The organism is Escherichia sp. MOD1-EC7011 (assembly GCF_002965005.1).
Classification (GTDB): domain Bacteria; phylum Pseudomonadota; class Gammaproteobacteria; order Enterobacterales; family Enterobacteriaceae; genus Escherichia; species Escherichia ruysiae.
On record NZ_PTRD01000021.1, the window covers coordinates 1 to 55,344 of the forward strand.

A 55,344-nucleotide genomic window follows, 5' to 3' on the forward strand; every position below is an offset into this window, starting at 1 on the left:
TAACAAATTTATTTAAAAGATTTCAAAATATTTCCAATCTATTTAATATAATTCACGATTATGAGTTAAAACCATAAATATTCATGACATTTATGGTTTTATATCAAATAGTTATTGGTTTTTGATAAGAATGGATTGCGTCAATGATTGTTTCGCTAAAAATCGTGTGTGATCTTGCGCACATTATAAAATGACATAAAAAAAGCCGGCATCATGCCGGCTCAAAAATATAAACAAGACGATCAAAGGCTAATAACGGAGTTATCATGACACAGAAAACAAAAAAGGTATAATTGTATTCCTCGCTGATATATTGAATTAGTGAATTAATAAAACTACGATCAAAGTTAAATAAAATTTTTAATAGCTGTTTTTCCAGTAATTATTGCCATTGAACAAAAATCATCTATTTGTTCAAAAAATGAATGAGACTTGACTGGCTCAACCGATGTGGAAAAATGTGACTTTCATCACACAATAGGATCAGGTCTTAATTTTCCGGGTTATCTCAAAATGGAGCATGGTTCGACAACAATGGAAGAAAGACTCTCTCGCAGCCCTGGCGGCAAACTGGCTTTGTGGGCTTTCTATACATGGTGTGGCTATTTTGTCTGGGTGATGGCGCGTTACATCTGGGTAATGAGTCGGATCCCCGATGCCCCCGTGTCAGGATTTGAAAGTGATTTAGGTTCAACTGCGGGAAAGTGGTTAGGTGCGTTAGTGGGATTTTTATTTATGGCTATGGTCGGGGCATTGTTAGGTGGTATTGCCTGGTACACCCGACCACGGCCTGCGCGAAGCAGACGCTATGAGTAAAAACTGCTAAGGTTGCGCCCCTTTGGCAGCGGAGCGCGTATGAACTTACAACACTGGCAGGCACAATTTGAACGTTGGTTGAAAAACCATCATACACACCAGGACGCGGCTCATGACCTGTGTCATTTTCGTCGCGTCTGGGCGACAGCGCAGAAACTGGCGGCAGATGAAGACGTCGATATGCTGGTCATTTTAACCGCCTGTTATTTTCATGATGTCGTGAGTCTGGCGAAAAATCATCCGCAACGGCAGCGTTCCTCTTTACTGGCGGCAGAAGAAACGCGTCGCATTTTAAGTGCGGAATTTGCTGATTTTCCGTCAGAGAAAATAGACGCCATTTGCCATGCCATCGCGGCACACAGTTTCAGTGCGCAAATTACGCCTTTAACGGTGGAAGCCAAAATCGTGCAGGATGCAGACAGGCTGGAAGCATTAGGTGCGATAGGTCTGGCGCGCGTGTTTGCAGTTTCAGGTTCATTGGGGATGGCGCTATTTGACGGTGAAGATCCGTTCGCGCAACGTCGCTCACTCGATGATAAACGCTACGCGCTGGATCATTTCCAGACGAAGTTGCTGAAACTACCGCAAACTATGCAAACGGCAAAAGGTAAACTGCTGGCACAACATAACGCCCGTTTTCTGGTGGAGTTTATGGCTAAGCTCAGTGCCGAACTGGCGGGCGAGAATGAAGGTGTGGATCATACGGTGATTGATGCGTTTTCGCCGGTTGACTGACCGCGTAGCCCTAAACAGAAGTAATTATGTTAACCTGTCGGCCATCTCAGATGGCCGGTTAAATCTATGCAGGAAAATATATCAGTAACCGATTCATACAGCACCGGGAATGCCGCACAGGCAATGCTGGAGAAACTGCTGCAAATTTATGATGTAAAAACGCTGGTAGCGCAACTTAATAGCGTGGGAGAAAACCACTGGAGTCCGGCGATTTTAAAACGTGCGCTGGCTAACGACTCGGTGTGGCACCGCTTAAGCGAAAAAGAGTTCGCCCATTTGCAAACGTTGTTACCCAAACCGCCAGCACATCATCCGCATTATACGTTTCGCTTTATCGATCTCTTTGCCGGTATTGGAGGCATCCGTCGCGGTTTTGAATCGATTGGCGGTCAGTGTGTATTTACCAGCGAGTGGAATAAACATGCGGTGCGCACCTACAAAGCTAACCATTATTGCGACCCGGCGACGCATCACTTTAATGAAGATATCCGCGACATCACTCTGAGCCATAAAGAGGGTGTGAGCGATGAAGTGGCGGCAGAACATATTCGTCAGCACATTCCTGAACATGATGTTTTATTGGCCGGTTTTCCTTGCCAGCCGTTTTCACTGGCTGGCGTATCGAAAAAGAACTCACTTGGTCGTGCGCACGGTTTCGCTTGCGATACCCAGGGCACGCTGTTCTTTGATGTAGTGCGTATCATCAATGCCCGTCGTCCGGCGATTTTTGTGCTCGAAAACGTCAAAAACCTGAAAAGCCACGACCAGGGCAAAACATTCCGTATCATCATGCAGACGCTGGATGAACTGGGCTATGACGTGGCCGATGCCGAAGATAATGGCCCGGACGATCCGAAAATCATCGACGGCAAACATTTTCTGCCGCAGCACCGAGAACGCATCGTGCTGGTGGGCTTTCGTCGCGATCTGAATTTGAAAACAGATTTCACCTTGCGGGATATTAGTGACTGCTATCCGGCACAACGTATTACGCTGGCGCAGTTACTGGACCCGGTTGTCGAAGCAAAATATATCCTGACGCCGGTGCTGTGGAAGTACCTCTATCGCTATGCGAAAAAACATCAGGCGCGCGGTAACGGCTTTGGTTACGGAATGGTTTATCCGGACAACCCGCAGAGTGTTACGCGTACGCTTTCTGCCCGTTATTACAAAGATGGTGCGGAAATTTTAATCGATCGCGGCTGGGATATGGCGACAGGTGAGAAAGACTTTGACGATCCGCAGAATCAGCAACATCGTCCACGTCGGTTAACGCCTCGAGAATGCGCACGCTTGATGGGCTTTGAAGCACCCCATGAAGCAAAATTTCGTATTCCGGTTTCTGACACTCAGGCCTATCGCCAGTTCGGCAACTCGGTGGTAGTACCGGTATTTGCTGCAGTGGCAAAATTGCTTGAGCCAAAAATCAAACAGGCGGTGGCGTTGCGTCAGCAAGAGGTACAACATGGCCGACGTTCACGATAAGGCCACGCGTAGCAAAAACATGCGCGCGATTGCCACGCGCGATACGGCAATCGAGAAACGTCTCGCCAGCTTATTAACCGGGCAGGGGCTGGCGTTTCGTGTTCAGGATGCCAGCCTGCCCGGACGCCCGGATTTTGTCCTCGATGAGTATCGCTGTGTAATATTTACACATGGCTGTTTCTGGCATCATCATCACTGTTATCTGTTTAAAGTGCCTGCTACACGCACTGAGTTCTGGCTGGAGAAGATTGGCAAAAATGTAACGCGTGACAAGCGGGACATTAGCCGCTTACAGGAATCAGGTTGGCGTGTATTGATTGTCTGGGAGTGTGCGTTACGCGGACGGGAGAAATTGACCGATGCGGCGCTTGCCGAGCGTCTGGAAGAGTGGATCTGCGGCGAGGGCGCCAGCGCGCAGATCGACACTCTGGGGATTCATTTACTCGCGTGATCCATCCTGAATGACTGGCGCGACAATCGGTTTTGTCGGGAAGAGATATTTTCCCAACGTGACCAGCACCACTGCGAAGACAATCACGCCCAGCGCCAGCCATTCAATCTTCGACAACGTTTCGCCGCCCAGCCCCGTACCCAGCAAGACCGCGACTACGGGGTTAACGTATGCATAGCTGGTGGCGAGAGCCGGGCTGACATTGCGGATTAAATACATATAAGCATTGATGGCGATGATCGAACCAAACAGCGCCAGATACCCGACCGCAAGGAAGCCCGAAAGAGAAGGGAGCTTCGCCAGTTTTTCACCTGCAATCATCGACGCGATCATTAACACCACTCCAGCCGCCAGCATCTCAATGGCGCCCGCCATCATTCCTACTGGTAGGGTAATGCGCGAGCCATAAACCGAACCAAACGCCCAACTCACAGAACCGATCAAAATCAGAATCGCGCCCCACGGATTGCCGCTTAAATTACCGCCGCTATTGAGCATGATGATTCCGGCAAGCCCAATGGCGATACCCACCCATTCCAGCTTGCGCGTTTTAATGCCAAACAGGCGACTGAAACAGAGAGTAAAGAGAGGTACTGTTGCCACCACCACGGCGGCAATGCCGGAAGGAACATTTTGATGTTCAGCCACCGTTACCATACCATTACCGACAGCAAGCAGTAATAAACCAATCAACGCGGCATTAAGCAGGGGACGCAGTGGCGGCAATTTGTGCCCACGCAGCAGTAAAAAGGCCATTAATAAAATACCGGCAGCCAGAAACCGCACGCCTGCCATCATTAACGGTGGCCAGCTTTCAACCCCAATCCGAATGACAAAATAGGTTGAGCCCCAAATGATATACAACGCAAACAGCGCGCCAAAAAGCGGTAACAACTGGCGGAAACGCATAATCCCTCACGATGGAAATAAAAAGGCGGTTCATAGTAAACGTGAAAATCATTTCGCTGGCGAGAGATATAATTGTGTTTGATTGTTAAAAAAATGTTGACCTGTGAAGCAAGTATCAGCCGGGCCGATTTTGCTTCATACTTAGCGCGTCAACGATAAAAATGAGAGGGAATGCTTTTGGCCGGGAGTAGTTTACTGACATTGCTCGATGATATCGCCACTTTGCTGGACGATATCTCCGTGATGGGCAAGCTGGCGGCGAAGAAAACCGCCGGTGTATTAGGGGATGACTTGTCGCTCAATGCGCAGCAAGTTTCAGGTGTGCGCGCCAATCGGGAGTTGCCCGTGGTCTGGGGCGTGGCGAAAGGATCGCTTATCAACAAAGTGATTCTGGTGCCGCTGGCGCTGATCATCAGTGCTTTTATCCCGTGGGCGATTACGCCACTGTTGATGATTGGTGGCGCATTTCTCTGCTTTGAAGGGGTAGAGAAGGTGCTGCATATGCTGGAGGCGCGTAAGCACAAAGATGATCCGGCGCAAAGTCAGCAGCGTCTGGAGGCACTGGCGGCGCAAGATCCACTGAAGTTTGAAAAGGACAAAATAAAAGGGGCGATTCGAACCGATTTTATTTTGTCTGCGGAAATCGTTGCCATCACGCTGGGGATTGTGGCGGAAGCGCCGTTGCTTAATCAGGTGCTGGTACTTTCAGGGATCGCACTGGTCGTGACCGTGGGTGTTTATGGTCTGGTGGGTATCATCGTTAAGATTGATGATTTGGGCTACTGGCTGGTGGAAAAATCCAGTACGGTTATGCAAGCGACAGGCAAGGGGTTGTTGATTATTGCCCCCTGGCTGATGAAAGCGTTATCGATAGTCGGTACGTTGGCGATGTTCCTGGTCGGCGGCGGTATTGTGATACATGGCATCGCGCCGCTGCATCATGCGATTGAACATTTCGCCGGGCAGCAGAGTGCGCTGGTCGCAATGATATTACCGACTGTTTTAAATCTGATTCTTGGTTTTATCATCGGTGGTATCGTTGTGTTGGGAGTGAAAACGATAGCGAAATTGCGCGGTCAGGCACATTAATATTCTCATTGGCTATTATGCAAAATTCGCCATTCTCGACTAAGGTGAACAAGTTTCACTCGAAAAAAGGAGGCGAGTATGAGCTTTGTGGTTAGTGAGGAAGTGACGGTCAAAGAGGGCGGCCCGAAGATGATTGTTACTGGGTATTCCAGCGGCATGGTTGAGTGTCGGTGGTATGACGGTTACGGTGTCAAACAGGAAGCCTTTCATGAAACTGAGCTTGTTCCGGGGGAGAGGCGTCGTTCGGCGGAAGAAGCCTGAAAGCGTATAATTAACACCAAGCCGGATAAGGCATTCATGCCGCATCCGGCTGTTGTGCCAATGTCTGCATTGAATGCCTGATGCGTCTTATCATGGCAACATTATAAAATTATTGCTGTTTGGCGGTACGTTATCGCCAGGTTATGCCAGAATCATAAGAAAGCAGGTTGGGAGTCGTCAGGGTGCAGCACGAGACAGAAATGGAAAACCAGAGCTGGCTGAAAAAACTCGCGCGCCGCCTGGGGCCTGGTCATGTCGTTAATCTCTGCTTTATTGTGGTGTTGATCTTCTCAACGTTACTTACATGGCGTGAAGTGGTGGTTCTGGAAGATGCCTATATTTCAAGCCAGCGTAACCATCTGGAAAATGTTGCCAACGCGCTTGATAAACAACTGCAATATAACGTTGATAAATTATTGTTTTTACGTAACGGGATGCGTGAAGCCCTCGTTGCGCCACTCGATTTCACTTCTCTGCGCAATGCCGTTACCGAGTTCGAACAACGTCGCGATGAACATGCCTGGCAGATAGAACTCAACAGACGGCGCACCTTGCCAGTAAACGGTGTCTCGGATGCGTTAGTCAGTGAGGGGAGTCTGCTTTCCCGCGAAAATGAATCCCTGGATAATGAAATTACCGCCGCGCTGGAAGTTGGTTACTTACTGCGTCTGGCGCACAACTCCTCATCAATGGTTGAACAAGCGATGTATGTCTCGCGCGCCGGATTTTACGTTTCGACGCAGCCGACGCTATTTATGCGTAATGTGCCTGGGCGTTACTACGAATTTGTCACCCAACCCTGGTTTATCGGTCATTCACAACGAGAAAACCGTCAACGCGCGGTGCGTTGGTTTACCTCTCAGCATGAGCATAACAATGCTACTGAACCACAGGTCACTGTAAGCGTGCCGGTCGATAATAATAATTACTGGTATGGCGTATTGGGGATGAGTATTCCCGTGCGTTCAATGCAGCAATTTTTACAAAATGCTATCGATAAAAATCTCGATGGCGAATATCAACTCTATGACAGCAAACTGAAATTATTGACCTCATCTAACCCGGACCATCCTGGCGAAGATCTCTTTGATCCTCGTGAACTGGCATCACTTGCGCAGGACATTGAACACGATACGCGCGGTGGTATTCGGATGAACAGCCGCTATGTTAGCTGGGAACGGCTGGATCATTTCGATGGCGTATTAGTGCGTATCCATACGCTTAGTGAAGGTGTACGTGGTGATTTTGGCAGCATAAGTATTGCATTAACCCTGCTGTGGGCGCTCTTCACCACCATGCTACTTATCTCCTGGTATGTGATTCGCCAGATGGTAAGCAATATGTTTGTCCTGCAAAGTTCGCTGCAATGGCAAGCGTGGCACGACACCTTAACCCGCATGTATAACCGTGGTGCACTGTTCGAAAAAGCGCGTCCGCTTGCTAAATTGTGCCAGACACACAAACATCCTTTTTCTGTCATTCAGGTCGACCTTGACCATTTTAAAGCGATTAATGACCGCTTTGGTCACCAGGCAGGCGATCGTGTGTTGTCACATGCCGCCGGATTAATTAGTCGTTCATTGCGAGCCCAGGATGTTGCCGGACGAGTTGGCGGCGAGGAGTTTTGTGTGATTCTGCCGGGCGCTAACCTGGAGCAGGCAAAAGAAGTTGCCGAACGCATTCGTCTGAAGCTGAATGAAAAAGAGATGTTGATTGCCAAGAGCAAAACCATCCGCATTAGTGCTTCGTTGGGGGTGAGCAGCAGCGAGGAAACCGGCGATTATGATTTTGAACAATTACAGTCGCTTGCCGATCGTCGGCTTTATCTCGCTAAACAGGCAGGGCGTAATCGGGTTTTTGCGAGCGATAACGCTTAACGAGCGGTGAAAAAGTGATCCAGTCCTTCGCGCCAGCCTTCCGGACCTTCTCGCTGCGTTCGCCAGACCCTGGCAGGCTCCTCATTTTGCAGATGAACACCTTCCCGGTTTAGCCCTTTCACAATGACTGCGTAATCCATCACCTCCAGTAAGGGGGCATCATTTGGACCATCGCCTAAGCCGATCGTCGTCGGACGTTCTCCCCCTAATTGTTGATATATTGCGATGATCCAGTTAGCTGCCTGATCTTTTCCGGCAGAGGCATCCAGTACATGCCAGAAGCGAGCGCCTTGTACAAACTGTAACCCCAGCTCGTTCAGGCGGGCGGTAAATTGCGCCATCCGCTCGTCACTGTCGCGCCAGATGAGCGTGACTGAGGCTTCATGCAACTGCGTCAGCGCCGCCTGGCTGCGGCTTAATCCCGTCCATTCCGCAATGGTTGTATCATCGACATCATCAAAGGTGGTGAATTTGAAATGTTCTTTCTCGCGCAGCGTATTCAACACCAGACTGATTTCACTATGGGCAATGCCCGAGATGATCCGGGGAAAACCGTCGATATCTTGCCATTGATGATCCAGTTGGATCACCGCGCCGTTTTCGGCAATCATCGGCAACCCTTGTAGCCCCACGTTTTTTTGCAGGTACAGCATTTCCGCTGACGTTTTACTGCTACAGAGAATCACAGGCACACCTGCTTCCCGTAAACGGTTTAACCAGGGAGCGGCAGGCTGCCAGTCATAACTATGACTATCTAACAGGGTGCCATCGAGATCGGTGAAAATCAGCAGTGGTTGTTGAATTGAAAGCATGGTAGCGCATACTCCCTTTACCAGGATGTTTCTCAAAATAGCACGATTTGTATTTGATCATTTTTCGGGAGCGATCCCGCTCGTAGCAGAGCTCGTAAGGGGTGACGGAAGTCACAGTTTCATTCATTAATGACATTAATCATTCGCGCAAAGAATATTTCCTTGTCAGCGAAAAAAATTGCAGATAAGGTGATGAACACATCAGATTTCCTGGTGTAACGAATTTTTTAAGTGCTTCTTGCTTAAGCAAGTTTGATCCCGACCCCCACAAGGGTCGGGATTTTTTTATGTTGCATTTAGCGGTTCACTTCCGAGACGCTAAAGTCATGGATGTCCAGCTCAAAGGCATCCGCTAATTCACGCCATGTATGATATTCACGCCCATCAACGCTGACGTGCTCAGAATCGCTCTGGCTGCGATGAACTTCGCTTTCGCTAATTTCATTGATCGCCGCCAACAGGGCATCGACATCGACGCTGACCTCTCGTTTTGCGGTATCGCTGTACTCTTTTGCGGTCTTCATCATCTTTCCTCGCAACCGTTACTCATTTGTTGCTGCCGACCGTTATGTAGCCTGGCATCTCTTAAGTATAGACCGTCGAGAAAATCAGCACTCGCGTGCGCCCGGCGCTGCCAGAAAAACGAAATTGTTCTACACTGGCACAAAGCCACAGGAGGAAAACGATGAAGGTGAATGATCGGGTAACAGTCAAAACGGATGGCGGTCCGCGTCGTCCTGGCGTGGTACTGGCAGTTGAGGAGTTTAGTGAAGGCACAATGTACCTGGTTTCGCTGGAAGACTACCCGCTCGGCATCTGGTTCTTTAATGAGGCAGGGCATCAGGACGGTATCTTTGTGGAGAAAGCAGAGTAATTTTATTCATTCTGACTGGTGGGAAACCACCAGTCAGAATGTTTTAGCGCATGTTGACAAAAATACCATTAGTCACATTATCCGTCAGTCGGACGACATGATAGATAACCTGTTTATTATGCGTTTTGATCTTACGTTTAATATTGCCTTTATGCGATGAAACGGTCTTGGCTTTGATATTCATTTGGTCGGAGATTTGAATGGTTCCCTGACCTGCCATCCACATTCGCAACATACTCGATTCGGTTCGACTCAATGATAATGTCGGCATATTTAAAACAGTGGCCATCGTTGTCTCTTTTTTCAGAATATCGCCAAGGATATCATCGAGAGATTCCGGTTTAATCGATTTGGAACTGATCAATAAATTTTTTCTGACCAACAGATATTCATCAAAATGAACGTTGGCAATCGCCATAAAAACGATAAATAACGTATTGGGATGTTGATTAATGATGTGCTTGATGCGTTGACTGTTAGAAGTATCGTGGATAAAACAGTCCTCATTAATAAACACCACTGAAGGGCGCTGTGAATCACAAGCAATGGCAAGGTCATCAACGGTTTCGATGTCGTTGATTTCTCTTTTTTTAACCCCTCTACTCAACAGATACCCGGTTAAACCTAGTCGGGTGTAACTACATAAATCCATAATAATCGTTGACATGGCATACCCTCACTCAATGCGTAACGATAATTCCCCTTACCTGAATATTTCATCATGACTAAACGGAACAACATGGGTCACCTAATGCGCCACTCTCGCGATTTTTCAGGCGGACTTACTATCCCGTAAAGTGTTGTATAATTTGCCTGGAATTGTCTTAAAGTAAAGTAAATGTTGCGATATGTGAGTGAGCTTAAAACAAATATTTCGCCACAGGAGTATCCTGGAAGATGTTGTCTGATTTTATTTTTCAGATAATCCTTAGGATAACACGATAAACATTACGGAATCATATTGCTGGAAATTCGCTAATAATGTCCGCCAGTAAATTAAAAATTTCACTAAATAAATGTTCGCAAAATGGAGCAATTAACGGCATTAATGCTGCCATTAATGAAATGCCGACCGTCAGCGTTAATGGAAAACCGATAACGAAAATTGATAATTGCGGAGCCATACGATTAAGCAATCCCAGCGCCAGATTCAGCGTCAGCAGCAGGGTAATAAGCGGTAATGCCAGCATAAATCCGTTGAGAAAAATCAAACTTCCCGCTTTGGTGAGTGCCAGAAAAGCATTGCTGTTAAGCGGTTCGCCACCAATCGGCAGGGTGTGAAAGGTATCGACCAGCAGCGAAATCAACCATAAATGACCGTTAAATGTCAGGAACAGCAGTAACGCCAGCATATCCATGATGCGCGCTAAGACGGGCATATTGAGATGGCTACCAGGATCCACAAACGTCGCAAATGACAGCCCCATTTGCAGACCGATAATTTCGCCTGCGGTTCGTACAGCGGCAAAGGCAAATTGCATGGTAAAGCCAAGCGCAATGCCAATCAGGATCTGCTGCATTGCCAGCCACAGGGCATTAAACGAAAAAATGGGAACATCGTTGGCAGGTAATGCCGGAGCTATGGCGAACGTGATCATCATTGCGAGACCCAGTTTCACCCGTTTCGGCACGCTGCGTTCGCTCAAAATGGGCGCGGTAGAAATGAGCGCCAGCACGCGCAGTAATGGCCAGAAATACAGGCTTAACCAGGAAAGCCATTGATCGCTTGTCACCTGCAACATAGTACGGGTTACCCGATGATATACGGCAGGTTAGTGAACAAGGTGCGGACGTAATCCAGCAACAGGTTGAGCATCCACGGTCCGGCAATAATAATGGCGATAAATACGGCGATAATTTTCGGAATAAACGACAGCGTCATTTCGTTAATCTGCGTGGCAGCCTGCAAAATGCTGATGATAAGGCCAGTGACCAGCGCCACCAGCAGCAGCGGGGCAGCCAGCGCCAGCGCGACTTTCATCGCTTCTGTCCCCATCATCATGACCGATTCGGGTGTCATTTTGCCTCTCTAGCTGTAAAAGCTCTGCGCCAACGAACCGACAAGCAATTGCCAGCCATCCACCAGCACAAACAGCATCAGTTTAAAGGGCAGAGCAATGGTGGCGGGTGGAACCATCATCATCCCCAACGCCATCAAAACGCTGGCAATCACCAGATCGATAATCAAAAAAGGAATGAAAATCGTGAAGCCTATCTGGAATGCGGTTTTTAACTCGCTGGTCACGTAGGCCGGGAGTAAAATGCGCATCGGCACAGCCTCCGGTCCCTGCAACGGGCCAGTATTCGCCAGTCTGGCAAACAACCCTAAATCCGCCTCGCGGGTCTGACGCAGCATAAATTCACGCAGCGGCTGCGCCCCTTTTTCCAGCGCCTCCTGCATGGAGATTTTCTCTTCGCTGAATGGCTGGTATGCATCGACATAAATTTTGTCGATCACCGGAGACATAATAAAAAAGGTCAAAAACAGCGCCAGCCCCAGCAATACCTGGTTGGGCGGCGCGGAGGGCGTTCCCAGCGCGTTACGTAATAAACCAAAAACAATGATGATGCGGGTGAAGCTGGTCATCATCAGTAAAATCGCCGGAATAAACGTCAATGAGGTGATGAACACCAGCGTCTGCACCGGGAGCGACCAGCTTTGTCCACCGCCAGGTAGCGGCTGGCTGGTGATACCAGGCAGTTGCGCGAACGCGAGGGGCGTAACCAGCCAGAGAAGAACCGGCGCGACAGACAACAAACGACGCATCAGGATCTCCCGCTACGCTTGAGCAAGTTTTTCATGACCGACTGAAAATCGGCCTGTGGTATCTCTTCTGTGGGTGCTGAAGGGGGAAGTTTATGCAGCAAATTGATTTGCCCTGCGGTAACGCCGAGCACCAGCCGCGCATCGTCCACATCGACCACCACGACCCGTTCACGCGCGCCCAGCGAGGCGCTGGCGCTAATTTTCAGACCGTTAACGCCAGTGCGTTTAGGGGCAAATCCCAGCCGTTTTACCAGCCAGGCAGCAGCGAGGATCAGGACAATAATGGCAATCAGTGCGCCACTCACCTGAAGGAGCGGCGCGGTGGAAACTGGCGCAGAAGATTGCACAGTGGCGTGGTTATTCATCACTAACGGCTCAGGCGGCGCATTCGCTCAGACGGGGTAATGATATCGGTGATCCGCACGCCGTATTTATCGGCAACGACCACCACTTCGCCCTGGGCGATTAAATAGCCGTTGATCAGAATATCCAGCGGTTCGCCCGCCAGACCGTCCAGCGCCACGACTGACCCTTGCGTCAGACGTAACAGCTCTTTGATAGTCATACGTGTGCGACCCAGCTCGACGGTCAGCTTAACCGGAATATCCATAATCAGGTCGATATCCTGCAATGTTCCACTGACGTCGCCGCCGCCAAGCTGCTGGAACACGGCTTCAGTCGCGCTTTTGCCGCTTGTTGATTTTTGTTCGCTCAACGCTTCAGCCCACAGATCGTCCATTGCGCCGTTGTTGTCATCGGCCGGATTATTCAAGTCACTCATTTGGGCTGTTCCTCGTTCAGAGAATTCAAAATCGGGTTAATCAAATGTTCTATCCGTAACGCATATTGACCGTTGATGGTGCCGTACTGGCTGGTCAGTACCGGAACGCCGTCAACATGGGCGATGATGCGATCGGGTTTTTCTATCGGCAGGACATCGCCGGGTTTCAGTTTCAAAATCTGCGACAGGCGCAGCGATATATCGGCAAAGTTGGCGACCAGTTCCAGCTGTGAGTGCTGCACCTGACGCACCAGGTTATCGCGCCAGTTCTGATCTTCATTACGCGAGTTTTCCAGCGGCGGGTTAACCAACAATTCCCGTAGCGGCTCGATCATGCTGAATGGCAGGCAGATATTAAATTCGCCGGTCAGGTTGCCAATTTCGACATGAAAAGGCGTGTTAACCACAATGTCGTTCGGCGAGGTGGTGATATTGGTAAATTTCACCTGCATTTCGGAACGCACGTACTCTACTTCCAGCGGATTAATCGCCTTCCAGGCGTCGCTATAGCCTTCAAGTGCCAGCTTCAACATGCGATTAATGACGCGCTGTTCGGTATGCGTAAACTCGCGACCTTCTACTTTGGTCGGGAAGCGACCATCACCGCCAAACAGGTTATCCACGGCGATAAACACCAGACTTGGCGAGAACACCACCAGCCCGGTGCCGCGCAGCGGTTTCAGATGGATAAGGTTCAGGTTGGTCGGCACCGGCAGGTTGCGGGCAAATTCATGATACGGCTGAATGCGGATCGCCCCGACGGTAATGTCCGGGCTACGGCGCAGCAGGTTAAACAGCCCCATGCGGAAATGACGGGCAAAACGCTCATTAATGATTTCCAGCGCCTGCAAACGTTCGCGCACAACCCGTCGTTGGGTATTGGGATCGTACGGACGAATATCACTTTCGCCGCCAGCACTGGTTGTCGGTTCGTCTTTGATCTCGCTGTCGCCATTCAACAGCGCATCAATTTCAGCTTGAGAAAGAATACTATCGCCCATGTCGTTATCGCAGAATAAAAGCGGTATACAGCACGTCGGTGACATCCTGTTTCGGTTGCCCGGCAACAAGCGGGGTGGAGAGTGTGGCTTTAATTGCAGCAATCAGCTTTTGCTTGCCTTCTTCAGTTGCCAGCACGGCGGCATCCTGGCGCGAAAACAGTAACAGCAAGCGACTGCGGACTTCCGGCAAATACTCGCTCAGGCGCGAACGGGTGGCTTCATCTTTCAGTCGCAGTGTTATGCCGATATAAAGCACGCGATCCGCTTCGCCCAGATTGACCGTAAAAGTGTCCAGTGCATAGAAGACAGGTGAGAGTACGACGTGTTGCTGTGCTTTGTCGTCAGTAGCAGCCTGACGCGAATGCCAGTAGCTGTAACCCGCGCTGGCGCAGGCCGCGAGAGTAATGAATACCAGGATCGGGAGCCAAAGCGATCGCTTGCTTTTCTTGCTTATCGCGTAATCAGTCATGTGTTGCGGTCTTCCTGTGTCGCTACTGCTTATCGGCTAATTATCCTGTGTCTTAAGCGCGGCAAAGCGTGGAAAAGACGTGGATTACGGTGCCACCTCTGACGTTAGGCGAAAATATCAACGCCGCTATTGCCTGTTGCACGCCCTTGTAAAGAGGCGGGAACCGGCAGTGCATCGTCATCTTCGACAGCCAGGTGTTCATGGCTTGTTGTGCGCGGACTTTGCTGTTGCTGGGACGCGGCCTGCTGCTGACCGTTAAAACTCTCGCCGCTGATATTGCTCTGTCCCAACTGAATACCGCTTTCTGCCAGTTGTGTGCGCAGTGCTGGCAGAGCCGCCTCCAGTGCCGCGCGAACGTGCTGATGCGGCGAAACCATCTGGATTTGCGCCTGGTTGTCATCCACCTTAAGGGAAATTTGCACCTCGCCTAAATCCTGCGGATGCAAACGCAGCTCGGCACTTTGTTGTCCCTGACGGGTAAACAGCGAAATATGCTGGCTTAATGATTGTTGCCATTCGTGAGAACCCAGCGGTGCACTCAAAACAGGCGCTGCGACGGTGGGCAGTGGCTGCGTCTGGTGCGAAGTGATTAGCGGACTGGCGGCAGCGGTCACCGGCGATGGCGTGCTGATGACTTCCGCTTTACTCTGGGCTTCAGCAATCAGCGGTGTTAATGGCTGAGTTGGAGCACCAGGGGCGTCGTCAGTCTGTGCTGTGGTGAGTTGCGCAGAAGTCAGTTTTGTGAAGAGCGTTGGCTTCTCTGTCGGTAACACGGTTGACGGCGTATTAGTCACTTTGGGTGTATTGTCAAAACCCGGTAACATCGCGAAAAGGGCGCTCAGGCTTGCGGTGACGTCTTCATTAAGATCATCCGCTTTTTCGTCTTTTGTCGTATTTTTGTCAGCCGCCGCAGCCAGCGTCATCGCCTGAGCGGCGGTTAACGGTGTTGATGTGGCGTGTTCGTCATTAACGACTGGCGGTGTATCATCCACAGGGAGCAGTAAATCCGCTTGTTGCGCATCGGAAATAATATCACTCACCAGCGGTTCGCCTTTTGTGGCAGGTTTATTTGTTGCCACCAGCAATTGGATCGCAGCTTTGTCGGTTGTTGTATCGTCTGCTAATGCCCCGCTCAACAATGCGAGAAAATCTTGAGCGACATCACTGGCTTTGCCGCCGGGCAATGCGGAGGTGTCAACGTCAGCGGTAATCAAGGGCGCTAAGCGAATCATTCTGGTTTCCTCATGGCGGCGCGCTGGGCGAACTCATCCATCTTTTTCTGATCGAGGCGGTTTTCTGCCAGTAGCGCCGCCGTGGATTGCCGTTCCTGTAGTGTCTGCCAGGCCTGCAAACGTTGTTTTTTCTCCCGCCAGTTATTCAGGGCAACATCAACTTTTTGTGTCCACTGCGTGAGTTGCTGGTGATGCTGGGTAATGGCTTTTTCCAGCGTCTGAATAAACTGCTGATAGTTGATCCAGCGGTTGCTGGTCATCCCGGCACTCATATCGCTATTCAGGTTGTTTCGATATTCATTCTGATAATCGATCAGCATTTTGAGTTGTTCTTCTGCCTGCTGACATCCGCGACGCATTTCACCCAACAGACGTGCGGCGTTATCCACCTCTTTTTCTGCCAGATCTTTTAGGGTCGCCAGTGCGCCATGTTCTGCCATCTGCTGTTATCTCCTGCGTAGTCACACTGTCGGAAAAATACGTTCCAGCCCCTGAAGAGAGTCTTCCCAGTCCGCGCGTTCAAAAATACCTTGTTGCAAATAGCCCTCCAACTGCGGCCACAGGGCGATGGCTTTATCGAGCATTGGATCGCTGCCTTTGGCGTAAGCGCCGACACTGACCAGATCGCGATTACGCTGAAAACTCGACAACAACTGTTTGAATGTGCGCACTCGCGCATAATGTTGCTCGCTGATTAACGCCGTCATTGCACGGCTGATCGACGCTTCAATATCGATAGCTGGATAGTGCCCGGCTTCCGCCAGTCGGCGAGACAGCACAATGTGACCGTCGAGGATTGCCCGCGCGGAGTCAGCAATCGGATCCTGCTGGTCATCGCCTTCGGTGAGCACGGTATAAAACGCGGTAATCGAGCCGCCGCCGCTGATGCCGTTTCCGGCACGCTCGACCAGTGCTGGCAATTTGGCGAACACCGACGGTGGATAACCTTTGGTGGCTGGCGGTTCGCCAATCGCCAACGCAATCTCACGCTGAGCCATCGCGTAGCGGGTGAGGGAGTCCATAATCAGCAACACATGCTGACCACGATCGCGAAAATCCTCGGCAATGCGCGTGGCATAGGCGGCACCCTGCATTCGCAGGAGTGGGGAAACATCTGCCGGTGCGGCAATCACCACTGAGCGTGCACGTCCTTCAGCACCGAGGATATTCTCAATAAAATCTTTTACTTCGCGCCCACGCTCGCCAATCAAACCCACGACAATCACATCGGCGCGGGTGTAACGTGCCATCATTCCCAGCAGCACACTTTTACCGACGCCGGAACCGGCAAACAGCCCCATACGCTGCCCGCGCCCGACGGTAAGCAGGGCATTGATAGGACGCACGCCCGTGTCCAGCACATGTTCAATCGGTGTGCGTTGTAACGGGTTAAACGGCGGGGTAATCAGCGCACCGGTTTCAGTCGTATCGGGGGAGGGGAGGCCATCGAGCGGTTTACCGCTGCCGTCCAGAACGCGACCTAATAACGCCGAACCGAGCGGCAACTGTTTGCCGCTTTGCAGGCCATCGCCGGAGATATTTTTGGCATAAACGCGTGCGCCAGGTAGTACGCCTTCCACTTCCTCCAGTGGCATTAAAAACAGTCGTTGACCATTAAAGCCAACCACTTCGCTTTCTACTTCGTGAGTTTCAGTGCCGTTCTGGCGTTCAATCACACAGGTTGCGCCGAGCGGCAATTGCAATCCGGTAGCTTCCAGCACCAGCCCGGTGGCGCGGGTTAATCGCCCGTAGCGACGCACCGCAGGCAACTGCGCCATTTTGGCTTCAAAGTTGTCCAGTGTGGTTAGCCAGCGTGTCAGGCGCGTGGTCATTACACTACTCCCGGCGCTGCCAGACGGCAGAGTTCTTGCCAGCGAGTGGCGACACTGGCGTCGAGATCGCCTTCATCGGCGGAGACTTTGCAGCCGCCGGGATGGAGTGTCGGATCGCCCCGCAAGCGCCAGCCATGCAAACCTAAGGTTGCGCCGAGCATTTCATCGATGCGTTGCAGATCGTCCGGGTGTACGCGCAGCTGCGGTTTGCCGCTGAATAACGGTTCTTGCTGTAACAACTGCTGGATCTGCTTAATCAACGCCGCATTGTCCACCGTTGGCGTCTGACCGATCACCTGACGCGCCGCCTCCAGCGCCATCTGCATCAGGCGCGAAGCAATCACACTATCAAGCGCATCAAGCGTGGTTTGAAATTCGCTGACCAGTTGCTGCATCCGGGCATGAATCGGCGCTTGCTGGGATTTTGCTTGCGCCAGTCCTTGTTCCAGCCCCTGAGCGATTCCTTCCTGATAGCCTTGTTCGTGGCCTTGCTGGCGACCTTCGGTAATTCCCGCCTGATAACCTTGCTCATGGGCCTGCATTTGCAGTTGCGCCAGTTGTTGCTCAAGGTTGGGTTCGGCCTCTTCAGGAATACTCTCTTCTGGCTCGACCATTGGCACAAACACCGCCTGCGGCGGCGCAAGATCGTCCGGTGTCCAGGTTTTCCACGGCAGATTATCAGACATAGGTATCCTCGCCGCTGCCAATTACCATCTCGCCAGTTTCGGCAAGGCGGCGCACAATCAGCAGAATCGCTTTCTGTTCGTTCTCGACCTGCGACAGACGCACCGGACCACGATTGGCGAGATCGTCGCGCAGTATATCGGCGGCACGCTGCGACATATTGCGCAGGAATTTCTCGCGCAGTGGCTGCTCGGCACCTTTCAGGGCGATCAGCAGCGATTCTGAATCCACTTCCTGCAACAGGCGCTGGATGCTGCGATCATCGACATCCACCAGATTTTCGAACAGGAACATCTCGTCGATGATCTTCTGCGCCAGCTCACCGTCAAATTCACGCACGGCGGTAATAACCGCTTCTTCCTGCTGGGTTTTCATCAGGTTGATAATCTCGGCTGCCGTTCTCACGCCGCCCATTTTGCTGCGTTTGAGATTCTGACCGTCGAGAAGGCCATTGAGTACTTCGGTCAGTTCCGCCAGCGCGGCAGGCTGTACGCCGCCAAAGGTCGCAATACGCAACATCACGTCGTGGCGCAGACGTTCATCGAACAACGCCAGAATATCAGCGGCCTGGGCGCGCTTCAGATGCACCAGAATGGTGGCGATAATCTGCGGATGCTCATCGCGGATCAGATCGGCGGCGCTCTGCGGTTCCATAAAGTTGAGTGTCTCAATACCACTGGCGGTATCGCGGGTTTCGAGGATATCTTCCAGCAGGCTGGCGGCACGCTCTTCACCAAGGGCTTTGACCAGCACCGAACGTAGGTAATCGTTGGCGTTGATATTCAGTGCCGCGAACTGTTCAGCTTCTTGCTCAAACTCTGCCAGCACATCCGTTAACTGCTTATTGGAGATCTGCGTGACGTTTGCCATCGCCGCACTCAGGGTTTGCACTTCGCGCTGGGAGAGGTGTTTGAATACCTCAGCCGCCCGGTCTTCGCCAATGGTCATTAGCAGGATGACGCTCTTTTCGGTGCCTGTCAGGTTACTCATGATCGTTGTTTATCCACTGGCGAATGACCAGCGCCACCACGCGCGGATCGTTATCAGACATGTCACGGATACGCTGGCTCATTACCTCAGCCCCCAGACGTTGGTTAGCTCGGCGTTGCTGCAGTTGTTCGTCTTTGCTCAGGCGAACTTCTACCGCATCTTCCACTTCCTCGCGGGTCTGTGCCTGTTGCTGCACCGCTTTCACCGCCTCGGCGCGACGTGTTAGCTGCGGGCGTACCGCTTTACGCCACAGCAGCCACGCCACCAGCAGCACCAGCAACCAGCGCCCGGCAGCCAGCAACTGATCGATAAATGCCTGCTGTTGCCAGAATGGTAGTTCTCCACCGCTTTCGTCAGTGCTATTGAATGGCGAGTTGACGACATTGAGCGAGTCGCCGCGTTTTTCCGAAAAGCCCATCGCTTCGCGGGTCAGATCTTCAATCTGCTTCATCTGTTCGGTGCTGAGAGGCAACGGTTTGCCATCTGGCAACGTTTTGTAATTCACCACTACCGCAACGGATAAGCGTTGCACATCGCCCACGTTCATCTTGGTATGACGAATGGTGCGATCGACTTCGTAGTTACTGGTTTCATTACGCTGCGTGCTACGCGGTCCACTATTGCTGGTGGTGCTCGCCTGCTGCTGGCGATTATTTTGATTTGCCGGAGGCGTACTGATTGGTGCGTTATTCGCAGGCGCTGGCTGATTCGACAACGCACCCGGTACGCCGCCCGGATAACCGGAACCGCTTTGCTCGCTCTCATTAAGCTGGCGTGAGCGGAGCGCCGCCTGTGATTCGTTGCCGTTAGGGCGATACTGTTCTTCTGTTTGCTCTTTACTGGCGAAGTCCAGTTGTGCCGTTACCTGGGCGTGAATATTGCCGTTGCCGACAATAGGCGACAGGATCGCTTCAATACGCCGCTGAATGCGTCCTTCGACATCGCTGGCATATTTCAACTGGACGTCATTAAGGTCACGCCCGCTGGTGTTGGATTGGGTTAACAGATGTCCGCCCTGATCCACCAGCGTGACATTTCCTGGTGGTAGACCGGCAACCGCGCTGGAAACCAGATGTACAATGGCGCTAATTTGCCCTTCATCCAGCGCGCGGCCTGGCAACAAATTTACCGTCACTGATGCCGAAGGAGATTTTTGTTCACGAACAAATAAAGAGGGTTTTGGCATCGCCAGATGCACGCGCGCCCCTTTTACCGGGCCAATAGTTTCGATGGTACGGGAAAGCTCGCCTTCCAGCGCCCGCTGATAATTCACCTGTTCACTGAACTGGCTGATGCCAAATTTTTCCTGATCGAGCAGTTCAAATCCAACTGCACCGCCTTTAGGTAAGCCTTGCTGCGCCAGACGCAGACGCAGCTCGTGAACTTTATCGGCCGGAACTTCAATCGCGCCGCTGGCTTCGCTGAAGCGGTAAGGAATATTCATTTGCGTCAGTTGGCTGACGATTGCGCCACCATCCTGATCGGAAAGATTGCTGAATAACGTGCGGTAATCAGGGGCTTTTGCCCACAGAATTAACGCGACTATCACTGCCACCGCAGCGGAACCAGCAACAATCAGGGGAATTCTCGGATTCGCGCGCAGGCGATTGAGCCACTCAAGAGATTTTGTCTGGGCTGCGGTCGTATTCATCGCGCACCTCGCGGCAGATGATAGACGGCGGTATTGGCAAAGTGGAACAAGACGCACTCCCGGGTCAGCACACTCGAAAAATTAACGGCCTCATTATTTGTGGTTTTATTTTTTTCTATGCGCCAATTAACCCGTTTTTTTATCGTTATTTAACGCCTTTATCTTATTGACTTGCTGATAGGCTCTGCTACCAGAAACTATTTGGGAGATGAGTATGTCAGCCATACAAGGGATCGAAGGGGTTATCAGCCAGTTACAGGCCACGGCAATGAGTGCGCGTGTCCAGCAGCCACTGTCGCAACCCACAATCAGTTTTGCCGGACAGCTTCATGCCGCGCTCGATCGCATAAGCGATACGCAAACCGCCGCGCGCACGCAGGCAGAAAAATTCACCCTCGGCGAACCCGGCGTGGCGCTAAACGATGTGATGGCCGATATGCAAAAAGCGTCGGTTTCGATGCAAATGGGGATTCAGGTGCGTAATAAGCTGGTGGCAGCATACCAGGAAGTGATGTCCATGCAGGTGTAGGTTTTAACTTGTTGACTGTGCTTGTTTAATGACATCCGATCCTACAGCGTGGGGCATGGATGGGGCAAACGCACCCAATTTCTGATACCTGCTCCTGATGGTTTTCTGCCATCCTCAACGATTTGCACTGGATACAATCCAGACTTTCTTCTCCCGTGCAGCCGATCTTTTGTATTCCGCGTTTGAATGCGTGAAGGCAAAGTTCGTAAGTTAGCGATGGATTAGATAGTGAAAAGAAACGCGGCTGTCGGATTGGAGCCGCGGGACAAGGCCAAAAATTTTCCAAGAGTTGTTGAATTTCCCAGCTTTTTTGGAAGCGCATGTATCTTACTAATAACTAAAAAAGGTTTAAACCATAAAATTAATCGTATTTTCAGGTAACACTTACCGATATATCCCCACGCTATTCAGACGGTTAAAGCAGCAAGTATTTAACGCGTAAACAGGGCGCGGATTTGTCGCTCGCGCCAGCAGGTGTGATGTGGGGAAAACCGTGTCACAGCCAGCTCCTGTCTGTTACTGACAGTCATTTTCAAGTACAGGAAAGTGATGACGGGGATAGCCCCGTCGTTCTCTGTTTACTTAATCTGTATGTTGACGCTGTATTTTTTAGCCTTGTTTTTACGAGCGTCATTGCGGGTTTGAAGCACCCTTAGCTCATATTTACCGGAAGCGGGAAGGATGTACTGACCGTTGTCATCAAGCTCGGGAGAGTATCTGGAGAGATCAACCGAATCGCTGATTCCGGGCCCAAAGAGGACAATATCAGCTCCCTCATTGGAGATGCTGACGTGCACCTTCTGGCCTTTTTGGGCATAGAAGTTATATGTGTCGTAATCGTATCCTTTTATCTCTCCTGAGTACTGCGCACTATTATGCCCCTTCCTGAACTCAACATTAACGTCCTTGCCAGCGGCAGAGGCCGTTGAGGTTAGCAGTGTAAAAAGAAAAATGGCTTTACTTACACCATTGATTTTCATGTGTGTTCTCCTCAGTCATGGAAAAACTATCGTTGTTATAATATAACAATTTTTGCCAGATATTTTCCATGAGCCTCCCGCCTGGAAGTTGCTATGGCGCGTGAGTGGTGTCAGGGAAGAGATAATCTGACAGATACCTGGAAAAATAACGGATAACTGTCAGATCTGAGATGAGCTAATACACTTAAATTAAGGGTTTATTGTTTTCAACATCTTCAATATATAAGAGTGTATTATCGATAGAATAGTAACGACGTTTATTATCATTAACGTCAGTAACCCACCGGAAGACACCCGCATTCGCGAGCGTTATACAATATTCCCGAAAAGTAGACTTTCTGGAAATGTGAGTCCGGGCTGCTTTTATTACTTGCTCAGGGTTCTTAGTGGCACTGACTTTTAATAGATTTCTGCTTCCTCTTATTAACAACACCTTGTCATCGTGTGTGACGATCCTAATGTTATCTGTAGCAAGATAGTAAATGTAATGCGCAATATGATGACGTTTTAACTCTGTGTAAAACCAGGAAAAGTTTAGCTCCGTTCTCACTTGCTCAAACATCTTTTGGAAAATAGCAACCTGATCCATCAGAGGGAATAATCTCTTGTTAGTTGTGAGAGTTTGTAGTTTGCATGATTGGTGCTATTCCTTCAATCAGATCCGATGACTTAATGCGGGTGACAAAGACGTACTAAATATAGGGTTATGATGCGTGTGTCTGGTTAGGTTTTGCTATTCGTTCTTCAGTATTGCATTCGCAAAATGTTATGTTATAACATTTAATGAATGTTGAAGCGGGAGGATAAACTGGATGACGGTTGTTAATAAATTGGCTTTTGCGCTGGGGTTACTATTGACTGGCAACTATGCACTTGCTCATGGGCATCATTCACATGGGGCACCACTGACAGAAATAGAACAAAAAGCAGCAAAGGGTATTTTTGATGATGATAACGTGAAAGACAGGTCACTCACTGACTGGGATGGTATTTGGCAATCGGTATACCCCTTGCTTCAAAGTGGTGACCTTGATCCTGTTTTTGAAATGAAAGCAAAAAAAGAACCGGGTAAATCATTTGCGGATATTAAGTCCTATTATCAGCAGGGATATACGACGGATATTGACACTATCGGTATCGAAAATGGTGTTATGGAGTTCCACAGAGGGGAGGAGGTGACTTCCTGTAAATATAATTATAGTGGATTCAAGATATTGACATATAAATCAGGAAAGAAAGGTGTTCGTTATCTGTTTGAGTGCCGTGATCCTGCCAGTAAAGCACCTAAGTTTGTGCAGTTTAGCGATCATATTATTGCCCCCCGGAAATCCTCTCATTTCCATATATTTATGGGCAATACGTCACAACAGCAATTACTTGAAGAGATGGATAACTGGCCAACTTATTATCCTTATCAGTTACAGACGAAAGAAATTGTGGATGAGATGCTTCATCACTAGTTCATTTCAGGATTGCCATAAATCCTTGAGAATATTTGTCTGATATATCGCGTACTTTTCTCTGCCTCTACAGCAGAGCATTTGTAGCATAGGCACTCCCGCTGCCTGAAACAGCGGGAGAAAAGATTACTTTTGAATCAAATAACGAATGGTCGGCCCGTCTTGCTGGATATCCAGTACGGTATAGCCGTGATTACGCGCATCCAGCGGAATATTGTTAATTGACTGCGGGCAATCGCTGACCACTTCGAGGATCTCACCTTTCTTTAACTGCGGCATCGCCTCAAGAGTAGCGACCGCCGGATAAGGGCAGGGTTCGCCCACCATATCTAGACGGTAATCAGGTACGATATTTTTCATGCGATCTCCTTAGCAGTCTGCGGCGCCGCACGGCGGAAGAAGCGTTTCTCCCAGCCGATAACCAACATTAACGCAGCGAACAGCATCAAATATGTCACCAGCAGGCCGCCCATTGGGCCAAAGGTTTTCAGCAGGTTGATTTTGTCCCAGTCGGTTGCCAGCGCCGGGGCGAAATCATCCCAGTAATAAGCCAGAATCGTCGAGCCGATAACGTTGCCCAGGCCAACCCACCAGTAGTGCACCTGGCCTTCCACCGCGCGGTACATCCAGCCAGTTTCACAGCCGCCTGCCAGAACAATACCAAAACCAAACAGTAACCCACCAATGACAGCGTTCGGACCCGCCCACATTATTTTCGGTTCTACGCCTAACTGTACATAACTGAAAATACCGATGGCACTCACCGCCATACCGATAATGATCGCTTTCGCCATATGGGTTCGTCCGGTGATCCACATATCGCGGAACGCCGAGGTAAAGCAGATTTGCGCGCGTTCAATCAGTAAGCCAAAGCCGACGCCAAATAGCATAGCTAACCCCAGCTTCGGTTGATTCATTGCTGTCAGCAGCGCCCAGCCCAGCATACCGAAAAATACCAGCATACCGAGGCGGAAGCGACGCCGTGCCTGATCCGGTTTTTGTGTTAGCGGTGATGCGGCAGAGACTTTCTGCATTTTTACCGGGATGCGGAACATCGGCAGTAGGGTAAAGCGCGCACCAAACCATGAGCCGATGGCGGTGGCGATAGCAAAGAACCAGGCGTGCAACGAGAACTGCGGAATACCGGTGAAGAACGCAGCCAGGTTACAGCCCATCGCCAGACGTGCGCCGAAACCGGCGATAATACCGCCAATAATGGCCTGCATAATGCGGATACGGCTGCGCGGCATACGTAATTTAACGTTGTTGGCCCACAGAGCAGCGGCAAAACAGCCGCCAAACATACCCAGAATCATCATTCCGTCGATGCGGGTTAATGGCGATCCTTCCAGATGGATTATTTTAAAATAACCCCACTCTTCAGCATGGACGCCAAACAGTTGCAGGAGCTGACCGCCCCAGCGGGTAAATTCACCCGTAACTGCCCAAAAGGTGCCGGTGATGCCAAAATAATAAGTGGAGAGAATACCCGCCGCGATGACTGCGGGGATGGGGGCCCAGAATTTAATCAACCAGGCTTGCTTGAATTGCTGCCATGACATGTATGTAGCCTCTGAACTCAGAAGGTTTGTAACAAGAGCTGCGAATCATACACCATGTAAATTTATTTTCGGGTCAATAATTCACAAAAATAATGGTTAGATCAAATTTCACCTTGGGTCTGGAAAGGCTGGCAGCATCAAGGCATTAATGCCACAATCTTCTTTTCTTCTCATGCAGGATGAATGATGAAAAAACTCGCAATTGCAGGCGCACTTATGCTGCTGGCTGGCTGTGCCGAAGTTGAAAATTATAACAATGTTGTGAAAGCACCCGCGCCAGAGTGGCTGGCAGGCTACTGGCAGACCAAAGGGCCACAACGTGCTCTGGTCAGCCCTGAAGCGATAGGTAGCCTGATTGTTACTAAACAGGGGGATACGCTGGATTGTCGTCAGTGGCAGCGGGTGATTGCTTTACCGGGTAAGTTGACGCTGATATCGGATGATCTCACTAACGTTACGGTCAAACGTGAGCTATATGAAATTGAACGTGACGGTAACACCATCGAATATGACGGCATGACGATGGAACGCGTGAGTCGTCCGACGGCTGAATGTGCTGCCGTGCTGGAAAAAGCGCCGTTGCCGACGCCACTGCCGTAATGAAATCCCCCTGGCGCTGGGGGATTTTCATGTCAAAAAAAGTGCCCGATGCGCAAGCTTATCGGGCCTAAAACGGTAACGCCCCCGCAATAACGATGAGTGTATTGCCAGCGATCGGTTTTAAATCACCTCTTCGATAACCCACACACTGACGCTACCGCCGTTGCAAAAGAAGGTCGCTTCGCCATTTTCATCGGTTACTACGCTCTTTTGTCGATTACCCAGAAAGTCGCGCCAGGTTTTATTGCCGTAATTCTCCCCCAGATTAATGGTTTTTTCGCCATCGTCGCCGTTTGACATGACCACCACGCAGCCAGGATATTCGTCAGTACCGCTGCGACTAAACGCAATACAGTTCGGATGGTCGAAAAATAACGTCTGTACTCCGTGGGCGAAACGCTGGCGGGCGAGAATCAACTCATCAAGCTGTTCGATTATCGGCATATCTATCGGATAAGTTTGTCCGTCACCGCCGACATCTTCGTAATGAGCACCGTACAAATCAGGGTAGAACACGGAAGGGACGCCATTTTCCCGCAGCAAAATCAGGGCATAAGCCAGCGGTTTAAACCACGGTTCAACCGGCGCTTCAAGGGCTTGTAACGGTTGGGTGTCGTGATTGGCGACCAGCGTAACAGCATGGAAAGGATCGGCTTCCACCAGCGTACCGGTGAAAATCTGCGTCATGTCGTAGTCGCGCCCCATGCGTGATGCTTCGTGAAATTTCATCTGTAGCGGCGCATCAAACAGCATGGTTTTGCCTTCAACTTGATCAATATACGTTTGCAGCTTATCAACTTCGCGCGACCAGTATTCCGCCACAATAAATAGCGGCTTTGGCGCGACTTCCTGCACGTGTTCGATCCACTCTTTATAAAACCAGGCCGGAATATGTTTTACTGCGTCGAGACGAAAACCGTCGCATTGCGTTTGCTCCATCACCCAGCGCGCCCAGTATTTGAGCTCTTCCGTAACGGCATGGTTGCGAAAATCGATATTTTCACCCATCAGATAGTCAAAATTACCAAGCTCATCATCAACCTGGTCGTTCCAGCCTTCGCCGGTGTAGTCGTTGACGATTTTAAAGATACCGTCTTCGTTTGGGTTTTCGATATGGTCGATACCGCTAAAACATTTGAAATCCCAGATAAACTGCGAGTATTGCCCGCCACGAGCGGGAAAGGTGTAACGCGTCCAGCCTTCGCACTCAATGATTTCATCATCAATTTGCGTGCGATCGTCAGCATTGACGCGCTGTACGCGAATGGCTTCTTTTTCATCTGCGCCCATTTTGTGGTTGACGACCACGTCCAGCAGTACCGCAATGTCATTGCGTTTGAGTGCATCAATGGCGGCCAGTAGTTGTGCTTTATCGCCATATTTGGTGGGGATGCTGCCTTTTTGATCAAACTCGCCTAAATCAAATAAATCGTAGGAGTCGTAGCCGACCGAATACCCGCCCGATGCGCCTTTATAGGCTGGTGGCAGCCAGATCATATTGATACCAATATCATTAAAACCGTCGGCGCGCTCGGCCAGTTCAGGCCAGAGCTTGCCGCCTTCCGGGTAATACCAGTGAAAACATTGCAACAGCGTGGGATTACGCATTCTTCGACTCCACTCAAGGGGAACATTAGAAGCGTAGCCGTAATCGGATTATTCGCGAGCCATCATCTTTTTAAGCGTCAAAAGAGGTTTTCCTGCGGCGCCAGCACGTAGCCCCCCTGATCACCGTAGGCGCTTAACACAGATTTTTGCATTGATGACTGACCGACCAGTTTCGCCAGTTCATCCATCCGAATCTGCAATAACTGTTTTACTTTGTTTTCGTTTTCCAGAACGAGGCGCAGCAGCGGTCTGAGTTGCTCCTGTATCATGGCAGAGGGTTCCGTTTCTTCCGTTAGGTGTGCGATCTTTTGCACCGCATTGACATATTCCATTTCGCTGGCGATGAGTTCATTCCATCGTCCTTCTGTCGCCAGGCGTAACATGAGTTGGCTTTTTTCGACGAGTTGTTGCCAGGCAAAATACAAGTGCGGTGCGTGGTTCATCAGACAGGATCCTGAATCAAAGAAGGGGAGAGTAAAGACTCTTTCCAGGCATCGGCAAGGTTACGCATCAACGTTTCCACTTCTTCGACTGCGGAGACATCGTTGCGTAAATTGGCTTGCAGCAAACGCCTGATCATATAGCTATACAGGGCTATCAAATTCTGGGTTAATTCGTCCTGGCTTTCTTCGTCAAGACCGATCCTCAGCCCGTTATCAATAATGCTGATCGCTTTTGACAAAGAGACGCCTTTTCCTTCCTGATTGTTGTCCTGCATAAACAGGCGTGCTCTTACCAGTGCACTCAACACGCCGTCAAACAGCATGGTGACCAATTGTTGTTGGCTGGCGCTCATTACGGCGCTTTCGACGCCAATTTGGGCATAGGCCTGGGTGCCTTTTGCGCTGTACATAGTCTCTCCTGAAGATTATTTCGAGCTGCTATTTGAGGTATCGAACTGCTGTGTCAGATAGCTACTGGTGGAGTTCAGCGAGTTCATTAACACATCTAATTGGGTAAACTGGGCTTTATAGCGCGCCATTAAGGTATCGATACGTTCACTGGCTGCGTTGTACTGATCAGTCAAATTGTTCAGCGTTTTGCTGACGCCATCTTTTGCTGCCTGGATTATCCCGGTGGAGGAGAGCCAACTGGTCAGATTGCTGCTAATGCCGGTGGTTACCCCTGTACTTTTACCGTCACCAATAAACATTTCACCGACGCCAGCGGCATCTTTCTTCAGCGCCGTTTGCAGCTTGTCGGTCGCGATTTCCAGCTTGCCGGTACTGGCATCGCTGGTAATGCCAATCTGTGCCAGCGTTTTATAGTTTGAACTGCTGTGGGTATTGGCGAGCAAGGTTTTAAGCTGAGTCTGGATGGTACGCAGTGTGGAGTCGCCGAGTAATGCGCCATTGCTGGAGTCCTGACTTTCTGCGCCGGCATCGACGGCGGTGTATTTGGTTAAGCTGCTGAACGTATCCTGCAATGTGTTATAGGCATCCACCCACGCTTTAACCGCATTTTCAGCTTTTGATGTGTCTTTACTGATGGTCAGTGTCTGATTACCGGTAGTGACGTCATTCAGGTTGAGGGTGATATCTTCCAGCGCGTCACTGATAGTGTTACTGCTGTTTTCAATCTCAACGTTATTGACCGTCAGTTTGGCGTTTTGCGCGGTGACGCTTTCAATCATGCCATTGCTGCTATCACCTGAAGTTCCGTTGTAACCCATAAAACTTTCCAGGGCGCTGTCGCCGCTGACGCTAAGTTTCATCGCGTTATCGCTGCCCGTATCGTTAGCGGTGATGGACAGACGATACTCGCCGTTACCTACATTGATAATACTGGCGCTGACGCCAGCTTTGGCGTTGTTAATGGCATCGCGAATACCGGAAAGTGACGAGTTAGCCGCGCTGATATCAATCGTGACCGGATCTTTACCGCCGCCTTGCTGGATGGTCAGTACGCTATCGCTGGTGGCGATGGCGGCTTTACTGTCTTTTTGACTGTTTTTGGTGGTCAGCGTCTGTGCCTGCGCCAGTTGGCTGACGCTAATGGTGTATTTCCCGGCAATCGCGCTGCCCGTAGTGGTGGCGCTGAAAGCCGATGAACTGCTGGTGGTTGAGGTGGCGGTAAATAAATCGGCTTTATTCAGTGCTGTGTTGGCTGTCTGGAAACTCTCCAGTGCGCTTTTCAGCGTCCCGTAGGCGCTCAGTTTCGCGGTGTAAGAGCTTTGCTGTTTTGATATCGGCGTCAGGGTAGATTTTTCTGCCGCCTCCAGACTGTCGAGGATGCTGCTTAAGTCCAGCCCCGACCCAACCCCAAGCGTTGAAATACTAGCCATATTGATTCCTTAATCATGCGACATGTAGAACGAATACCGGGGTTATCGGCGTAAGCGGGGCAAAGTTTACGATTTATTTTTTGGCTTAATGACACGAACAGCAACGAGGAAGGGGAGTATTTCGACCGCTAGAAAAAAATTCTAAAGGTTGTGAGAGACCAGACGATAACAGGGTTGACGGCGACGAAGCCGAAGGGTGGAAGCCCGATACTTAAACCGTAGAGCTAAAAAACAGGAATAAAAATTATGGCACAAGTCATTAACACCAACAGCCTCTCGCTGATCACTCAGAACAACATCAACAAAAATCAGTCTGCGCTGTCGACTTCTATCGAGCGCCTCTCTTCTGGTCTGCGTATTAACAGCGCGAAAGATGACGCCGCAGGTCAGGCGATTGCTAACCGCTTTACCTCTAACATTAAAGGTCTGACTCAGGCCGCGCGTAACGCCAACGACGGTATTTCTCTGGCGCAGACCGCAGAAGGCGCACTGTCTGAAATCAACAACAACTTGCAACGTGTGCGTGAGTTGACCGTTCAGGCGACGACCGGCACTAACTCTGATTCTGACCTGTCTTCTATTCAGGACGAAATCAAATCCCGTCTGGATGAAATTGACCGCGTTTCCGGTCAGACCCAGTTCAACGGCGTGAACGTGCTGGCAAAAAATGGTTCGATGAAGATTCAGGTTGGCGCGAATGATGGGCAGACCATCTCTATCGACTTGCAGAAAATTGATTCTTCTGCCCTTGGTTTAAGTGGTTTTAGCGTTGCCGGCGGGGCGCTGAAATTAAGCGATACAGTGACACAGGTTGGTGATGGTTCAGCCGCGCCAGTTAAAGTGGATCTGGATGCAGCAGCAACAGATATTGGTACTGCTTTGGGGCAAAAGATTAGCGCCAGTTCTTTAACGTTGCACAATATCTTAGACAAAGATGGTGCGGCAACTAAGAACTATGTTGTGAGCTATGGTAGTGATAATTACGCTGCTTCGGTTGCAACTGATGGAAGCATAACTCTTAATAAAGCGGATATTACTTATTCTGGCGGTGATATTACCGGTGCTACCAAAAATGATACTTTGATTAAAGTTGCTGCTAATTCTGACGGAGAGGCCGTTGGTTTCGCAACCGTTCAGGGTAAGAATTATGAAATTACAAAAGGGGCGGATAATCAGGCTACACCTGCAAATATTACTCAGGCTATAGATCTGGATACGGATACTGAATTTGCGGGTGCTTCCACTTCTGATCCACTGGCACTTTTAGACAAAGCCATTGCACAGGTTGATACTTTCCGCTCCTCCCTCGGTGCCGTTCAAAACCGTCTGGATTCTGCGGTCACTAACCTGAACAACACCACCACCAACCTGTCTGAAGCGCAGTCCCGTATTCAGGACGCCGACTATGCGACCGAAGTGTCTAACATGTCGAAAGCGCAGATCATCCAGCAGGCGGGTAACTCTGTGCTGTCTAAAGCTAACCAGGTGCCGCAGCAAGTTCTGTCTCTGCTGCAGGGCTAATCGTCGTAATATAACGACAGCAAACGCCAAATTGCCTGATGCGCTGCGCTTATCATGCCTAAAAGGTGAATCGCAATTAATAAATTTGCATATTCGCGTAGGTCGGATAAGGCGTTTACGCCGCATCCGGCAAGATGAGGCTGACGTTGTCAGCTATCTTAACCCCGTTCCGGCGGGGTTATTCTGCTCGTTATTTACCGATTACCTCAAATAACCCTTATTTCACCCATTAATCGTCCGATTAAAAAACCTGCAGAAACGGATAATTATGCCGATTATTTATATAACGCAGGGCTGTTTATCGTGAAATCACTCTATACCGCTGAAGGTGTAATGGATAAACATTCGCTGTGGCAGCGTTATATCCCGCTGGTGCGTCACGAAGCATTGCGCCTGCAGGTTCGACTGCCCGCGAGTGTAGAACTTGACGATCTGCTACAGGCAGGCGGCATTGGATTACTTAATGCTGTTGAACGTTATGATGCCCTGCAAGGAACGGCATTTACAACTTACGCAGTGCAGCGTATCCGTGGTGCTATGCTGGATGAACTTCGCAGCCGTGACTGGGTGCCGCGCAGCGTGCGACGCAATGCACGTGAAGTGGCGCAGGCAATAGGGCAACTGGAGCAGGAGCTTGGCCGCAATGCCACAGAAACTGAAGTGGCAGAACGTTTAGGGATTGAAATCGCCGACTATCGACAAATGTTGCTTGATACGAATAACAGCCAACTTTTCTCCTATGATGAGTGGCGCGAAGAGCACGGTGATAGCATTGAACTGGTTACTGACGATCATCAGCGGGATAACCCATTGCAGCAATTACTGGACGGTAATTTGCGTCAGCGGGTGATGGAAGCCATCGAAATGTTACCGGAGCGCGAACAGTTGGTATTAACGCTCTATTACCAGGAAGAGCTTAATCTCAAAGAGATTGGCGCAGTGCTGGAAGTCGGTGAATCTCGGGTCAGTCAGTTACATAGCCAGGCTATTAAACGGTTACGCACCAAACTGGGTAAGTTATAACTTAGGTAAATGCCGCACATTAATTTTGAATACCAGGAGTTCTTAATAATGGTGCAGCACCAGAAAAGGCGGCCATTAAGCCGCTATCTTAAAGACTTTAAACATAGCCAGACTCATTGCGCATATTGCCGTAAATTACTCGATCGTATTACTCTCGTGCGCGATGGCAAGATAGTGAATAAAATAGCGATATCTCGCCTTGATACGCTGCTTGATGAAAATGGCTGGTTTGAGGAACAAAAATCATGGGCGGCATTATGCCGTTTCTGCGGCGATTTACATTGCAAAACCCAGAGTGATTTTTTTGATATTATCGGCTTTAAACAGTTTCTCTTTGATCATACTGAAATGAGCCCCGGCACTGTGCGTGAATATGTGGTACGTCTACGTCGTTTGGGTAATTATTTAAGCGAACACGATATTTCCTCCGACCTGCTGCAGGATGGTTTTCTTGATGAAAACCTGGCTCCCTGGCTGCCCACCACCAGCACCAATAATTATCGCATCGCATTACGTAAGTACCAGTGCTACCAGATGCAAACCCGTGGTGACCTTACGCAGAAATCCCCCAGCCTGTCAGCTTCTGATATATATTAAATAAGAATAAGATGTAGCAGAGTTGTTTTTGTGTCTTCGAACAATGGCTCTACACTGCAAACCAACATAACAACATTCGGGGTGAATATGAAATTAGTACATCTGGGACGTCAGGCGCTGATGGGGGTTATGGCCGTGGCACTGGTTGCGGGTATGAGCGTGAAAAGTTTTGCCGACGAAGGTCTGCTCAATAAAGTGAAAGAGCGGGGCACTTTGCTGGTGGGACTGGAAGGGACTTACCCGCCGTTTAGCTTTCAGGGCGATGACGGTAAATTGACCGGTTTTGAGGTGGAATTTGCGCAACAACTGGCAAAACATCTGGGCGTGGAAGCCGCATTAAAACCGACAAAGTGGGACGGTATGCTGGCGTCACTGGATTCTAAGCGCATCGATGTGGTGATTAATCAGGTCACCATCTCTGATGAACGTAAGAAAAAATACGATTTCTCTACCCCGTACACCATTTCCGGTATTCAGGCGCTGGTGAAAAAAGGTAATGAAGGCACCATTAAAACCGCCGACGATTTGAAAGGTAAAAAAGTTGGCGTTGGTCTGGGGACTAACTATGAAGAGTGGCTGCGGCAGAATGTTCAGGGTGTTGATGTGCGTACCTATGATGATGATCCGACCAAATATCAGGATCTGCGCGTAGGTCGTATTGATGCCATTCTGGTTGATCGTCTGGCTGCGCTGGATTTGGTGAAAAAAACTAATGATACGCTGGCAGTAACCGGCGAAGCCTTCTCCCGCCAGGAGTCAGGTGTGGCGCTGCGTAAAGGTAACGAAGACCTGCTGAAAGCGGTTAACGATGCCATTGCAGAAATGCAAAAAGACGGCACTCTACAAGCTCTTTCCGAAAAATGGTTTGGTGCTGATGTGACCAAATAATCGCATAATGACAAAAAAGGGCGCTTTAATTAGCGCCTTTTTTATTTAAGCGTTTTCTGCGTGCATAATAACAATATCACAACAACACATACCGGAGGCTTTTATGCCACTGCATAATTTAACTCGTTTCCCACGGCTGGAGTTTATCGGCGCACCAACGCCGCTCGAATATCTGCCGCGTCTTTCTGATTATCTTGGGCGGGAAATTTTCATTAAACGGGATGACGTCACTCCGATGGCGATGGGCGGCAATAAATTACGCAAACTAGAGTTTCTCGCGGCAGACGCCCTGCGTGAAGGTGCCGACACTCTGATTACCGCCGGAGCGATTCAGTCTAACCACGTGCGCCAGACTGCCGCCGTCGCCGCAAAACTTGGGCTGCATTGTGTGGCGCTGCTGGAAAATCCTATCGGAACATCCGCAGAAAACTATTTAACCAACGGCAATCGCTTGTTGTTGGATCTCTTCAATACCCAGATTGAAATGTGTGACGCGCTGACCGATCCCAATGCCCAACTGGAAGAGCTGGCAACGCGAGTCGAAGCGCAAGGGTTCCGTCCGTATGTCATTCCGGTTGGAGGTTCTAATGCTTTAGGCGCGCTGGGCTATGTGGAGAGCGCGCTGGAAATCGCGCAACAGTGTGAAGGGGCGGTTAATATTTCTTCGGTGGTGGTGGCGTCGGGCAGCGCCGGAACTCACGCTGGACTGGCAGTAGGATTGGAACAACTAATGCCAGAAAGCGAACTGATTGGCGTGACCGTGTCACGTTCCGTTGCTGACCAGTTGCCAAAAGTGGTTAACCTACAACAGGCAATCGCGAAAGAACTGGAACTGAGCGCATCAGCGGAAATTTTACTCTGGGATGACTATTTTGCGCCTGGCTACGGCGTGCCGAACGACGAAGGCATGGAAGCGGTGAAACTGTTGGCGCGGCTGGAAGGCATTCTGCTTGATCCTGTGTATACCGGAAAAGCGATGGCGGGGCTGATGGATGGCATCAGTCAGAAACGCTTCAAAGACGAAGGGCCGATTCTGTTTATTCATACTGGCGGCGCGCCTGCGCTGTTCGCCTATCATCCTCACGTCTAGCCCCGGAAACGCTCATGCAAGAAAGTATACAACTGGTTATTGATTCTTTGCCGTTCCTGCTTAAAGGGGCTGGGTATACGCTGCAACTCAGCATCGGCGGCATGTTTTTTGGCTTACTGCTGGGATTCATTCTCGCGCTGATGCGCCTGTCGCCACTCTGGCTCGTGCGCTGGCTGGCGCGTTTTTACATTTCCATTTTTCGCGGTACGCCGCTCATCGCGCAACTGTTTATGATCTACTACGGCCTACCGCAGTTTGGCATTGAACTAGATCCGATTCCGTCGGCGATGATTGGCCTGTCACTGAACACCGCTGCCTATGCTGCCGAAACGCTGCGTGCCGCCATTTCATCTATTGATAAAGGTCAGTGGGAAGCCGCCGCCAGTATTGGCATGACGCCGTGGCAAACTATGCGTCGCGCAATTTTGCCGCAGGCGGCTCGGGTGGCGCTGCCGCCGCTGTCGAACAGCTTTATCAGCCTGGTAAAAGATACCTCGCTGGCAGCGACGATTCAGGTGCCGGAACTGTTTCGTCAGGCGCAGTTGATTACCTCGCGCACGCTGGAAGTTTTCACCATGTATCTGGCGGCTTCGCTCATCTACTGGATTATGGCGACAGTGTTATCGACGCTACAGAACCATTTTGAGAATCAACTTAACCGCCAGGAGAGAGAACCAAAATGAGTGCCATTGAAGTTAAAAACCTGGTGAAAAAATTCCACGGTCAGACGGTACTGCACGGTATCGATCTGGAGGTCAAAACTGGCGAAGTCGTGGCGATTATCGGCCCGAGTGGCTCCGGCAAAACCACGTTGCTACGCAGCATAAATTTGCTGGAGCAACCGGAGGCGGGGAGCATCACCGTTGGGGATATCACTATTGATACTGCGCGTTCGTTAAGCCAGCAAAAATCGCTGATTCGCCAGTTGCGCCAGCATGTCGGATTTGTCTTTCAGAATTTTAATCTGTTTCCGCATCGCACAGTGCTGGAAAACATTATTGAAGGGCCGGTGATCGTTAAAGGCGAACCGAAGGAGGAGGCCACGGCGCGCGCTCGCGAGCTGCTGGCAAAAGTTGGACTGGAAGGGAAAGAGACCAGCTATCCGCGTCGTTTGTCCGGCGGTCAACAGCAACGTGTGGCGATTGCGCGTGCGCTGGCGATGCGCCCGGAAGTCATTTTGTTTGACGAACCCACTTCGGCGCTGGACCCGGAGCTGGTGGGGGAAGTCCTGAATACCATACGCCAGTTGGCACAGGAAAAGCGCACCATGGTGATTGTGACGCACGAAATGAGCTTTGCCCGTGACGTTGCTGACCGCGCGATCTTTATGGATCAAGGGCGGATAGTAGAGCAGGGCCCTGCAAAAACCTTATTTGCCGATCCTCAGCATCCCCGTACACGCCAGTTCCTTGAGAAGTTTCTGTTGCAATAAGATAAGAAAAAATCAGCCCCGGCAGCTTTTTAGTCGGGGCGAAAACGCATTCCTGACCGCATAAATCGCTTAATAAATCAGCATAACTTATTAATAACATAAGAGAATGCTATGGCTTGCAAAAGTAATTCATTGTCTGAATAATATAAATTATATATAAATCTTATTTATGTGATAGTTTGAGTTATCAGTATAAATGATACTCACTCTCAGGGGCGTTGCGGTTAACTATGCAGGATACGGATTTTTTCAGCTGGCGTCGCACGATGTTGTTGCGTTTTCAGAGGATGGAGGCCGCAGAAGAGGTCTACCATGAAATAGAGCATCAGACTTACCAACTGGAGTTCGATTTTTATTCATTATGTGTGCGCCACCCGGTGCCATTCACGCGACCGAAAGTGGCTTTCTACACCAATTATCCGGAGTCATGGGTCAGTTATTATCAGGCCAAAAACTTTCTCGCCATTGATCCTGTGCTTAACCCTGAAAACTTCAGTCAGGGGCATTTATTGTGGAATGATGAGTTATTCAACGAAGCACAGCCGTTATGGGAAGCCGCACGTGCGCATGGTTTACGCCGTGGCGTCACTCAGTATTTAATGCTGCCGAATCGGGCGTTGGGGTTTTTGTCCTTTTCCCGTAGCAGTACGCGTGAAATACCCATTCTTAGTGATGAACTGCAATTAAAAATGCAGCTATTGGTGCGTGAAAGTCTGATGGCGTTGATACGTTTAAATGATGACATAGTGATGACGCCAGAGATGAATTTCAGCAAGCGGGAAAAAGAAATTCTGAAATGGACCGCAGAAGGTAAAACGTCAGCAGAGATAGCGATGATCCTGTCAATCTCTGAGAATACTGTCAATTTTCATCAGAAAAATATGCAGAAAAAAATCAATGCACCGAATAAGACGCAGGTTGCCTGCTACGCAGCCGCAACTGGCTTAATATGATATCTATTACATTGGGCATGAAAGATGCCAAACCGGCTGAAAGGTGCGCTTTCAGCCGGTTTTATATTACTGACGGTAGGCTTGTTTAATTTGCTTAACCGTTTTGGAAAATACCGCAGCCTGGGTTTCGTCTTCGATCAGCGCAAGCTGTTTTTCCATCTTTAACATCACGCGACCCGCGTCAGCTTGTCCCATCGCCTGCAGCATCAGCGTCAGCATCGCTTTCAGGCAGGAGACTTCATTTGCCAGTTCTTGATTATTCTCGGCAGTAGAAAAATCAGGCGTACTCATTTATTTTCCTCGTCATGTTGCAATGAAAATTTGCGGTGAAAAATGTTAAGGCGGCGGAGTATACCATAAGCTTTGCTAAAAATAGCAGTGGTTGTTTTTTGCGCACGATATCAGCAATAGTAATAAAACAGGGAATATAACGCGCAATAAATATTTTTATCATGAATGTTTTTCGCGCGTATTGTTCGGGTTAATTCATGTTACATATTCATGCCGCTGATTTTTCATTTATGCTGAATAAAGTCAATTTTTGTCACATTTCGTCGTTGGCCTTACTGCGAAACGCGCTGGCAAACCTTTGATGACGGACGTGACGATAACTCTGGACAATCGAATTTACAAAAACGAGAGAAAAATCGAATACCCACCATTTTTAACGTTTCAAAGTTGCAATAAAAACCGCTAATATACGAATGACTAACTATCAGTAGCGTTATCCCTATTTCTGGAGATATTCCTTTGATCAACGTTCTACTTGTTGATGACCACGAACTGGTGCGCGCAGGGATACGACGCATTCTGGAAGATATAAAGGGTATTAAAGTCGTCGGTGAGGCATCCTGCGGTGAAGACGCCGTTAAGTGGTGCCGGGCAAACACCGTTGACGTCGTGCTAATGGACATGAGTATGCCTGGCATTGGCGGTCTTGAGGCGACGCGTAAAATCGCTCGCTCTACAGCAGATGTCAAAATCATCATGCTTACGGTTCATACTGAAAACCCTTTACCAGCGAAAGTCATGCAGGCCGGTGCTGCGGGCTATCTCAGCAAAGGTGCGGCTCCGCAGGAAGTTGTGAGTGCGATTCGCTCTGTCTATTCGGGGCAGCGTTATATTGCTTCTGACATTGCTCAACAAATGGCATTAAGCCAGATCGAACCAGAAAAAACAGAAAGCCCATTTGCCAGTTTGTCTGAACGTGAATTGCAGATTATGCTGATGATTACCAAAGGCCAAAAGGTCAATGAGATCTCAGAACAGCTTAATCTCAGCCCGAAAACGGTGAACAGCTATCGCTACCGTATGTTCAGTAAATTAAACATTCATGGCGATGTTGAGCTGACTCACCTGGCAATTCGCCATGGTCTGTGTAATGCGGAGACATTAACAAGTCAGTGAGTGTTCAGTTTGACGCAAAAGCGTTTTTAAAAACCGTAACCAGCCAGCCTGGCGTTTATCGCATGTATGATGCTGGTGGTACGATTATCTATGTCGGCAAAGCGAAAGACCTGAAAAAACGGCTTTCCAGCTATTTCCGTAGCAACCTCGCTTCGCGCAAAACCGAAGCGTTGGTTGCCCAGATCCAGCAAATTGATGTGACGGTTACCCATACCGAAACCGAAGCTCTGCTGCTGGAACACAACTACATCAAACTCTATCAGCCGCGTTACAACGTTCTGTTACGCGATGATAAATCTTATCCTTTTATTTTTCTTAGCGGCGATACCCATCCGCGTCTGGCTATGCATCGCGGTGCAAAGCACGCCAAAGGTGAATATTTCGGCCCGTTCCCAAACGGCTATGCTGTGCGTGAAACCCTGGCGCTGCTACAAAAGATTTTCCCGATTCGCCAGTGTGAAAATAGCGTTTATCGCAACCGCTCGCGTCCGTGTCTGCAATATCAGATAGGGCGCTGTCTGGGACCGTGCGTTGAGGGTCTGGTGAGTGAAGAAGAGTACGCCCAGCAGGTAGAGTATGTGCGCCTGTTTTTATCCGGTAAGGACGATCAGGTGCTGACTCAACTGATCGGTCGCATGGAAACAGCCAGCCAGAATCTGGAGTTTGAAGAAGCGGCACGTATTCGCGACCAAATCCAGGCGGTGCGACGCGTAACCGAAAAACAGTTTGTCTCCAATACAGGTGATGACCTTGACGTTATTGGCGTCGCTTTCGATGCGGGCATGGCTTGTGTCCACGTCTTGTTTATTCGTCAGGGCAAGGTGCTCGGTAGCCGTAGTTATTTCCCGAAAGTGCCTGGCGGTACGGAGCTGGGCGAAGTGGTGGAAACCTTTGTCGGTCAGTTCTATTTACAGGGCAGCCAGATGCGCACTTTGCCGAGTGAGATCCTGCTCGACTTTAATCTTAGCGATAAAACGCTGCTCGCCGATTCCCTTTCAGAACTGGCAGGGCGCAAGATTAACGTTCAGACTAAACCGCGTGGCGATCGGGCACGTTATCTGAAGCTGGCGCGCACCAATGCGGCGACGGCCTTAACGACCAAACTTTCGCAGCAATCTACGGTTCACCAGCGTCTGACCGCGCTTGCAAGCGTGTTGAAATTGCCGGAAGTGAAGCGGATGGAGTGTTTTGACATCAGCCATACCATGGGTGAACAAACGGTCGCTTCGTGTGTGGTGTTCGATGCTAACGGCCCGCTGCGTGCGGAGTATCGGCGCTATAACATTACCGGCATTACGCCTGGTGATGATTATGCGGCAATGAATCAGGTGCTGCGTCGGCGTTACGGTAAAGCCATCGACGACAGTAAGATTCCGGACGTGATCCTGATTGATGGCGGCAAAGGCCAGCTTGCGCAGGCGAAAAATGTCTTCGCCGAGCTGGATGTCTCATGGGATAAAAACCATCCGCTGCTTCTTGGCGTGGCGAAAGGAGCCGATCGTAAGGCTGGGCTGGAAACGTTGTTCTTCGAACCTGAAGGTGAGGGCTTCAGTCTGCCGCCAGATTCACCGGCGCTGCATGTCATCCAGCATATCCGCGATGAATCACATGATCACGCGATTGGTGGGCATCGCAAAAAACGCGCAAAAGTCAAAAATACCAGCACGCTGGAAACCATCGAAGGCGTTGGACCAAAACGTCGGCAAATGTTGTTGAAATATATGGGCGGTTTGCAAGGTTTACGTAACGCCAGCGTTGAGGAAATTGCAAAAGTGCCGGGTATTTCGCAAGGTCTGGCAGAAAAGATCTTCTGGTCGTTGAAACATTGATGTCTCTGTAGCAACATAGGGGTAATCTTACTGACAACAGATAGTTACCCGTCATTATGCAATTTAATATCCCTACGTTGCTCACACTGTTCCGTGTCATCCTTATCCCATTCTTTGTATTGGTCTTTTATCTGCCTGTCACCTGGTCGCCGTTTGCTGCCGCGCTTATTTTCTGCGTTGCGGCGGTAACTGACTGGTTCGATGGTTTTCTGGCGCGTCGCTGGAATCAGAGTACCCGTTTTGGCGCTTTCCTTGATCCAGTAGCAGATAAAGTGCTGGTTGCCATTGCCATGGTGCTGGTAACTGAGCATTACCATAGCTGGTGGGTCACTTTGCCAGCGGCAACGATGATCGCCCGTGAAATTATTATTTCTGCTCTACGTGAATGGATGGCTGAACTCGGTAAACGCAGCAGTGTGGCTGTCTCCTGGATTGGTAAAGTAAAAACGACTGCCCAAATGGTGGCGCTGGCCTGGCTGTTATGGCGTCCGAACATTTGGGTTGAGTACGCTGGTATTGCACTTTTCTTTGTGGCTGCGGTACTGACTCTGTGGTCTATGTTGCAATATTTGAGCGCAGCTCGCGCAGATTTGCTTGATCAGTGATCGTTTCGGCGCAAAATTCAGCAAACGATCAAAAGTGGTGAAAAATATCGTTGACTCATCGCGTCAGGTAAGTAGAATGCAACGCATCGAACGGCGGCACTGATTGCCAGACGATAATAAAATCAAGTGATTAGCTGATTGCTTGATGAATGCGGGAATAGCTCAGTTGGTAGAGCACGACCTTGCCAAGGTCGGGGTCGCGAGTTCGAGTCTCGTTTCCCGCTCCAATTTAAAAGGCATCGGCTTAAGCGGGTGTCTGGCTGAAAGGCCTGAAGAATTTGGCGCGTTAACAAAGCGGTTATGTAGCGGATTGCAAATCCGTCTAGTCCGGTTCGACTCCGGAACGCGCCTCCACTTTTTTCCCGAGCCCGGATGGTGGAATCGGTAGACACAAGGGATTTAAAATCCCTCGGCGTTCGCGCTGTGCGGGTTCAAGTCCCGCTCCGGGTACCATGGGAAAGATAAGAATAAAATCAAAGCAATAAGCAGTGTCGTGAAACCACCTTCGGGTGGTTTTTTTGTATCTGCCACTTATCGTTATACCCCTCTTATTTTTAATCACTGGGTAATCCACTCAAAAAGTATCTCTATGCCAGACCGACATGTAAGATAGACGCTGGCGAGTCGAGATCCACAAGGAAAAGCGTATGAAAACGGGACCGTTGAACGAAAGTGAGTTGGAATGGCTGGATGATATCCTGACCAAATACAACACAGACCACGCCATCCTTGATGTAGCTGAGCTGGACGGTTTATTGACGGCGGTGTTGAGTTCTCCGCAAGAAATTGAACCAGAACAGTGGTTGGTGGCCGTCTGGGGTGGGGCGGACTATGTACCGCGCTGGGCGTCAGAAAAAGAGATGACGCGCTTTATGAACCTGGCTTTTCAACATATGGCCGATACCGCAGAGCGTCTGAACGAATTTCCTGAACAGTTTGAGCCGTTATTTGGTCTGCGAGAGGTTGATGGTAGTGAGCTGACGATTGTTGAGGAGTGGTGCTTTGGCTATATGCGTGGCGTTGCTCTCTCTGACTGGTCGGCATTGCCTGAATCCTTAAAACCGGCGCTTGAGGCGATTGCGCTGCACGGTACGGAAGAAAACTTCGAGCGAGTAGAGAAGCTGTCGCCGGAAGCGTTTGATGAGAGTGTGGATGCCATTCGACTGGCGGCACTTGATTTGCATGCTTACTGGATGGCTCATCAGCAGGAAAAGCCTGTTCAGCAACCGATAAAAGCAGAAGAAAAACCGGGTCGTAACGATCCTTGCCCGTGCGGTAGTGGTAAGAAATTTAAGCAGTGCTGCTTGCATTAAGAGGTCACATTGGGTGCCAGAGTTAATTCTGGCACCCAACAGGGATATGTGAGGCTATTTGATCATCCCACTTCTGGTAACCACCCTGCTGCAATCAAAAATTGCACTCCAATCACGCCAATACCACAGAGAAACACCAGTATCAACGCTGGACGGCCGCCTTTCACCCGATAACCTGCTTGTGGATTATGCTTTCTGCTCTGCCAGGTCAACAGGGAAGGGATAATCAACGCCAGCACAGCCAGCGCCACACCGGCGTAACCCAGCGCCATTACAAAGCCACGTGGGTAAAACAGCGCAAATGCCAGCGGTGGCAGAAAAGTAATTGCCCCGGTTTGCATTCTCCCGCCAACGCTATTTGATCGCTGAAACAGATCCGCAAGATAATCAAATAAGCCTAATGCTACGCCGAGGAAGGACGTTGCGAGGGCTAAGTCAGCAAATAAATGCACCGCCAGTTCGACATGCGGTGAGGCCACCACTTCGCGTAATGCCTGTAACAGCCCGTTTAGCCCGGCATGATTAGCCAACAATCCCATAAAGGTTGTGGAATCAATGCTGCCCAGCGTCGCCAGTTGCCAGAATATATACGCCACCAGAGGGATCGCACTACCGGTAATAAATACCCAGCGCAGCTTGCGAATGTTGCCATCCATATAACTGACGATGCTCGGTACACTACCGTGGAAGCCAAATGACGTAAAAATTACCGGGATCGCCGACAACGCAAGTCCTTGTTGTAGCGGCAGGGTTAAAAGATTCACTTTGTGAATATGCGGTAGCAGCAATACCAGCATCACCACCAGAAAAATAATTTTGGCGCTGAACAGAAAGCGGTTAAATAAATCGACCAGCGACGTCCCGACACAAACCACACCACCGGCAACAAAAGTGAACAACAACACGCCAGTGGTTGCCGACACTGGAATACCCGTCCAGTCGCTGATGCTGGAGGCCAGCAATTCACCGGCGCCGCTAATGTACGCCGCCGTCAGGGCGTACATTAAAAACATCATACTGAAGCCTGTCAGCCACTGCCCATAATGCCCCAGATAGCGTTTTGCCAGCGTGCCCAGACCGGTATCTGCGGGTACATGCTGATACACCTCCAGCAATAGCAGTGCGGTGTAACACATCAATGCCCACAGACCAACTAACAATGTCAATGTGACACTAAAACCGACGCCTGCTGCCGCCAGCGGCATTGCCAACATACCCGCGCCAATTGTGGTTCCTGCCACGATAAAAACACTTCCCAGAGTTCTGTTTTTCACGCTTTCTTCTGTCCTGACGATCTTTATGAGTGATATCTGCGGCGCAGGTTAAGGCATTCTACATTTTTCGTCAAATCGGCGTTACATTTAGTGTAAATAAAAATGTACAATAAAATGCATTCAGAACTGCGCTGGCGCAAAGCCTTGATGAGCAGCTATCGCTACGCTATGCCCTTTTTGAGGAGGAACGATGAGCTCTATTCACGGTCATGAAGTGTTAAATATGATGATTGAATCAGGCGAGCAATATACGCACGCCAGTCTGGAAGCGGCGATCAAAGCGCGTTTTGGTGAACAGGCGCGTTTTCATACCTGCTCGGCGGAAGGGATGACTGCGGGAGAACTGGTGGCGTTTCTGGCGGCGAAAGGTAAATTTATTCCCGGTGAAGAAGGGTTCTCAACCGATACAAGTAAAATTTGTCGCCACTGATATGAAACGGCGGCAGTAAATCTGCCGCCAGAGTAGATTAATTTTGCGCGTCGAGGGTAGAAAGTTCTTTATCGATGAAATAAAGACCTTCGCCGCTTTTACCGGCCAGACTTAATTTATCAATAATCGATTTGAACAATTTCTCTTCTTCATGTTGCTCAGAAACATACCATTGCAGGAAATTAAACGTTGGGTAATCCTGGTTGGTCATGGCAGCGTGAGCCAGTTCATTAATTTTCTGCGTGATTAATTGTTCATGCTTATAGGTTTCCTGGAATAATTCATCAAGTGAAGAATATTCAGCAAACGGGGATTCAACGGTATTAATACGCGGTAAGTTTCCGGTATCGGTCAGATAGTCAAACAGACGCTGCATATGCGTCATCTCTTCCTGGGCGTGTCGGCGGAGAAACGCAGCCGCGCCTTCAAAGGTATGATAGCTGCACCAGGCGCTCATTTGCTGATAAAGCAGTGAAGAGTACAGTTCCAGGTTCATCTGCTCATTGAGTTTTTCAATCATTTCTGGTTTCAGCATGATAGTGCTCCATAAAGGTTATTTTTGTTGCTGTGGCGCCACTATAATTTGTTATTTTATTATTTGCAAAAGGTAAAATATTAAATTCAATTATTAAAAATACGAATGGGAATAAAACGCATTAACGCTATTTGTGGCATTAATTAACCAGCGAAGCATCCCTCGCTGATTAAGGTCTTTATTGATAAGTCGAGGGCATTAAATTTTGGCACTGATACGACAGCGTAAATTCCGTATTCAGGCATAACGATCCCGCAAACAGACTACAGTTACTTACAGGTTGCCCAAACGCAATAGCGCGGGTAAACCCTGCGTGCTGACATGCGCGTTCCGCTATTCTTTGATTAAGATAGCTGTCAGTACGGGCGTGTTGTAAAAATGCCTGCTCATAAACGAGGCGTACAATACCGCTCGTGACATTAACCTCGCTCAATTGAGCCTGACGAGTTACGGTGCAGCCCGCTAATGTTAAAAGCGAAAAAACAAATATCAGATGTTTCATGTCACGGCCTGAAGAGGGAGAAGAAACTGGTATTGTACCCGCGCGCAGTACCAGGTTATGGACAGAAAAGACGACGGATCGGTGCTATTCCTTGCTTTTCCCAGAAGTCAGGCGCTTTATGGGGACTTTGTGGTTATCAATTTCATAACATTAAAGGGGTGTTTATGTGATACAGGTCACATAAAGATTGATTTTTGTGATGGATGTCATATTATAAGCGCAAAGACGATAACACCTGCATAACAAATGGTCGGAGTACCTCGATGAAACTACGCAAAATCCTGAAAAGCATGTTTGATAACTATTGCAAGACGTTCAAAGACGTACCGCCAGGCAATATGTTCAGATAACAAAAAAACCTGCTTCGGCAGGTTTTTTTGTGCCCTGGTGATGGCGGATGTGACTATCGCTGTGGAGGGGAAGCCGCTACTATAGCGGCTTTCAAAAAGCTATCAGGAGTTTACAATGTCCCAGCCGCTGAATGCCGATCAGGAACTGGTCTCTGATGTTGTCGCTTGCCAGTTGGTAATCAAACAAATTCTCGACGTACTCGATGTGATCGCACCTGTTGAGTTGCGTGAAAAAATGTCCAGCCAGTTGAAGAATATCGATTTTACTAACCATCCCGCCGCAGCCGATCCGGTAACGATGCGCGCTATCCAAAAAGCCATCGCGCTGATTGAACTGAAATTTACTCCGCAAGGTGAATCCCATTAAAAAAACCGCTGCTTCAAAGTATGAAGCAGCGGCTTTCTCAAAATTATTTGTATCCGGCGTATGTTTTAAAGCGCCGAACATGATTAATGTATCTGATGCGACACGACATTAAGAACATGCTGGTCGGTCTGGACAGGGCACATACCGGCAAGTTTCGCGCTGCGTACTTCATCAAGAATGGTTTGCAACAACAGACCATCGTGCTGCTGTTCTTTTTCCAGATCGCGCAGGAAATCGACGGTAGAATCATCATTCAATTCTTTAGCTTCATCGGCTAATTGTGACAGCTTGCTTGAACGCTGCTCATATTCTTCCATCGTCTTTTGGAAGAGTTCTTCCAGGGAGTTAAGCTTTTCTCCTGGTACATCGATAGCTTTAACGATGGGAGTTGCTCCGATACTTTTCATAAAGTTAAACATGCGCATCATTTGCGTCACGTTACTCTGTGCCTGGGCGCGAAGGAAAGTAGCGGTGCCATTCAGACTTTGTTCAGAACACCATTTGCTCAGGTGAAGGTAGAGATTGGATGCATAAAACTCGCGGTTCATTTGGGTGTTGAGTTTGAGAAGCATTCCAGTGGTTGCCATACCTAATATCCTTATATCCAGAAGACGTGAGGTGCAAGATGAATCAAAACACCGTAATTACTGATTGCAGAATAATTCCTTTCTGCATGTCCAAAATGTGATTGTGGAGTCAATTCTGACGATGATCTGAAATAAGCATAACGTCTGAACGGATATAAGAAAATCCTTAAATCACCAGATTTATATTTTTTTACATTTCATTGATGAGAACAATTAGTTTGCAATAATTCCTAATGCGCTGTGTTGGTATATCTTATTGATATTGAAATAAATTATTAATAACATGATGATGTTTTGATATTTTAAGATATTTTTTTAGTTATGCGATGATGCTCTCATTATAGCGTTACCCTTAATTAATAAAGGGGGTGATAATTAATGTGGAAATTGATTGTTGCAAGGATTAGAGACTTCATCCTCCTTTCACTATTCAGCGTAAATGAACAACCTCTTACCCGGTAATAATTAGATTAAAAAAAGACACTCCCAGCCTCTCAACGCATACCACAAGGATTTCCAGGCTAATGTCATGGATTATTCTGCTAATGCCTTTTTGATTTGTCAGACAATTACCGTTTCCAGTATGTCATTTCTCGCTGAATTTATGCACGTTCTCACTGTAATTCTGCTATGTGATATTGCTCTCCTATGGAGAATTAATTTCTCGCTAAAACTATGCCAACACAGTCAATTATCTTTTCGCTAAAGGTAATGCTTTGTTTTCCGATTGAATTAACAAAAGTTCTTAGTTTTTGCCCTACACAAAATGACGCTAAAGCTGGAGATAACCATGCACAAATTTACTAAAGCTCTTGCAGCCATTGGTCTGGCTGCCGTTATGTCACAATCCGCTATGGCGGAAAACCTGAAACTCGGTTTCCTGGTAAAGCAACCAGAAGAGCCGTGGTTCCAGACCGAATGGAAGTTTGCCGATAAAGCCGGGAAAGATTTAGGGTTTGACGTTATTAAGATTGCCGTGCCGGATGGCGAAAAGACGCTGAACGCCATCGACAGTCTGGCTGCCAGCGGTGCGAAAGGGTTTGTCATTTGTACGCCAGACCCGAAACTGGGTTCCGCAATTGTGGCGAAAGCACGTGGCTATGGTATGAAAGTGATTGCCGTGGATGACCAGTTTGTAAATGCCAAGGGTAAGCCGATGGATACCGTGCCGCTGGTGATGATGGCGGCGACCAAAATTGGTGAGCGTCAGGGCCAGGAACTGTATAAAGAGATGCAAAAACGTGGTTGGGACGTAAAAGAAAGTGCCGTAATGGCGATTACTGCCAACGAACTGGATACCGCTCGTCGCCGTACCACGGGCTCTATGGACGCGCTGAAAGCCGCCGGATTCCCGGAAAAACAAATATATCAGGTTCCCACCAAATCTAACGACATCCCTGGGGCATTTGACGCCGCCAACTCCATGCTGGTTCAGCATCCTGAAGTTAAACACTGGTTGATTGTCGGGATGAACGACAGCACCGTGCTGGGCGGTGTACGAGCAACAGAAGGTCAGGGCTTTAAAGCGGCGGACATCATTGGTATCGGTATCAATGGGGTGGATGCGGTGAGTGAGCTGTCCAAAGCGCAGGCTACCGGTTTCTACGGTTCACTCCTGCCAAGTCCGGACGTACATGGCTATAAATCCAGCGAAATGCTCTACAACTGGGTAGCGAAAGACGTAGAACCACCAAAATTCACTGAAGTTACCGATGTAGTTCTGATTACGCGCGACAACTTTAAAGAAGAACTGGAGAAAAAAGGTTTAGGCGGTAAGTAATCTGCCGTAAAAATTCCCCTCTGCCTTTATTGTGCAGAGGGGGTGAGAAAGACCAGTGATTCACGGAGACGTTATGCAACAGTCTACCCCGTATCTCTCATTTCGCGGCATTGGTAAAACTTTCCCCGGCGTTAAGGCGTTGACGGATATTAGTTTTGACTGCTATGCCGGTCAGGTTCATGCGTTGATGGGTGAAAATGGCGCAGGAAAATCAACACTCTTAAAAATCCTTAGCGGAAACTATGCGCCAACCACGGGTTCTGTAGTGATTAATGGACAAGAAATGTCCTTTTCCGACACGACCACTGCGCTTAACGCGGGCGTGGCGATTATTTACCAGGAACTGCATCTCGTGCCGGAAATGACCGTCGCGGAAAATATTTATCTCGGCCAGCTTCCCCATAAAGGCGGCATTGTAAATCGTTCACTGCTGAATTATGAAGCAGGTTTACAACTCAAACATTTGGGTATGGATATTGACCCGGCTACGCCGCTGAAATATCTCTCCATTGGTCAGTGGCAGATGGTTGAAATTGCCAAAGCTCTGGCGCGTAACGCCAAAATTATCGCCTTTGATGAGCCAACCAGCTCCCTGTCTGCCCGTGAAATCGACAATCTTTTCCGCGTTATTCGTGAGCTACGAGAAGAGGGGCGGGTGATCTTATACGTTTCTCACCGTATGGAAGAAATATTTGCTCTCAGCGATGCCATCACCGTCTTTAAAGATGGACGTTACGTCAAAACTTTCACCGATATGCAGCAGATTAACCACGACGTTCTGGTACAGGCGATGGTCGGTCGCGATATCGGCGATATCTACGGCTGGCAACCGCGTAGCTATGGTGAGGAGCGATTGCGCCTGGATGCAGTTAAGGCGCCAGGCGTGCGTACGCCAATAAGCCTGACCGTTCGCAGTGGTGAAATTGTTGGTCTGTTTGGTCTGGTGGGGGCTGGACGCAGCGAATTAATGAAAGGCATGTTTGGTGGTACGCAAATCACCGCCGGTCAGGTTTATATCGACCAAAAGCCGATTGATATTCGCAAGCCGGGTCACGCCATTGCCGCTGGCATGATGCTCTGTCCGGAAGATCGCAAAGCGGAAGGTATTATTCCGGTGCATTCCGTTCGTGACAATATCAACATCAGTGCCCGTCGCAAACATGTGCTTGGTGGTTGTGTGATCAATAACGGCTGGGAAGCGAATAATGCTGATCACCATATTCGTTCGCTCAATATCAAAACGCCGGGAGCGGAGCAATTAATCATGAATCTCTCCGGTGGTAATCAGCAGAAAGCCATTCTGGGGCGTTGGTTATCGGAAGAGATGAAGGTCATTTTGCTGGATGAACCTACGCGCGGTATTGATGTGGGAGCCAAGCACGAAATATATAACGTGATTTATGCGCTGGCGGCGCAGGGCGTGGCGGTGCTGTTTGCCTCCAGCGATCTGCCCGAAGTCCTCGGCGTTGCCGACCGTATTATCGTCATGCGTGAAGGTGAAATCGCGGGTGAATTGCTACACGAGCAGGCAGATGAGCGTCAGGCACTAAGCCTTGCTATGCCTAAAGTCAGCCAGGCAGTTGCCTGAGTAAGGAGAGTATGATGTCTTCTGTTTCTACATCGGGTTCTGGTGCATCTAAGTCGTCATTCAGCTTCGGGCGTATCTGGGATCAGTACGGTATGCTGGTGGTGTTTGCGGTGCTGTTTATCGCCTGTGCCATTTTTGTCCCGAACTTTGCCACCTTCATTAATATGAAAGGGCTGGGGCTGGCAATCTCCATGTCGGGGATGGTGGCGTGCGGCATGTTGTTCTGTCTCGCGTCGGGTGACTTTGACCTTTCTGTTGCTTCGGTAATTGCCTGTGCAGGTGTTACTACGGCGGTGGTTATCAATCTGACCGAAAGCCTGTGGATAGGCGTGGCGGCAGGTTTGCTGCTGGGCGTCCTCTGCGGTCTGGTGAATGGTTTTGTTATCGCCAAACTTAAAATTAACGCTTTGATTACCACGCTGGCGACGATGCAGATTGTCCGTGGTCTGGCGTATATTATCTCCGACGGTAAAGCGGTCGGTATCGAAGATGAAAGTTTCTTTGCTCTCGGTTATGCCAACTGGTTCGGCCTGCCTGCGCCAATCTGGCTCACTGTCGCTTGCCTGATAATCTTTGGCTTGCTGCTGAACAAAACTACCTTTGGTCGTAATACGCTGGCGATTGGTGGTAACGAAGAGGCCGCGCGTCTGGCAGGTGTACCGGTTGTCCGCACCAAAATCATTATCTTTGTTCTCTCTGGTCTGGTATCGGCGATTGCCGGGATTGTTCTGGCTTCGCGCATGACCAGCGGTCAGCCGATGACCTCGATTGGCTATGAGTTGATTGTTATCTCAGCCTGCGTTTTAGGTGGCGTTTCTCTGAAAGGTGGCATCGGAAAAATCTCATATGTGGTGGCGGGTATCTTAATTTTAGGTACTGTAGAAAATGCTATGAACCTGCTCAATATTTCTCCTTTCGCGCAGTACGTGGTTCGTGGCTTAATCCTGCTGGCGGCGGTGATCTTCGACCGTTACAAGCAAAAAGCGAAACGCACTGTTTGATGCTTTTTTCCGCAAAAATTTAGCCCTTTTTTCCTCCACAGCCAGCCGCCACAACGGCTGGCTGTTCTTTTTTGCAAATGGCGAGCTACGTCACACTGTCTATACTTACATGTCTGTAAAGCGCGTTCTGCGCGAACTATAAAAAGATAAGGAGGAGTACCGGGTGACAGAACCGTTAACCGAACCCCCTGAACTATCCGCGAAATATGCCTGGTTTTTTGATCTCGATGGAACGCTGGCGGAAATTAAACCGCATCCCGATCAGGTCGTCGTGCCTGACAATATTCTGCAAGGACTTCAGCTACTGGCAGCCGCAAGTGATGGTGCATTGGCATTGATATCAGGGCGCTCAATGGTCGAGCTTGACGCACTGGCAAAACCTTATCGCTTCCCGTTAGCGGGTGTGCATGGGGCGGAGCGCCGTGACATCAATGGTAAAACGCATATCGTTCATCTGCCGGATGCGATTGCCCGCGATATTAGTGTTCAACTGCATACGGCAATCAGCCACTATCCCGGTGCGGAGCTGGAGGCGAAAGGGATGGCGTTTGCGCTGCACTATCGTCAGGCGCCGCAGCACGAAGACGCCTTATTGACATTAGCGCAACGCATTACCCAGATTTGGCCGCAAATGGCATTACAGCAGGGAAAGTGTGTCGTCGAGATTAAACCAGGAAACACCAGTAAAGGGGAGGCGATTGCTGCCTTTATGCAGGAAGCTCCCTTTATCGGCCGTAAGCCCGTTTTTCTGGGCGATGATTTAACCGATGAATCTGGCTTCGCGGTCGTTAACCGACTGGGTGGAATGTCAGTGAAAATTGGCACCGGAGCGACTCAGGCATCATGGCGGCTGGCGGGCGTGCCGGATGTCTGGAGCTGGCTTGAAATGATAACCAACGCATTACAACAACAAAAAAGAGAAAATAACAGGAGTGATGACTATGAGTCGTTTAGTCGTAGTATCTAACCGGATTGCACCACCAGACGAGCACGCCGCCAGTGCCGGTGGCCTTGCTGTCGGCATACTGGGTGCACTGAAAGCTGCAGGTGGACTGTGGTTTGGCTGGAGTGGCGAAACGGGGAATGAGGATCAGCCGCTAAAAAAGGTGAAAAAAGGAAATATTACCTGGGCCTCTTTTAACCTCAGCGAACAGGATCTCGACGAATACTACAACCAATTCTCCAATGCCGTTCTCTGGCCTGCATTTCATTATCGACTCGATCTGGTGCAATTTCAGCGTCCTGCCTGGGACGGCTATCTACGCGTAAATGCGTTGCTGGCAGATAAATTACTGCCGCTGCTAGAAGACGATGACATTATCTGGGTTCACGATTATCACCTATTGCCATTTGCGCATGAATTACGCAAACGAGGGGTGAATAATCGCATTGGTTTCTTCCTGCATATTCCTTTCCCGACGCCGGAAATATTCAATGCGCTGCCGACGTATGACACCTTGCTTGAACAGCTTTGTGATTATGATTTGCTGGGTTTCCAGACAGAGAACGATCGCCTGGCGTTCCTGGATTGCCTTTCTAACCTGACCCGCGTTACGACGCGTAGCTCAAAAAGCCATACGGCCTGGGGCAAAGCGTTTCGAACCGAAGTTTACCCCATTGGCATTGAACCAGATGAGATAGCCAAACAGGCTGCCGGACCATTGCCGGCAAAACTGGCGCAACTAAAAGCGGAACTGAAAAACGTACAAAATATCTTTTCTGTCGAACGACTGGATTATTCCAAAGGTTTGCCGGAGCGTTTTCTCGCCTATGAAGCGTTGCTGGAAAACTATCCGCAACATCACGGTAAAATTCGCTATACCCAGATTGCGCCAACGTCGCGTGGTGATGTGCAAGCGTATCAGGATATTCGTCATCAGTTGGAAAATGAAGCCGGGAGAATTAACGGCAAATATGGTCAATTAGGCTGGACGCCGCTTTATTATCTGAATCAGCATTTTGATCGTAAATTACTGATGAAAATCTTCCGCTATTCTGATGTTGGATTAGTGACGCCGCTGCGCGACGGAATGAACCTGGTCGCGAAAGAGTATGTTGCCGCACAGGATCCTGCCAATCCGGGCGTACTGGTACTTTCGCAATTTGCCGGAGCGGCAAACGAACTGACGTCGGCGTTAATTGTAAACCCCTACGATCGTGATGAAGTTGCGGCGGCGCTCAATCGGGCGTTGACGATGTCGCTGGCGGAACGTATTTCCCGCCATGCAGAAATGCTGGAAGTTATTGTGAAAAACGACATTAATCACTGGCAGGAGTATTTTATTCGCGACCTAAAGCAGATAGTTCCGCGAAGCGCGGAAAGTCAGCAGCGCGATAAAGTTGCTACCTTTCCGAAAATGGCGTAATGGCAGTTAATCTCCCTTAAGCGGAACCAGTAGTACATCGACCTCGCTTGAGGCAATCACACTTTTCGCTGAGCAGGATGCTCGCGAAAAGAAACTGTGGTTATGATTGCCGCAAATCACCAAATCGAATTTATGCTTACGGCACACTGCCAGAATATGTTCGCTTAACTCACCGTAAGCAATAAATGTCTCTTCTACCGGATATCCCGCATCCTTTATTAATTTATCAAGAAAGTTTTGTGTTTCTTCATGCATTACGCTGCGTAAATCTTCAAGCATCGGTGCGGCTAATTGATTGAAGATTTCCGGGTCGGAAGCGAGAGTGATCAAACTTATGCGCCCATTAACCGGACGGGCGATAGAGACCGCTTTTGTCAACAGTTGCTGGCTTTCTGGCGAGACAGCTACAGCAACAAGAACATTGGTATAGCTCATAACCTGCTCCTTATTCTGTGAACTTCAGGTGTTATTACAGCTTTACTCTGAATGAGGCATTGATGCAATAACAACTCAGTCAAAAAGGTAAATATTAGGCTGGTTACTAGTAAGAATAATTAATTAGTGCCGCAATGTTATTATGCGATCGCCAGTATGGCTGTAAGAAGTAAAATTATCTATTCTCCTTATAAAACAAATGGTTAATGTTTGAAAAACATTTATATAACATTTGAGGAGGGCTCGGCTTTATTTTCACTTGAACTGGGTCATGTTATGTAACTCTCTGTTTGAAAATAAGTTATAGAGGATAAATAAATTTATTTCATACATAACAGATGGTTATTTACGGTGATTTATATTAACAGTGCGCAACATAATAATTTTATGCCTCTACTTCATTTTTGAAGCCAGAGGCGCTGAAAAACTTTTTAACAGAATGAAATATCATCAAAACAAAAGTATGACTTATACATTAATGTTAAGTAATTGAGTGTTTTGTGTGATCTGAGTCACACATTATCGAAAATCGCAGCGTCGCTCCGTTGTATGTGTGAGTGGTGACGAGTACAGTTGCGTCGAATTAGGAAAAATCTTAGTTAAGTGTAAAAAACACTATTCTCTGTAAGGGATTGTTTCATCGCTTACGATGCTTGTGTTTTTTCGTTGATCGCAACTATTCCATGGTTATTTACTTTTTACCGGGATTTCCCGGCGACATCACGGGGTGCGGTGATACCGCATAAAAATAAAGTTAGTTATTCTGGATGGGAATAATGCATACCTCCGAGTTGCTGAAACATATTTATGACATCAATTTGTCATATTTACTTCTTGCACAACGTCTGATCGTTCAGGACAAAGCGTCCGCCATGTTTCGTCTCGGTATTAATGAAGAAATGGCAACAACGTTAGCGACGCTGACGCTTCCGCAAATGGTTAAACTGGCAGAAACCAATCAACTGATTTGTCATTTCCGCTTTGACAGCCACCAGACTATTAATCAGTTGACGCAGGATTCCCGCGTTGACGATCTCCAGCAAGTTCATACCGGTATCATGCTCTCTACGCGTTTGTTGAATGATGTTAATCAGCCCGAAGAAGTGCTGCGTAAAAAAAGGGCCTGATAATGAGCGAAAAAAGCATTGTTCAGGAAGCCCGGGATATTCAGCTGGCAATGGAATTGATCACTCTCGGCGCTCGTTTGCAGATGCTGGAAAGTGAAACACAATTAAGTCGCGGACGCCTGATCAAACTCTATAAAGAACTGCGCGGAAGTCCGCCGCCGAAAGGTATGCTGCCATTCTCCACCGACTGGTTTATGACCTGGGAACAAAATGTTCATGCGTCGATGTTTTGTAATGCATGGCAGTTTTTGCTGAAAACAGGGTTATGTAACGGCGTCGATGCAGTAATCAAAGCCTATCGTTTATACCTCGAACAGTGTCCACAAGCCGAAGATGGGCCGCTGCTGGCGTTGACACGCGCCTGGACACTGGTGCGATTTGTTGAAAGTGGTTTACTACAACTTTCCAGTTGCAAGTGCTGCGGCGGTAATTTTATCACCCATGCCCATCAGCCTGTTGGCAGCTTTGCCTGCAGCTTATGTCAGCCGCCATCACGAGCGGTAAAAAGACGTAAACTTTCTCAAGACCCTGCCGATATTATCCCTCAACTGCTGGATGAACAGAGAGTACAGGCTGTTTAACTCACGCGATATGGCGAAACATTC

At 49.2% G+C, this 55,344-nt stretch carries 65 protein-coding genes and 3 tRNA genes; 36 read left to right on the forward strand and 32 right to left on the reverse strand.

All coding sequences use genetic code 11. From position 1 onward, the window contains the following. Positions 1–534: 534 nt before the first annotated feature. The 4 genes from drpB to vsr all read left to right on the forward strand — a co-directional run bounded on the left by drpB (position 535) and on the right by vsr (position 3,487). Positions 535–816 carry a cell division protein DrpB gene (gene drpB, locus A7098_RS10095; protein ID WP_016158467.1) on the forward strand — a complete coding sequence of 94 codons (282 nt, stop codon included), beginning with the start codon at positions 535–537 and terminating at the stop codon, positions 814–816. Positions 817–855: 39 nt separating this feature from the next. Then, positions 856–1,551: a phosphohydrolase gene (locus A7098_RS10100; protein WP_032225586.1), complete on the forward strand. Its 696-nt coding sequence runs from the start codon at positions 856–858 to the stop codon at positions 1,549–1,551. A gap of 66 nt (positions 1,552–1,617) precedes the next feature. Then, on the forward strand, positions 1,618–3,036 hold the full coding sequence (dcm, locus tag A7098_RS10105; protein ID WP_001157280.1) for a DNA-cytosine methyltransferase: 1,419 nt from the start codon (positions 1,618–1,620) through the stop codon (positions 3,034–3,036). Further along, entirely contained in the window at positions 3,017–3,487 is a 471-nt protein-coding gene (gene vsr, locus A7098_RS10110; protein ID WP_000785993.1) for a VSPR family DNA mismatch endonuclease, read from the forward strand. Before dcm ends, vsr begins: the two co-directional genes overlap by 20 nt. Here the strand turns inward: vsr and yedA are convergent. Beyond that, positions 3,476–4,396: a drug/metabolite exporter YedA gene (yedA, locus tag A7098_RS10115; protein ID WP_105280739.1), complete on the reverse strand. Its 921-nt coding sequence runs from the start codon at positions 4,394–4,396 to the stop codon at positions 3,476–3,478. The genes vsr and yedA overlap by 12 nt on opposite strands. Before the next feature lie 171 nt (positions 4,397–4,567). On the opposite strand from yedA, the gene A7098_RS10120 reads away from it, so the two are divergent. The 3 genes from A7098_RS10120 to dgcQ all read left to right on the forward strand — a co-directional run bounded on the left by A7098_RS10120 (position 4,568) and on the right by dgcQ (position 7,623). After that, on the forward strand, positions 4,568–5,485 hold the full coding sequence (locus tag A7098_RS10120; protein ID WP_000922671.1) for a DUF808 domain-containing protein: 918 nt from the start codon (positions 4,568–4,570) through the stop codon (positions 5,483–5,485). Positions 5,486–5,563: 78 nt separating this feature from the next. Then, positions 5,564–5,746, forward strand: a complete 183-nt coding sequence (locus tag A7098_RS10125) for a DUF2158 domain-containing protein (RefSeq protein ID WP_000011629.1) — start codon at positions 5,564–5,566, stop codon at positions 5,744–5,746. A 182-nt stretch (positions 5,747–5,928) separates the two neighbouring features. Then, on the forward strand, positions 5,929–7,623 hold the full coding sequence (gene dgcQ / locus A7098_RS10135) for a cellulose biosynthesis regulator diguanylate cyclase DgcQ (protein WP_077629652.1): 1,695 nt from the start codon (positions 5,929–5,931) through the stop codon (positions 7,621–7,623). Here the strand turns inward: dgcQ and A7098_RS10140 are convergent. Further along, positions 7,620–8,435 (reverse strand): mannosyl-3-phosphoglycerate phosphatase-related protein, encoded by an 816-nt coding sequence (locus A7098_RS10140; RefSeq protein ID WP_105280740.1) that lies wholly within the window; start codon positions 8,433–8,435, stop codon positions 7,620–7,622. The genes dgcQ and A7098_RS10140 overlap by 4 nt on opposite strands. Positions 8,436–8,731: 296 nt before the next feature. Then, entirely contained in the window at positions 8,732–8,959 is a 228-nt protein-coding gene (gene yodD, locus A7098_RS10145; RefSeq protein WP_010346997.1) for a peroxide/acid resistance protein YodD, read from the reverse strand. Between the two features lie 161 nt (positions 8,960–9,120). Between yodD and dsrB the strand changes: the two genes are divergently transcribed. After that, on the forward strand, positions 9,121–9,309 hold the full coding sequence (gene dsrB / locus A7098_RS10150; RefSeq protein WP_000867217.1) for a protein DsrB: 189 nt from the start codon (positions 9,121–9,123) through the stop codon (positions 9,307–9,309). Positions 9,310–9,352: 43 nt separating this feature from the next. On the opposite strand, the gene rcsA is transcribed toward dsrB, so the two are convergent. The 14 genes from rcsA to fliF form a co-directional block, all read right to left on the reverse strand. Next, positions 9,353–9,976, reverse strand: a complete 624-nt coding sequence (rcsA, locus tag A7098_RS10155; RefSeq protein WP_000104005.1) for a transcriptional regulator RcsA — start codon at positions 9,974–9,976, stop codon at positions 9,353–9,355. Between the two features lie 289 nt (positions 9,977–10,265). After that, positions 10,266–11,051, reverse strand: coding sequence for a flagellar biosynthetic protein FliR (gene fliR / locus A7098_RS10160; protein ID WP_105280741.1), 786 nt, complete (start codon positions 11,049–11,051; stop codon positions 10,266–10,268). An 8-nt stretch (positions 11,052–11,059) separates the two neighbouring features. Continuing rightward, positions 11,060–11,329 carry a flagellar biosynthesis protein FliQ gene (gene fliQ / locus A7098_RS10165; RefSeq protein WP_000187358.1) on the reverse strand — a complete coding sequence of 90 codons (270 nt, stop codon included), beginning with the start codon at positions 11,327–11,329 and terminating at the stop codon, positions 11,060–11,062. Positions 11,330–11,338: 9 nt separating this feature from the next. Further along, positions 11,339–12,076: a flagellar type III secretion system pore protein FliP gene (gene fliP, locus A7098_RS10170; RefSeq protein ID WP_001253450.1), complete on the reverse strand. Its 738-nt coding sequence runs from the start codon at positions 12,074–12,076 to the stop codon at positions 11,339–11,341. Then, positions 12,076–12,441, reverse strand: a complete 366-nt coding sequence (gene fliO, locus A7098_RS10175; RefSeq protein ID WP_010351023.1) for a flagellar biosynthetic protein FliO — start codon at positions 12,439–12,441, stop codon at positions 12,076–12,078. Before fliO ends, fliP begins: the two co-directional genes overlap by 1 nt. 2 nt (positions 12,442–12,443) lie before the next feature. After that, complete coding sequence (gene fliN / locus A7098_RS10180; RefSeq protein ID WP_001281690.1) at positions 12,444–12,857, reverse strand: flagellar motor switch protein FliN; 414 nt, start codon at positions 12,855–12,857, stop codon at positions 12,444–12,446. Beyond that, positions 12,854–13,858, reverse strand: a complete 1,005-nt coding sequence (gene fliM / locus A7098_RS10185) for a flagellar motor switch protein FliM (protein ID WP_105280742.1) — start codon at positions 13,856–13,858, stop codon at positions 12,854–12,856. Before fliM ends, fliN begins: the two co-directional genes overlap by 4 nt. A gap of 4 nt (positions 13,859–13,862) precedes the next feature. Then, a complete protein-coding gene (gene fliL, locus A7098_RS10190; RefSeq protein WP_000133127.1) occupies positions 13,863–14,327 on the reverse strand; it encodes a flagellar basal body-associated protein FliL in 465 nt (154 codons plus the stop codon). A gap of 104 nt (positions 14,328–14,431) precedes the next feature. Continuing rightward, positions 14,432–15,559, reverse strand: a complete 1,128-nt coding sequence (locus A7098_RS10195) for a flagellar hook-length control protein FliK (RefSeq protein ID WP_105280743.1) — start codon at positions 15,557–15,559, stop codon at positions 14,432–14,434. Next, positions 15,556–15,999: a flagellar export protein FliJ gene (gene fliJ, locus A7098_RS10200; RefSeq protein ID WP_000807573.1), complete on the reverse strand. Its 444-nt coding sequence runs from the start codon at positions 15,997–15,999 to the stop codon at positions 15,556–15,558. The genes A7098_RS10195 and fliJ overlap by 4 nt, the downstream gene beginning before the upstream one ends. 21 nt (positions 16,000–16,020) lie before the next feature. After that, positions 16,021–17,391 (reverse strand): flagellar protein export ATPase FliI, encoded by a 1,371-nt coding sequence (gene fliI, locus A7098_RS10205; protein WP_000213313.1) that lies wholly within the window; start codon positions 17,389–17,391, stop codon positions 16,021–16,023. Beyond that, positions 17,391–18,077 (reverse strand): flagellar assembly protein FliH, encoded by a 687-nt coding sequence (gene fliH / locus A7098_RS10210; RefSeq protein WP_085460816.1) that lies wholly within the window; start codon positions 18,075–18,077, stop codon positions 17,391–17,393. The genes fliI and fliH overlap by 1 nt, the downstream gene beginning before the upstream one ends. Next, a complete protein-coding gene (gene fliG, locus A7098_RS10215) occupies positions 18,070–19,065 on the reverse strand; it encodes a flagellar motor switch protein FliG (RefSeq protein ID WP_000067966.1) in 996 nt (331 codons plus the stop codon). Before fliG ends, fliH begins: the two co-directional genes overlap by 8 nt. Further along, positions 19,058–20,716 carry a flagellar basal-body MS-ring/collar protein FliF gene (fliF, locus tag A7098_RS10220; RefSeq protein WP_105280744.1) on the reverse strand — a complete coding sequence of 553 codons (1,659 nt, stop codon included), beginning with the start codon at positions 20,714–20,716 and terminating at the stop codon, positions 19,058–19,060. Before fliF ends, fliG begins: the two co-directional genes overlap by 8 nt. Positions 20,717–20,930: 214 nt before the next feature. Here fliF and fliE point away from each other — a divergent pair, with 214 nt between their 5' ends. Continuing rightward, entirely contained in the window at positions 20,931–21,245 is a 315-nt protein-coding gene (gene fliE / locus A7098_RS10225) for a flagellar hook-basal body complex protein FliE (RefSeq protein ID WP_024165182.1), read from the forward strand. Positions 21,246–21,823: 578 nt separating this feature from the next. Here the strand turns inward: fliE and pliG are convergent. Continuing rightward, on the reverse strand, positions 21,824–22,225 hold the full coding sequence (pliG, locus tag A7098_RS10230) for a g-type lysoyme inhibitor PliG (protein WP_105280745.1): 402 nt from the start codon (positions 22,223–22,225) through the stop codon (positions 21,824–21,826). Between the two features lie 184 nt (positions 22,226–22,409). Further along, complete coding sequence (locus tag A7098_RS10235; protein ID WP_000373062.1) at positions 22,410–22,814, reverse strand: DUF1398 domain-containing protein; 405 nt, start codon at positions 22,812–22,814, stop codon at positions 22,410–22,412. A 223-nt stretch (positions 22,815–23,037) separates the two neighbouring features. Here A7098_RS10235 and zinT point away from each other — a divergent pair, with 223 nt between their 5' ends. Then, a complete protein-coding gene (gene zinT, locus A7098_RS10240) occupies positions 23,038–23,685 on the forward strand; it encodes a metal-binding protein ZinT (RefSeq protein WP_085460813.1) in 648 nt (215 codons plus the stop codon). A gap of 126 nt (positions 23,686–23,811) precedes the next feature. Here zinT and yedF read toward each other — a convergent pair whose 3' ends face one another. Both yedF and yedE read right to left on the reverse strand, forming a co-directional pair. Then, complete coding sequence (gene yedF, locus A7098_RS10245) at positions 23,812–24,045, reverse strand: sulfurtransferase-like selenium metabolism protein YedF (protein WP_000790504.1); 234 nt, start codon at positions 24,043–24,045, stop codon at positions 23,812–23,814. After that, positions 24,042–25,247, reverse strand: coding sequence for a selenium metabolism membrane protein YedE/FdhT (yedE, locus tag A7098_RS10250; RefSeq protein WP_000118927.1), 1,206 nt, complete (start codon positions 25,245–25,247; stop codon positions 24,042–24,044). The genes yedF and yedE overlap by 4 nt, the downstream gene beginning before the upstream one ends. Positions 25,248–25,433: 186 nt before the next feature. Here yedE and yedD point away from each other — a divergent pair, with 186 nt between their 5' ends. Further along, positions 25,434–25,847, forward strand: a complete 414-nt coding sequence (gene yedD, locus A7098_RS10260; RefSeq protein ID WP_105280746.1) for a lipoprotein YedD — start codon at positions 25,434–25,436, stop codon at positions 25,845–25,847. A 120-nt stretch (positions 25,848–25,967) separates the two neighbouring features. Here yedD and amyA read toward each other — a convergent pair whose 3' ends face one another. From amyA to fliD, 4 genes are all read right to left on the reverse strand, one after another. Beyond that, entirely contained in the window at positions 25,968–27,455 is a 1,488-nt protein-coding gene (amyA, locus tag A7098_RS10265) for an alpha-amylase (protein ID WP_105280747.1), read from the reverse strand. A gap of 77 nt (positions 27,456–27,532) precedes the next feature. Beyond that, complete coding sequence (fliT, locus tag A7098_RS10270) at positions 27,533–27,898, reverse strand: flagella biosynthesis regulatory protein FliT (protein ID WP_001015044.1); 366 nt, start codon at positions 27,896–27,898, stop codon at positions 27,533–27,535. Next, a complete protein-coding gene (gene fliS, locus A7098_RS10275) occupies positions 27,898–28,308 on the reverse strand; it encodes a flagellar export chaperone FliS (RefSeq protein ID WP_000286600.1) in 411 nt (136 codons plus the stop codon). Before fliS ends, fliT begins: the two co-directional genes overlap by 1 nt. A 15-nt stretch (positions 28,309–28,323) precedes the next feature. Next, positions 28,324–29,739: a flagellar filament capping protein FliD gene (gene fliD, locus A7098_RS10280; protein ID WP_000146827.1), complete on the reverse strand. Its 1,416-nt coding sequence runs from the start codon at positions 29,737–29,739 to the stop codon at positions 28,324–28,326. Between the two features lie 246 nt (positions 29,740–29,985). On the opposite strand from fliD, the gene A7098_RS10285 reads away from it, so the two are divergent. The 8 genes from A7098_RS10285 to sdiA all read left to right on the forward strand — a co-directional run bounded on the left by A7098_RS10285 (position 29,986) and on the right by sdiA (position 37,243). Beyond that, positions 29,986–31,260: a FliC/FljB family flagellin gene (locus A7098_RS10285; RefSeq protein WP_105280748.1), complete on the forward strand. Its 1,275-nt coding sequence runs from the start codon at positions 29,986–29,988 to the stop codon at positions 31,258–31,260. A 303-nt stretch (positions 31,261–31,563) separates the two neighbouring features. Beyond that, positions 31,564–32,283: an RNA polymerase sigma factor FliA gene (fliA, locus tag A7098_RS10290; RefSeq protein ID WP_000839543.1), complete on the forward strand. Its 720-nt coding sequence runs from the start codon at positions 31,564–31,566 to the stop codon at positions 32,281–32,283. 45 nt (positions 32,284–32,328) lie between these two features. Next, positions 32,329–32,880: a flagella biosynthesis regulatory protein FliZ gene (gene fliZ / locus A7098_RS10295; protein ID WP_024165180.1), complete on the forward strand. Its 552-nt coding sequence runs from the start codon at positions 32,329–32,331 to the stop codon at positions 32,878–32,880. 87 nt (positions 32,881–32,967) lie between these two features. Further along, on the forward strand, positions 32,968–33,768 hold the full coding sequence (tcyJ, locus tag A7098_RS10300; protein ID WP_000779810.1) for a cystine ABC transporter substrate-binding protein: 801 nt from the start codon (positions 32,968–32,970) through the stop codon (positions 33,766–33,768). A gap of 103 nt (positions 33,769–33,871) precedes the next feature. Next, on the forward strand, positions 33,872–34,858 hold the full coding sequence (dcyD, locus tag A7098_RS10305; RefSeq protein WP_032225571.1) for a D-cysteine desulfhydrase: 987 nt from the start codon (positions 33,872–33,874) through the stop codon (positions 34,856–34,858). Positions 34,859–34,872: 14 nt separating this feature from the next. Further along, entirely contained in the window at positions 34,873–35,541 is a 669-nt protein-coding gene (gene tcyL, locus A7098_RS10310; protein ID WP_032225570.1) for a cystine ABC transporter permease, read from the forward strand. After that, on the forward strand, positions 35,538–36,290 hold the full coding sequence (gene tcyN / locus A7098_RS10315; protein WP_001273017.1) for an L-cystine ABC transporter ATP-binding protein TcyN: 753 nt from the start codon (positions 35,538–35,540) through the stop codon (positions 36,288–36,290). The genes tcyL and tcyN overlap by 4 nt, the downstream gene beginning before the upstream one ends. A 230-nt stretch (positions 36,291–36,520) precedes the next feature. Continuing rightward, a complete protein-coding gene (gene sdiA / locus A7098_RS10320) occupies positions 36,521–37,243 on the forward strand; it encodes a transcriptional regulator SdiA (RefSeq protein WP_001154261.1) in 723 nt (240 codons plus the stop codon). Between the two features lie 66 nt (positions 37,244–37,309). Here sdiA and yecF read toward each other — a convergent pair whose 3' ends face one another. Next, a complete protein-coding gene (gene yecF, locus A7098_RS10325) occupies positions 37,310–37,534 on the reverse strand; it encodes a DUF2594 family protein YecF (protein WP_000106474.1) in 225 nt (74 codons plus the stop codon). Next, positions 37,521–37,697 carry a hypothetical protein gene (locus A7098_RS23715; RefSeq protein WP_032155896.1) on the reverse strand — a complete coding sequence of 59 codons (177 nt, stop codon included), beginning with the start codon at positions 37,695–37,697 and terminating at the stop codon, positions 37,521–37,523. Before A7098_RS23715 ends, yecF begins: the two co-directional genes overlap by 14 nt. Positions 37,698–37,993: 296 nt before the next feature. Between A7098_RS23715 and uvrY the strand changes: the two genes are divergently transcribed. The 7 genes from uvrY to yecA all read left to right on the forward strand — a co-directional run bounded on the left by uvrY (position 37,994) and on the right by yecA (position 42,397). Then, on the forward strand, positions 37,994–38,650 hold the full coding sequence (gene uvrY / locus A7098_RS10330; RefSeq protein ID WP_000611331.1) for a UvrY/SirA/GacA family response regulator transcription factor: 657 nt from the start codon (positions 37,994–37,996) through the stop codon (positions 38,648–38,650). Next, positions 38,647–40,479 carry an excinuclease ABC subunit UvrC gene (gene uvrC / locus A7098_RS10335; protein ID WP_105280749.1) on the forward strand — a complete coding sequence of 611 codons (1,833 nt, stop codon included), beginning with the start codon at positions 38,647–38,649 and terminating at the stop codon, positions 40,477–40,479. Before uvrY ends, uvrC begins: the two co-directional genes overlap by 4 nt. A gap of 56 nt (positions 40,480–40,535) precedes the next feature. Further along, the gene (gene pgsA / locus A7098_RS10340) at positions 40,536–41,084 is read left to right on the forward strand and encodes a CDP-diacylglycerol--glycerol-3-phosphate 3-phosphatidyltransferase (protein WP_001160187.1); all 549 of its coding nucleotides are present in this window, start codon (positions 40,536–40,538) and stop codon (positions 41,082–41,084) included. A gap of 151 nt (positions 41,085–41,235) precedes the next feature. Then, positions 41,236–41,311: transfer RNA gene (locus tag A7098_RS10345), tRNA-Gly, on the forward strand. 53 nt (positions 41,312–41,364) lie between these two features. Continuing rightward, positions 41,365–41,438 (forward strand) — tRNA-Cys (locus A7098_RS10350). 12 nt (positions 41,439–41,450) lie between these two features. After that, positions 41,451–41,537, forward strand: a tRNA-Leu gene (locus tag A7098_RS10355). 194 nt (positions 41,538–41,731) lie between these two features. Continuing rightward, positions 41,732–42,397, forward strand: a complete 666-nt coding sequence (yecA, locus tag A7098_RS10360) for a UPF0149 family protein YecA (RefSeq protein WP_000847898.1) — start codon at positions 41,732–41,734, stop codon at positions 42,395–42,397. Positions 42,398–42,459: 62 nt separating this feature from the next. On the opposite strand, the gene tyrP is transcribed toward yecA, so the two are convergent. After that, entirely contained in the window at positions 42,460–43,671 is a 1,212-nt protein-coding gene (tyrP, locus tag A7098_RS10365) for a tyrosine transporter TyrP (RefSeq protein ID WP_000797587.1), read from the reverse strand. Positions 43,672–43,861: 190 nt separating this feature from the next. Here tyrP and A7098_RS10370 point away from each other — a divergent pair, with 190 nt between their 5' ends. Further along, positions 43,862–44,101, forward strand: a complete 240-nt coding sequence (locus A7098_RS10370; protein ID WP_000094895.1) for a YecH family metal-binding protein — start codon at positions 43,862–43,864, stop codon at positions 44,099–44,101. 37 nt (positions 44,102–44,138) lie between these two features. On the opposite strand, the gene ftnA is transcribed toward A7098_RS10370, so the two are convergent. Both ftnA and yecR read right to left on the reverse strand, forming a co-directional pair. Continuing rightward, entirely contained in the window at positions 44,139–44,636 is a 498-nt protein-coding gene (gene ftnA, locus A7098_RS10375; RefSeq protein ID WP_000917207.1) for a non-heme ferritin, read from the reverse strand. Between the two features lie 178 nt (positions 44,637–44,814). Then, complete coding sequence (yecR, locus tag A7098_RS10380; protein WP_105280750.1) at positions 44,815–45,138, reverse strand: YecR family lipoprotein; 324 nt, start codon at positions 45,136–45,138, stop codon at positions 44,815–44,817. 263 nt (positions 45,139–45,401) lie between these two features. Between yecR and azuC the strand changes: the two genes are divergently transcribed. Together azuC and yecJ are read left to right on the forward strand one after the other, a co-directional pair. Continuing rightward, on the forward strand, positions 45,402–45,488 hold the full coding sequence (gene azuC, locus A7098_RS10390; protein ID WP_077629254.1) for a stress response protein AzuC: 87 nt from the start codon (positions 45,402–45,404) through the stop codon (positions 45,486–45,488). Between the two features lie 115 nt (positions 45,489–45,603). Then, on the forward strand, positions 45,604–45,855 hold the full coding sequence (gene yecJ, locus A7098_RS10395) for a DUF2766 family protein YecJ (protein WP_000082114.1): 252 nt from the start codon (positions 45,604–45,606) through the stop codon (positions 45,853–45,855). A gap of 83 nt (positions 45,856–45,938) precedes the next feature. Here yecJ and A7098_RS10400 read toward each other — a convergent pair whose 3' ends face one another. After that, on the reverse strand, positions 45,939–46,442 hold the full coding sequence (locus tag A7098_RS10400; protein WP_000246122.1) for a non-heme ferritin-like protein: 504 nt from the start codon (positions 46,440–46,442) through the stop codon (positions 45,939–45,941). A gap of 790 nt (positions 46,443–47,232) precedes the next feature. On the opposite strand from A7098_RS10400, the gene araF reads away from it, so the two are divergent. The 5 genes from araF to otsA all read left to right on the forward strand — a co-directional run bounded on the left by araF (position 47,233) and on the right by otsA (position 53,177). Then, positions 47,233–48,222: an arabinose ABC transporter substrate-binding protein AraF gene (gene araF, locus A7098_RS10410; protein ID WP_000548667.1), complete on the forward strand. Its 990-nt coding sequence runs from the start codon at positions 47,233–47,235 to the stop codon at positions 48,220–48,222. Positions 48,223–48,295: 73 nt separating this feature from the next. Beyond that, complete coding sequence (araG, locus tag A7098_RS10415; protein ID WP_105280752.1) at positions 48,296–49,810, forward strand: arabinose ABC transporter ATP-binding protein AraG; 1,515 nt, start codon at positions 48,296–48,298, stop codon at positions 49,808–49,810. 14 nt (positions 49,811–49,824) lie between these two features. After that, the gene (gene araH / locus A7098_RS10420; RefSeq protein WP_000100212.1) at positions 49,825–50,811 is read left to right on the forward strand and encodes an arabinose ABC transporter permease AraH; all 987 of its coding nucleotides are present in this window, start codon (positions 49,825–49,827) and stop codon (positions 50,809–50,811) included. A 163-nt stretch (positions 50,812–50,974) separates the two neighbouring features. Then, on the forward strand, positions 50,975–51,778 hold the full coding sequence (gene otsB, locus A7098_RS10425) for a trehalose-phosphatase (RefSeq protein WP_000138760.1): 804 nt from the start codon (positions 50,975–50,977) through the stop codon (positions 51,776–51,778). After that, positions 51,753–53,177, forward strand: a complete 1,425-nt coding sequence (gene otsA / locus A7098_RS10430; protein ID WP_105280753.1) for an alpha,alpha-trehalose-phosphate synthase — start codon at positions 51,753–51,755, stop codon at positions 53,175–53,177. The genes otsB and otsA overlap by 26 nt, the downstream gene beginning before the upstream one ends. 6 nt (positions 53,178–53,183) lie before the next feature. On the opposite strand, the gene uspC is transcribed toward otsA, so the two are convergent. Next, the gene (gene uspC / locus A7098_RS10435; protein ID WP_000122665.1) at positions 53,184–53,612 is read right to left on the reverse strand and encodes a universal stress protein UspC; all 429 of its coding nucleotides are present in this window, start codon (positions 53,610–53,612) and stop codon (positions 53,184–53,186) included. A 776-nt stretch (positions 53,613–54,388) separates the two neighbouring features. Between uspC and flhD the strand changes: the two genes are divergently transcribed. Continuing rightward, the gene (gene flhD / locus A7098_RS10440) at positions 54,389–54,739 is read left to right on the forward strand and encodes a flagellar transcriptional regulator FlhD (protein WP_001516558.1); all 351 of its coding nucleotides are present in this window, start codon (positions 54,389–54,391) and stop codon (positions 54,737–54,739) included. Between the two features lie 2 nt (positions 54,740–54,741). Then, positions 54,742–55,320, forward strand: a complete 579-nt coding sequence (gene flhC / locus A7098_RS10445) for a flagellar transcriptional regulator FlhC (RefSeq protein ID WP_001291590.1) — start codon at positions 54,742–54,744, stop codon at positions 55,318–55,320. Positions 55,321–55,344: the final 24 nt, after the last annotated feature.

Coding starts and splice junctions, on each gene's coding strand:
- fliP (WP_001253450.1), bottom strand. CDS start 12,076: ATGCGTCGTTTGTTGTCTGTCGCGCCGGTTCTTCTCTGGCTGGTTACG.
- A7098_RS10100 (WP_032225586.1), top strand. CDS start 856: ATGAACTTACAACACTGGCAGGCACAATTTGAACGTTGGTTGAAAAAC.
- fliM (WP_105280742.1), bottom strand. CDS start 13,858: ATGGGCGATAGTATTCTTTCTCAAGCTGAAATTGATGCGCTGTTGAAT.
- araG (WP_105280752.1), top strand. CDS start 48,296: ATGCAACAGTCTACCCCGTATCTCTCATTTCGCGGCATTGGTAAAACT.
- flhD (WP_001516558.1), top strand. CDS start 54,389: ATGCATACCTCCGAGTTGCTGAAACATATTTATGACATCAATTTGTCA.
- pliG (WP_105280745.1), bottom strand. CDS start 22,225: ATGAAAATCAATGGTGTAAGTAAAGCCATTTTTCTTTTTACACTGCTA.
- A7098_RS10400 (WP_000246122.1), bottom strand. CDS start 46,442: ATGGCAACCACTGGAATGCTTCTCAAACTCAACACCCAAATGAACCGC.
- dsrB (WP_000867217.1), top strand. CDS start 9,121: ATGAAGGTGAATGATCGGGTAACAGTCAAAACGGATGGCGGTCCGCGT.
- yedF (WP_000790504.1), bottom strand. CDS start 24,045: ATGAAAAATATCGTACCTGATTACCGTCTAGATATGGTGGGCGAACCC.
- rcsA (WP_000104005.1), bottom strand. CDS start 9,976: ATGTCAACGATTATTATGGATTTATGTAGTTACACCCGACTAGGTTTA.
- A7098_RS10235 (WP_000373062.1), bottom strand. CDS start 22,814: ATGGATCAGGTTGCTATTTTCCAAAAGATGTTTGAGCAAGTGAGAACG.
- fliI (WP_000213313.1), bottom strand. CDS start 17,391: ATGACCACGCGCCTGACACGCTGGCTAACCACACTGGACAACTTTGAA.
- fliT (WP_001015044.1), bottom strand. CDS start 27,898: ATGAACCACGCACCGCACTTGTATTTTGCCTGGCAACAACTCGTCGAA.
- yecA (WP_000847898.1), top strand. CDS start 41,732: ATGAAAACGGGACCGTTGAACGAAAGTGAGTTGGAATGGCTGGATGAT.
- fliQ (WP_000187358.1), bottom strand. CDS start 11,329: ATGACACCCGAATCGGTCATGATGATGGGGACAGAAGCGATGAAAGTC.
- fliN (WP_001281690.1), bottom strand. CDS start 12,857: ATGAGTGACTTGAATAATCCGGCCGATGACAACAACGGCGCAATGGAC.
- tcyL (WP_032225570.1), top strand. CDS start 34,873: ATGCAAGAAAGTATACAACTGGTTATTGATTCTTTGCCGTTCCTGCTT.
- tcyJ (WP_000779810.1), top strand. CDS start 32,968: ATGAAATTAGTACATCTGGGACGTCAGGCGCTGATGGGGGTTATGGCC.
- A7098_RS10140 (WP_105280740.1), bottom strand. CDS start 8,435: ATGCTTTCAATTCAACAACCACTGCTGATTTTCACCGATCTCGATGGC.
- fliO (WP_010351023.1), bottom strand. CDS start 12,441: ATGAATAACCACGCCACTGTGCAATCTTCTGCGCCAGTTTCCACCGCG.
- drpB (WP_016158467.1), top strand. CDS start 535: ATGGAAGAAAGACTCTCTCGCAGCCCTGGCGGCAAACTGGCTTTGTGG.
- flhC (WP_001291590.1), top strand. CDS start 54,742: ATGAGCGAAAAAAGCATTGTTCAGGAAGCCCGGGATATTCAGCTGGCA.
- araF (WP_000548667.1), top strand. CDS start 47,233: ATGCACAAATTTACTAAAGCTCTTGCAGCCATTGGTCTGGCTGCCGTT.
- fliH (WP_085460816.1), bottom strand. CDS start 18,077: ATGTCTGATAATCTGCCGTGGAAAACCTGGACACCGGACGATCTTGCG.
- yedD (WP_105280746.1), top strand. CDS start 25,434: ATGAAAAAACTCGCAATTGCAGGCGCACTTATGCTGCTGGCTGGCTGT.
- fliD (WP_000146827.1), bottom strand. CDS start 29,739: ATGGCTAGTATTTCAACGCTTGGGGTTGGGTCGGGGCTGGACTTAAGC.
- sdiA (WP_001154261.1), top strand. CDS start 36,521: ATGCAGGATACGGATTTTTTCAGCTGGCGTCGCACGATGTTGTTGCGT.
- fliE (WP_024165182.1), top strand. CDS start 20,931: ATGTCAGCCATACAAGGGATCGAAGGGGTTATCAGCCAGTTACAGGCC.
- yecJ (WP_000082114.1), top strand. CDS start 45,604: ATGTCCCAGCCGCTGAATGCCGATCAGGAACTGGTCTCTGATGTTGTC.
- A7098_RS10120 (WP_000922671.1), top strand. CDS start 4,568: ATGCTTTTGGCCGGGAGTAGTTTACTGACATTGCTCGATGATATCGCC.
- dcyD (WP_032225571.1), top strand. CDS start 33,872: ATGCCACTGCATAATTTAACTCGTTTCCCACGGCTGGAGTTTATCGGC.
- A7098_RS10285 (WP_105280748.1), top strand. CDS start 29,986: ATGGCACAAGTCATTAACACCAACAGCCTCTCGCTGATCACTCAGAAC.
- fliJ (WP_000807573.1), bottom strand. CDS start 15,999: ATGGCAGAACATGGCGCACTGGCGACCCTAAAAGATCTGGCAGAAAAA.
- araH (WP_000100212.1), top strand. CDS start 49,825: ATGTCTTCTGTTTCTACATCGGGTTCTGGTGCATCTAAGTCGTCATTC.
- yodD (WP_010346997.1), bottom strand. CDS start 8,959: ATGAAGACCGCAAAAGAGTACAGCGATACCGCAAAACGAGAGGTCAGC.
- otsA (WP_105280753.1), top strand. CDS start 51,753: ATGAGTCGTTTAGTCGTAGTATCTAACCGGATTGCACCACCAGACGAG.
- yecR (WP_105280750.1), bottom strand. CDS start 45,138: ATGAAACATCTGATATTTGTTTTTTCGCTTTTAACATTAGCGGGCTGC.
- pgsA (WP_001160187.1), top strand. CDS start 40,536: ATGCAATTTAATATCCCTACGTTGCTCACACTGTTCCGTGTCATCCTT.
- fliL (WP_000133127.1), bottom strand. CDS start 14,327: ATGACTGATTACGCGATAAGCAAGAAAAGCAAGCGATCGCTTTGGCTC.
- vsr (WP_000785993.1), top strand. CDS start 3,017: ATGGCCGACGTTCACGATAAGGCCACGCGTAGCAAAAACATGCGCGCG.
- yecF (WP_000106474.1), bottom strand. CDS start 37,534: ATGAGTACGCCTGATTTTTCTACTGCCGAGAATAATCAAGAACTGGCA.
- A7098_RS10125 (WP_000011629.1), top strand. CDS start 5,564: ATGAGCTTTGTGGTTAGTGAGGAAGTGACGGTCAAAGAGGGCGGCCCG.
- fliG (WP_000067966.1), bottom strand. CDS start 19,065: ATGAGTAACCTGACAGGCACCGAAAAGAGCGTCATCCTGCTAATGACC.
- yedA (WP_105280739.1), bottom strand. CDS start 4,396: ATGCGTTTCCGCCAGTTGTTACCGCTTTTTGGCGCGCTGTTTGCGTTG.
- A7098_RS10370 (WP_000094895.1), top strand. CDS start 43,862: ATGAGCTCTATTCACGGTCATGAAGTGTTAAATATGATGATTGAATCA.
- yedE (WP_000118927.1), bottom strand. CDS start 25,247: ATGTCATGGCAGCAATTCAAGCAAGCCTGGTTGATTAAATTCTGGGCC.
- fliS (WP_000286600.1), bottom strand. CDS start 28,308: ATGTACAGCGCAAAAGGCACCCAGGCCTATGCCCAAATTGGCGTCGAA.
- ftnA (WP_000917207.1), bottom strand. CDS start 44,636: ATGCTGAAACCAGAAATGATTGAAAAACTCAATGAGCAGATGAACCTG.
- tcyN (WP_001273017.1), top strand. CDS start 35,538: ATGAGTGCCATTGAAGTTAAAAACCTGGTGAAAAAATTCCACGGTCAG.
- zinT (WP_085460813.1), top strand. CDS start 23,038: ATGACGGTTGTTAATAAATTGGCTTTTGCGCTGGGGTTACTATTGACT.
- amyA (WP_105280747.1), bottom strand. CDS start 27,455: ATGCGTAATCCCACGCTGTTGCAATGTTTTCACTGGTATTACCCGGAA.
- fliF (WP_105280744.1), bottom strand. CDS start 20,716: ATGAATACGACCGCAGCCCAGACAAAATCTCTTGAGTGGCTCAATCGC.
- A7098_RS10195 (WP_105280743.1), bottom strand. CDS start 15,559: ATGATTCGCTTAGCGCCCTTGATTACCGCTGACGTTGACACCTCCGCA.
- azuC (WP_077629254.1), top strand. CDS start 45,402: ATGAAACTACGCAAAATCCTGAAAAGCATGTTTGATAACTATTGCAAG.
- fliR (WP_105280741.1), bottom strand. CDS start 11,051: ATGTTGCAGGTGACAAGCGATCAATGGCTTTCCTGGTTAAGCCTGTAT.
- uspC (WP_000122665.1), bottom strand. CDS start 53,612: ATGAGCTATACCAATGTTCTTGTTGCTGTAGCTGTCTCGCCAGAAAGC.
- A7098_RS23715 (WP_032155896.1), bottom strand. CDS start 37,697: ATGATAAAAATATTTATTGCGCGTTATATTCCCTGTTTTATTACTATT.
- dcm (WP_001157280.1), top strand. CDS start 1,618: ATGCAGGAAAATATATCAGTAACCGATTCATACAGCACCGGGAATGCC.